This is a genomic window from Mesorhizobium sp. RCAM 05104, from assembly GCF_059683645.1.
The window spans coordinates 112714-170384 of record NZ_CM185033.1; the positions used below are offsets into that span (position 1 = coordinate 112714).

Consider the following 57671-nt stretch of genomic DNA (forward strand, 5'->3'; position numbering starts at 1 on the left):
CGCGCGATTTCGCGCCCACCATGAAAGAGGATCATCGTCGGGATGCCGCGAATGCCGAGCCTTGTCGCCACAGCCTGCTCGTTGTCGGAATTGAGCTTGATCAGGCGAACAAGCGGCTCCAGTTCGTTCGCCGCCGCCTCATATGCCGGCGCCATCATCTTGCACGGACCGCACCATGGTGCCCAGACGTCGACGACAACGGGGACACCGCTGCGCGTGATCTGCCGATCGAATATCGCCGCGTCGACGTCCTGGGGGTGCCCAGAAAACAATCTGGTCCCGCACTTTCCGCATTTGGCCTCCCCGGCATCGCGGTCCGGCGGCAGGCGGTTGACCCCGCCGCATTTGCTGCAAACCACCAGATTCTGCTGTGCCATGGCCATTCCCCGATTTGCGGTCGCCTACTATGCGCGCCCGAGACGTCCATCGCCAAGGGTACGCAGCGCGTTGAGGATAACCGCCACGTCTATCCCCTCCTGAAGCAACGCGCCCGCGACCGGCGTGATCTGCCCCATGGCCGCCGCGACCATCGCTATGGCCGAGAGCGCGAGCCCGACAACGATGCTCTGCAGGGCGATCGCGCGCGTGCGTTGGGCGATCCGCACCGCCTCGGCAACAGGCTGCAGCCGGTCGGCGAGAACAATGACATCCGCCGCCTCGGAGGAGGCCGTCGCCCCGCGCGCGCCCATGGCGATGCCGACCGTCGCGGCGGCGAGGGCGGGCGCATCGTTGATGCCGTCGCCGACCATCATTGTTGGCGCCGTTGCCTTCTCGGCCTCGACCGTCGCGACTTTGTCGGCGGGAACAGCATCGGCGACGATGACATCCAGATCCAGCATGGAAGAAATACGCTTTGCCGCCGCGCCATCATCACCTGTCAGCATGACCATGCGGGTGATGCCGGCCGAGCGCAGATTGGCGAGCGCGTCTTGTGCGTCGGTACGCAGTGCATCGCCGAACGTGAAAACGCCGGCAAGGTGTTTGCCGAGCGTAACGAAAACCCTCAACACCGGTTCGTCCCGATATCGACCTTCACCATTTTTCGCCCAGTTCGGCAGGGGTTTGTCGGCGAGCGCGAAAGCCCGCGATCCCGCGGCGATCGACATGTTCTCGACCCGGCCCTTGATGCCCGCGCCGCGATGTTCGTGGACATCATGTGGATGCGAAAGCACCAGCTGCCGGCCCCGCGCCGCCCGGATGATCGAGTCGGCAAGCACATGGTGCGAGGCCTGCTCCAAGGATGCCAACAGCCGCAGCAGATGGTCGGTGCCGCGGCCAGGCGCCGCTTCGATCTCGATGAGCTCGGCGCCACCGATGGTCAAGGTGCCGGTCTTGTCGAAGATCGCGGTCCGAACCTGCGCAAGGGCCTCCAGCGCGGCTGAGCCTTTCATCAGGATGCCACCGCGCGCGGCGCGCGACACACCGCCAATGAAGGCAACGGGCGCGGCGAGAATGAGCGGGCAGGGCGTTGCGACAACCAGCACGGCAAGCGCCCGGATCGGATCGCCGGAGATGAACCATGCGATGCCGGAAACAAGCAAGGTGGCTGGCAACAGGAACAGGGCGAAGCGGTCGGCCATGCGAATAAAAGGCGCTTTGACGGTCTGCGCCGCCGCGACCATGCGCACGATCGCTGCATACGTGCTCTGCTCCGCCAGGGCGGAAGCCCGCATGCTGAAGGTCTCGCCAGAATTGACGGTGCCGCTGCGTAGCGTCTCGCCAGCGCCGCGCAGCACCGGCAATGGCTCGCCGGAGACCGCTGACTCGTCGAGCGAGGCCGAAGCGTCGAGCAGGATACCGTCGACCGGGAGCAGTTCGCCAGCACGCACCAGGAGAGCGTCACCGACAGCGACCTCTCCGATGGGGATCATTTCGGTTCCATGTGCCGACTTGCGATGCGCGACACGCGGCGACCGGTCGGTGAGTGCCTTGAGGTTCCGCTCGGCGCGGCCGCGGGCAAAATCCTCGAGCACCGTGCCGCCGGCATACATGATCGCGACCACCACAGCGGCCAGCGGCTGGCCAAGCAACAGCGCGGCGGACATCGACACCAGCGCGATTGCATCGACGCCGAAGCGGCCGATCCAGAAATCGCGTAATATCGAGATGGCGAGCGCGGCCACCACTGGCAAGGTCGCGACCGCCCAGATCGTATCTGCCCCAACGGGACCAAGGCCGGTTCGCCAAACTCCGATACCCAAGGCCAGGCCCAATACCGCAATGGCCAGCAACGCGCGTCTGAGGCCGGACTCGTTCATGAGGTCTCTCCCGATTCCGATCGGGCCAATCGGCGCTAGAGTTCGCTGACCATCTCTTCCAGCAGACGTCGCACGTCGTTCGCGATGCCGGCCAGTCCGGGATTGTCGATAGCACCCATCGAGGCCACAGGATCGACTGCCGCGACCTCCACCTTTCCTGGGGAGATCTCCGTGACGATGACATTGCAAGGCAGCATGGTTCCGATCTTGTCCTCGGCCTGAAGCGCACGCCACGCGAAATGCGGATTGCACGCGCCAAGGATCACATAGGGTTTGAAATCGGCGCCGAGCTTGGCCTTCATCACCTGCTGCACATCGATCGACGTCAGGACGCCAAAACCCTTGTTCGCGAGCTTGTTGGTCACATGGTTGATTGCCGTGGCGAACGGCATATCGACGGTCTTGCTGAAATAGTAGCTCATCAGCTCTCCAATCGTGATCGTGGCCGCTCGCACCAACGGCCGCCCCGAACTTATGAGACAGTTAGTCGCGATCCCCTGAGAAAGCTTTGATCCAACGCAATGAACAGGCAAGGTCGATTGGCGACTATCGCCGCGAACTGGAGGCACAGGGGTGACGATCCGAAATCTCGAATTTGCGTTCGCCCCGAAATCGGTTGCCGTCTTTGGCGCATCGGTGCGTGATGGCGCCGTCGGCCGTGTCGTCTTCGACAACATCGTCAACGGAGGCTTCGCGGGCGAGATCTGGCCGGTCAACCAGAAATACTCCGAGGTCGCCGGTCGGCGATGCTATGCCAAGGCGGCCGACCTTCCCGGTGTTCCGGACCTTGGTGTCATCGTCACGCCGCCTGAGACTGTTCCCGCGATCGTGCGCGACCTTGCTGAAAAGGGTACGCGGGCGGCGGTTGTCATCACTGCCGGGCTGACGCGCGAAAACGGCTTGCGCCAGGCGATGCTTGATGCCGCCAAGCCCACTCTTTTCAGGATCATCGGGCCGAACACGGTCGGACTGATGATCCCGCCCGTGAAACTCAACGCCGGATTTGCGCATATGGCCGCCAAGCCCGGCAACATAGCGCTGCTGTCGCAATCCGGCGCCATCGCCACGTCGTTGATCGACTGGGCCGGCAATAACAATGTCGGCTTCTCGCAGATAGTCTCTCTCGGCGACATGGCGGACGTCGACGTGGGAGATTGTCTCGACATGCTGGCGGGCGATATGCACACCCGCGCCATCGTGATGTATCTCGAAACCATTCCCAATCCACGCAAGTTCATGTCGGCGGCGCGCGCGGCCGCGCGCCTCAAGCCGGTGATCGCGATCAAGTCAGGCCGGCACGAGCAATCGGCCAAAGCGGCCGCGACCCACACCGGCGCGCTATCCGGTGCGGATCGTGTCGTCGATGCGGCATTGCTGCGCGCGGGCATCCTGCGCGTCAAAGGTCTGGCCGAATTGTTCGATGCGGTTGAAACGACCGCCCGTTTCGCCCCGCTGGAACGAGCCCGCCTCGGCATTGTCACCAATGGCGGCGGCGCCGGCGTGCTTGCCGTCGATCAACTCATCGACTGCAACGGGGAACTGGCAGAGCTCTCGCCGGAAACGATAGCCCGCCTGGACGCCGTCCTGCCGGCCACCTGGTCCCACGCCAATCCAGTCGACATCATTGGCGACGCTCCGCCCGAGCGCTACCGGGCCGCGGTCGACGCTATCGCGGCCGATGCCGGGACCGATGTTGTCCTGGTCATGAACTGCCCGACAGGGCTCGGCTCGCCGCTCGCCGCGGCAAGCGCCGTGACGACGCTCGCGCGGGACGGCAAGATCGGCGGCAAACCGGTCCTGACCTGCTGGCTTGGCGAACACACAGCGCGAGAAGGGCGACGTGTTCTTCAGGATGCCGGCATTGCCAGCTTCGAGACGCCCGCCGACGCAGCGACCGCCGTCTCCTACCTCAGCGACTGGTCGCGCGCCCAACGGGCCCTGCTGCGCACGCCGTCGAGCCGCGACGAGGACGCCACGAGCGACCGGGAAGCAGTGCTTGCGATATTCAGGCAGGTCGCGAAGGAAGGTCGGCGAATGCTCACCGAGCCTGAAGCCAAGGCGGCGATTTCCGCTTACGGCATTCCAGTACCCGAGACGATCATCGCCAGATCCCCCGCCGAAGCGGAGGCGGCGGCCGGCCGGCTGCTCGGGACGTCCGAGCAAGTCGTCGTCAAGCTGCTGTCAAAGGCGATCTCGCACAAGTCGGACATTGGCGGGGTGGTGCTCGGCATTACCAGTAGCGCTGCAGCCGGGGAAGCCGCGCGCTTAATCGAGGCTCGATTGCGCAAGCACGACCCTCAGGCCGATATCGAGGGCTACGCCGTCCAGCCGATGGTGGTGCGAAAACAGGCGCAGGAACTGATCCTTGGTGTCAGCCGCGACCCGATTTTCGGTCCGGTTCTCCTGTTCGGGGCGGGGGGTGTCGCCGTTGAGGTGATGGACGATACCGCAATCGCGTTGCCGCCGCTCGACGACGTTCTTGCCGGTGACCTGATCGGGCAAACGCGGATCGGCCGCCTGCTCGCCGGTTTCCGCGATCGGAAACCCGCGGATCGGCAGGCGATCGTCGCGGCGCTCAACGGTCTGTCGCAGATGGTCGTAGACTTTCCCTGCCTCGTTTCAATGGACATCAATCCGTTGCTCGCCGACACCGCCGGCGTGATCGCACTGGATGCTCGTATCGAGATCGAACCGGAACGCGTGGAGGAACCAGGGCCGAACCTGGAGCTTGCCATCAGGCCTTACCCGACAGGCTGGACCAGGGACTTTGCGGCAGGCGGCGCGCGCTATCACATCCGGCCGATCAAACCGGCCGACGTCGCGCTCTATCCCGAATTCCTCGCCAGGATTTCACCGGACGATCTGCGCCTGCGTTTCCTGTCGCCACGCAAGAGTTTCTCCGACCAGATGTTGAAGCGGCTTACTCAGCTCGACTACGACCGCAACATGGCTTTCGTCGCTCTGGAGGCGAGCACTGGCGCACTGGCCGGTATCAGCCGGCTGTCCTGCGACCCGGACCACGTTAGCGCCGAATACGCATTGCTGGTGCGGACGGACTTGCAGGGCCATGGCCTTGGTTGGGAATTGCTCCGGCAGATCGTCGATTATGCAAAGGCCGATGGGATCGGTCGGATCGAAGGCATTGTGCTCAGCGAGAACGCGAAAATGCTGGCGATGTGCCGCGAGTTCGGCTTCTCGATAGGGTATCTTCCAGACGAGCCCGGCCTCGTCGAGGCAAGGCTCGAACTCCGTTGCGGTGACCTGCCTGCCGTGCCAGTCAGGAGGCTGTGCGCAGGGTCTTGGAAGTATCGCTCTCGGAAAAGCTTTTCAATTCCGCGACGATGTCGGCGAGCTTTCGATCGGCGTTGATCTTGCGCCAGCCAACCTGCGTGGCATTGCGCTGCAACTGTCGCGAGAGGATGTCGATGGTGGCGTCCGAAGGGCCGCCCTTGCGTTCACTGACCCGTTGCCAAAGCACAAGCGGATCCGCTTCCAGCCAGAATCCGGAGAATGTGATACCCCGGTCGCGCGCCGCCTTCTCGATCCGCTCCCGATCCGCCGGCCTGTCGAAAACGGCATCGGCGACAACCGAGCCGCCCTCGGAAAGGATCAAGCCGGTGCGCCATGCCATTTCACGGTAGACGCGGTCGGAGACCTCCGGCCGATAGGCCCGGTCCGGCAGCCTCGTCTCCGCGGGCACCCCATGCATGGCCTTGCGGATGCGGTCGCTTTCGACAATGCGGGCGCCGGGCGGCGCTCCGACCTGGGCGGCAAGCGCTTCTGCCACTGTCGTCTTGCCGGAACCACTCAGGCCGCCGACGGCAACGAGACACGGCGAGGTTTGCTGGAGAAATGTTCGAGCAAGTTCGAAATAGGATCTCGCCTGGGCAACCAACTTGTCGGAATCGGCACTGCCTTCCTCGACCTGCGTTGCGGTGACGTGGGCGCGCACCGCGGCCCGGACCGCCATGAAGAAGGGCAGCAGGGCAAAGCCATCCTCGTCATCGGCCTCATCGAGATAGCGGTTCATCACGAGATTGGCGAGTTGGGGAAAGCCCCGATGCCAAAGATCCATCAGCAGAAAGGAAAGATCGTAGAGCACGTCGATGCTGGCGATCTGGTCGTTGAATTCGATGCAATCAAAGAGGCGCGGTTCGCCGTCGAAAAGGCAGATGTTGCGCAGGTGCAGATCACCATGGCACCGACGGATCTTGCCCGCGGCTTCGCGTCGGTCGAGCAATCCGGAATGCCGGGCGAGGGCGGTGCGGAAGACCTCGGCCAAGGCCTTGACCTCTGCCTTCGTGAAAACATGGCTGATGGCAAAGCCGGCCTCGTTGATGTCGAGCACAGCCGCGATGTTGGACGATCCGCTGCCATCGTGGACTGTCGGTGCGGCACGGTGATATCCCACGATCATGCGTGCGACGGCGGTCATCAGTGCCGGCGTCAATTCTCCGGCGGTTGCCATCCGATCGAGAAGCCTCGACTGATCGAAGCGGACCATCTCGATCGCAGCGTCGACCATCTCGCCGGTGCCATCAAAGGCCAGTTTGCCATCGGCCTCGCGTGTGATGCGACGCACACCCAGATAAAGGCCGGGTGCGGTCCTCGAGTTGAGTTCCACCTCTTTCTCGCAAGCGGCCAGCCTCAGTGCCGGCGTCGAGAAGTCGACATAGGGCAGCTTCACTGCCCGCTTCATCTTGTAGGCGCGTTCGCCAGTCAAAAAAATCCGTGAAATATGGGTCTCTATCGCCTCGACCGGCCCCGTCGCGGCGTATGAGGCAGGATCAAGCAGAAACGCGACGGCCGCTCGCTGGTCATCAACGATCATGGACCGCCTCCTCGATGCCTGTGTCTTGCGGACATCGTTTCCGCCATGTGCTCTCATTGCTGCAATGTCTCGACATAACCGGCCAGATCATGGATCCGTTCCCTGGCGACGATTTCCCCGGCGTTCAGGCCATATTTCTTCACGTCACCGGGAAGGAACTGGCGTCCCCAGACCGGCATGTCGCGCTCGCCATGCGCCGGCACCATGGCGCGGCCGTCGATCATGGCAAAAACCCGCCAGTAGGGAAATTCGCCCCCATTTCGCCTGGAGAGACGCGTCAGGTCGGCGGGGCGCTTCAACAACTCATCGCCCAAGGGGCCATCGCCCTTGCCTTCGGGGCCATGACAGACGGCACAGGAGTTCATGTATTCCGCCTTACCGTTGCCCAGTTCCTGAGCGGTTGCCGGATTGAGGGCCAAGCCTGCGAAAACCGCGGCGATCAGGAGTCTCACTTGCGTCTCCATCGGTTCATTGGCTGAAACCTACAGCCACGCCCGGCGAGCACGTTGATGCGGATCAAATGCAGCCGCGAAAGCGTGTTTGATTCAGCGCAATGAGCGCACCGGAGGCTCCCGAGAAGGCGCGGGCGGCCCTATTCTGAAACGCGCTGATGAGGCGCGCCTGGCCATGGTCGATCCGATCGAAAGCGAACACTATCACCGTGCGGAACCCGGAGCAGACGCAGCAACCTATCTTGCCTGGTCACGGTCGGCCGGCTGCATGCTGGCGATGCGCGGCTCACTCGGTCGCTTCGCGTCCGGACACCTGCTCGATCGATATCCGGAAGAAAACGTGCGGGACGCTGTCGGCAACCAGGGGAATGGCCGGCTTGATCGCTCCAGGTTCCCACCAGTCGGCGTGCTGGCTCAGGACCGACCAAGCATGATCGCGCTGAAGCTTGTGGCCGATACGGTCGGGCAGTTCTTCATAGCGGCCATCGACAACCACGCTTCTCCATCCTCGTCCCTGGCCGCGTTCGCCAACCTGGACGGACACAAGCGGATTGGCCCGCATCCAGTCGATCTTCTTGCCCGGCAAGGAGAACGCATAGAGGTGATTGTCGGAATGGGCATAGTGCAGAGGCACGACGTAGGGCTGGCCGTCCTTCGCACATGCCAGGTGGCCGAGGCGGTTGGCCGACAGCAGTTTGGTGGATTCCAGCACGGAAAGCGTACGGACCAGCATCAATGCGATCTCCTGTTCTTCTCGGCCGTTGAGCCATCGCCAGCGACGTCGCGCCGCCGTATCTTGTGCAACTGGGCAGCTTCGTCCATGGCGGCGATCACTTCGCCGTCGGAGAGCTGCGGAAACCGCAGATAGTGATAACCCAACGCACGGAACCGCCCAGGCTGGCTAAGGCATACCACGCGATCCGCTTCCTGAGCCAGTTCGGCCACGGTATCCGGTGGAGAAACAGGCACAGCCACGACAATCTCCATGGGCGCGCGATGCCGCAGCGCGCGGATAGCAACCTTCATCGTCGTGCCGGTCGCGGCGCCGTCGTCGACAAGGATCACGGTCTTCCCGGCGACTGACAACGACTTGCGATTGCCCTTGTAGGCGATGCGTCGACGTTCGAGTTCGGGGCGTTCGAGAGCCACCAGCGCGACAAGATCGGCATCGTCGAGCGAATAGGCCTCGACGATCTCCCGGTTGAGCACGACGTCGGGCGGATTGCCGTCCACGACAGCGGCAACGGCCAATTCCGGATTGCCCGGGGCACCGACCTTGCGGACGATGAGCAGGTCGAGTGGCGCTCCGAGCGCTTTGGCGACTTCAGCGGCGACGGGAACCCCACCGCGCGGCAGCGCCAGCACAATTGGCTGGTAAAGGCCGAGCCCGGCCAATTCGAGGCCGAGCCTTTCTCCAGCCTCCTTGCGGTCGCGGAACATCGGTCAATCCACCGGCCAGAGTTCACGAAGAGACTTCTTCATCGCGTTTCGCACCTGGATGATCTCACCATGTGAAATGTGGCGATCGAGCAGCTTGAACACAGCCCTGATGGCGACATCGAAATCGACTTCGTCATCGCAACCGAAACTGGCTTCGACACGGATGATGAAATCGCGCTTCTTGCGCTCGCACGCGTTCGTAGTGGTTGGGCTCCAGCCTTCGAAAAAGACGCCGCGGATCAAGACCGGCAGCTGCGCCGAAAGATCGGCCATTTCGGCCGGCGACAACCAGTCGCGCACTGTGTGGAGAACGGTCTTGAGGAGCCGGTATGCGCTCGGCTCACTCCAGCAAAGATCCGTCGCGAGTTCGTTGACCCATTGCTGCGCCTGCTGGGCGGCGTGGGTGAAGCTGGCGAAGGAGGTGTGGGACATGTGGCTCATGACGTGCTCCCTTGTGAAGAACCACATCATTTTCGAACTTCGCGAACGTCTGCGCATTGCGCCGGATCAATTGGCCTTCTCAACACGCTGGCACGCATTCTCTCAGTTCGAGGCCAGTCAGTGCGGAAAACGTCATGCACATGTTGATCCTGATCAACGACACCGTGGCCAATGGCGGTAGGTGTTTTCCTGCAGACGTCTTGTTTGCGACTGCCTCACAATGGAGCACCGATCATGCAAACTCATTCCGAGCCGTCGCAATTCGGCATGCAGCCCCTGCCGATGTTGGAAAATGGCCAAAAGTTGATCCTCGCTGCAGCATCCCTGCAGGCGCACGCTTTCAAAACGATGATGCGTTATCAGATCGAAACACTCGCGTTTTTGAAACATCGTTACGAGCAGGACGTTAAACTGGCCGAGGATCTGGTCGCCGGTTCCGAGTTCAACGACGCGTTCGACGTTTTTTCGAACTTCCTGCAGAACGCGACATCGGAATACGCCACGGAAGCCGGAAAGGTCGCGGCGTTGACCTCGAAACTCACTTCGGAAACAGCCCGGCGCGTGCGCAAGGAAGCCGAGACCGCGATCGAGGATATGGCAGCGACAACAGTTGGATAGATCGCAAAGCTCAACCGGCGGGCAGGACGGTTTGGTCCTCCCGCGTCGGCTGGCTCGACTGCCCGATTGGATCTGGAGACCGTTCGATGGCGACCCGCAGTGAAACTCGAAGGCGATCCCCGGATTCCGTCCCTGCTGCCTCGGACGGTGATGTCGCATTGAAGCCTGTTCATGCAGCACCCGGCCAGAGTGCAGCACCCGAGAGCCTGGACGACACGTTTCGCCAGGTGGACCGTCTCGTTCACGCGGGGATGGCGCAGGCGAGTTCCGGCATTTCACCGATCAGCCTTCTGCAGGCCTTTCAGGACTGGGGCCTGCATCTGGCTATCTCGCCGGGCAAGCAATACGAGCTTTGTGGAAAGGCGATCGAAAAATCGGCTCGCCTGGCGACATTCTTGGCCAGTTGCATCGAAAGGAAGGGGCTTTCCCAACCTTGCATTTCACCCCTGCCACAGGACCGGCGCTTTGGCCATTCAGGCTGGCAGGTTTTTCCGTTCAGCGCTTACCAGCAATCCTTCCTGCTATGGCAGCAATGGTGGCATAACGCGACCAGCGACGTGCACGGCGTTTCGGCAAAGCACGAACGACTGGTCGAGTTCTACAGCCGGCAATTCCTCGACATGCTGTCGCCGTCGAATTTCATCGGCAGCAACCCCGAAGTTCTGTCGAAGACAATAGGCGAGGGCGGTTCGAACCTCTGGGCCGGGCTGGCGAATCTGGCCGAGGACCTGGCGCGGCAGTCGGCAGGCCGCCCGGCGGCCGGCACGGATCATTTCCGGCCAGGCATGGAAGTGGCGGCGACGCCCGGCGACGTCGTGTATCGCAATGAGTTCATCGAACTGATTCAGTACCGGCCGGTCACGGAAACGGTGAAGTCGGAGCCGATCCTCATCGTGCCGGCCTGGATCATGAAATACTACATCCTCGATCTGTCGCCGCACAATTCGCTCATCCGCTATCTGGTCGCCCAGGGTTTCACGGTGTTCTGTATTTCGTGGCGCAATCCCGGGCGCGAACAGCGGGAGTGGTCGATCGACCACTACCGCCGGCATGGCGTCATGGCGGCGATTGATGCGGTCTGCGATATCACCAGTGGCGCGAAGGTGCACGCGGTGGGTTACTGCCTGGGTGGAACGCTGCTTTCGATCGCGGCATCGGCGATGGCGCGCGACGGCGACGACCGGCTGAAGTCGCTTTCGCTGATAGCAGCCCAGATCGATTTCGACGAACCAGGCGAACTCGGCCTGTTTATCGATGAGAGCCAGGTGTCCATGCTCGAGGATCAGATGTGGAGCGAGGGCTTTCTCGATCAGCGGCGCATGGCGGGCGCCTTTCAGATGCTGCGCTCCCAGGATTTGATATGGTCACGCATCGTGCGCGAATACCTGCTCGGCGAACGCCCGCCAATGTCGGACCTGATGGCATGGAACGCCGACGCGACCCGCATGCCATACCGGATGCAGTCAGAATATCTGCGCCAGCTCTACCTCGGCAATGATCTCTCGCAAGGCCGTTTCCAAGTCGATGGCCGGCCGGTCCATGTCGAGGACATCAAGGTTCCGGTGTTCGCACTGGGAACGGTGACCGACCACGTGGCGCCGTGGCGTTCCGTTTTCAAGCTGACGCACCTGCTCGACACGGATATCGACTTCATCCTGACGAGCGGTGGCCACAATGCCGGCGTCGTGTCGGAGCCGGGTCACCGAGGCCGGAGCTACAAGCGGCTGCAGCATGTGAGCGGGCAACCTCATCCGGATCCCGAAACCTGGTCGGCATCCGCCGCCACCGTCGATGGTTCGTGGTGGCGGGAATGGGCGGACTGGCTGGCTCTCCATTCCGGCGCTGTTATTCCGCCGCAGCCCCCAGGCGGAGGCACCGAGCGTTACCCACCGGTCTGTGCGGCTCCTGGAACATACGTGCTTGAGCCCTGATACGGCGAAGACGGCTTGACGCCGATCAATGCCCTCTCAAGCGGCAAAGTGTTGGGATGGTGTTATCGGCAGACCGCCGCAAATCCACGAAATGCCTGGAGAATCAGCATGCTCAAGATGAATGTCGGCTTTGTCGATCGCGTTGTACGCGTGATCGTCGGACTCGCGCTGCTTTCGCTTTTCTTCATCTATCCGGGCGCTGCCTGACGCTATGGTCTGCTCGTGGGCTTGGTTCCACTGCTCACGGGATTGTTCGGAACCTGCCCCCTCTACACACTGCTCCGAATCTCGACCTGCCCGGCAGGAAAGGCCTGAATTGACTTAAGTAATTCATGCTGGCGCTTTTCAGCGCCGGCGGCTGGCTGCTTCAGGCTAGCCTTGATCCCCCCGAAAACGAAATCAACGCCTGATCCAGATTGGCTGCGAGATGAGGGACACTCTTGCGAGGACAGTTCGCGGCTATGTGCTGCTGCTGGTGACCATTGCACTTGCGGGATGTATCCACCAGCAGGAGAAACCCACTTCCATGGGCGCAGCCACATTCGCCGGCAACCTGTCGCAGTGCTGCCTCAACGCCGAGAAATATCCGGCTTGGTTGGTGGATCTGGTCGAACCGGCGGCGCCGCTTGTCGGGCGCACGATTGCGCATGTTGTCTGGAGGCAGGGTTATCTCGCCAACAGCATGGCCCAGAAGACAATTCTGAGTGTGCTGAAACCCCTCGACATCCTTGTTTTGAGTTCAAAAGGCCGAATGTCTGGCCACACCATCCCCGGGCTTTTTGGCCATGCCGCCGTCTATCTCGGCACCGAGACGGAACTGCGCCAAATGGGCGCCTGGGATGATCCACGCATTGTGCCGTACCAGGAGCGCATACGGGCAGGCGCGATGATGATTGAAGCCGATCAGGACGGGATTCATCTGTCGCCGGTGCGTGTCGTGCTCAATGCCGATCGGGTGGTGGTCCTGCGGCCACATCTGAGGAGCAATCGACGGCGCAGGGAAGTAATCGCTGGGCTCGTCGAGCATATAGGCCAGCGCTTCGATTTCCATTTCGATAACGCAAGTTCGGAGCGGCTCTACTGTACAGAACTGATCAATCACGTGATGCCGGAAGCCGGTCTGCCTGCCCGTCGCCTCTACGGTCGTCAGACCACTTTGCCCGACGAGGCCGTTGCCTGGGCCGCTGTTGGAAAATCAAATCTCGACCTGGTTCTCTATGTCAGAAGTCTCTCACCACAATGGGAAAGTGCATCGCGCCGAACGCTGGTCGCCGACATTGCGTCGGCATGGCATGCCAAGGCCGATTGATGGAAATCAAGGCAGGGGACGGCCATGAGCGCAGATTGCCGCAATGAACGCTTCCATCGAAGATAGCAACGTCCGACATCATTCCTTGCGGACCCTTGTCCTCGCCCTCTCGCTGGTTGTGCCCGCGCTGCCGGCGCTGGCCGACAGCTTAACGGAGCGCGGCAAGGCCTTGGTGGAGTTCAATTGCGCCCGCTGCCACGCCATTGGAAAAACCGACAAGAGCAGCCATCCGGACGCTCCCGCCTTTCGCACCCTGTCAAAGCGCTATCCGCTGACGGATTTGGAGGAAGCACTTGCGGAAGGCATTTCGACCGGTCATCCCGACATGCCTGAATGGGTTGCCAGCCCCGACCAGATCGATGCGATCATCGCCTACATAACCAGCGTGCAGCAGCCGTGACGGACGCCACCGACCAGGCACCTGGCCGCACCTGACTGGTGGTTTCGTGCACAATCGGGCGGCATTTGACGGCGATCAAGTCCCCATCTCGCGGCGAGCCTAGAATGGCAACTCCTCGACGGAGCGAGATGATGAAGGATTTCAACGATAAGACCGCGATCGCGGCAGGGGTCGGATCGGGAACCGGCGCCGCTCTTGCGGGCGAGTTGGCTGCAAGCGGCGCGCATGTCGCCGCCGACGTCGATATGGCAACCTTTGGCTGCGTCTCGCGCTCTCTGGTCGAGGAAAGCGGCATCAACCGCTTCGTGTCGCATTGATGGTGTCTCGTACTGTGCCGGGCGATGTCGAACAGCCACCGCGACAGGACGGGCAAACAGGAATTGCGATGCAACCCGTCCCTGCATCGGCGGGAATTCCTGACAAAGATGCCTATTGGTCGATCGAGGCCAACGACCTCCTGAAACGTCTCGATACGTCGGGCTCGGGGCTCGCCGCCTCCGAGGCCGCATCAAGGCTTGCAAAATTCGGCCGAAACACGCCGGAGGCTCGGTCCGGCACATCGGCTTTGACCGTATTCGTCCGGCAATTCCGCAGTCCACTGGTCCTGATCCTCATTTTTGCGGCCGGCGTGTCGGCTTTCGTTGGTGAGGGCCAGGAGGCCGCGATCATCGGCGCGATCGTGCTGGCGAGCTGCGTCCTGAGCTTCACCCAGGAATACGGCGCGTCGCGGGCGACAGAAGCACTGAAACAGCGTGTTTCACACAAGGCTATCGTCCTGCGCGACGGTGCCGAATGCGCGATCAATGCCGAAGACATCGTGCCTGGGGACGTGATCCGGCTCTCGGCCGGAAACCTCATTCCCGCGGACGGTATCATTCTGGATGCGCGCGATTTCAATGTCAGCGAGGCGGTGCTGACCGGTGAGACGTTTCCGGTTGTGAAAACACCGGGTCGATCGGCGCCAGAAGCTTCCGTCGCGCAGCGCAGCAATGCTGTCTTCACCGGCACGTCGGTCCGCAGCGGTACCGCTACCGTGCTGGCGGCGACAACCGGTGAACGCACCGAGTTCGCGTCTATCGCCGCGGCCCTCGAGCGACGTATCCCCGAGACGGGGTTTGCCAAGGGTATCAGACGCTTTGGCTACCTGATGACGGAGATCATGCTGGTGATCGTCATCATCGTGTTCTTCGCCAATCTCCTGCTCCATCGGCCGCTGATTGAATCGCTGCTGTTCTCACTGGCGCTGGCGGTGGGTCTCACGCCGGAACTGCTTCCAGCCATCATCAGCGTGACGCTGGCTCGAGGTGCCCGCGCCATGGCGGCCAACGGCGTCATCGTGCGCCGGCTCGATGCCATCGAGAATTTGGGCAGCATGGACCTGCTTTGCACAGACAAGACGGGAACGCTGACCGAAGGTGTCATCCACCTCGATGGGTGGCTCGATGTCGATGGCAATCCATCGACGGATATCCTGCTTTGGGCACGGCTCAATGCGACCTTGCAGACCGGGTTGAAGAACCCACTGGACGAAGCGATAGCCGGTGCCCAGGGCGACGACGGTGCAACATTGAAGTCCTTCACGAAGGTCGATGAGATTCCCTACGATTTCATCCGCAAGCGGCTGTCCGTTGTTGTCCACCACAGCGATGCCGAAGACCTGCTGATCACCAAGGGTGCGGTGCAAAATGTCCTCGAAGTCTGCAGCTACCTTCGAACTGCGAATGGGCTGAAACCCCTGGATGGCACGCATCGTGCCGCGATCGACGAGAAATTTAGACGCTGGAGTGCCGACGGCTATCGGGTCCTGGGTATGGCTATCCGCCGTTTCGAAAGCCGGGGGGCCATCTCCAGGAAGGACGAGACCGGTCTCGCCTTTGCCGGTTTCCTGCTCTTCCTCGACCCGCCGAAGCAGGGGATCAAGGAGGCGCTTTCCGCGCTTGCCCACAGGGGTATCGCCGTAAAGGTCATTTCGGGCGACAACCGATATGTCACCGCGCATCTCGCCACGGCGGTTGGCTTGCGCGCCGACAGGATCATGACTGGCGAGGATCTGTCGAAGCTGACAAAAGGCGCTCTCTTCGCAGCCGCGCAACACACCGACCTGTTTGTCGAAATCGACCCCAATCAAAAAGAACGCATTGTCGAAGCATTCCGAAGCCGAGGCCATGTCATCGGCTATATGGGAGACGGCATCAACGATGCGCCGGCCCTGCACGAAGCTGACATCGGTATCTCGGTCGACACCGCGGTTGATGTCGCACGCGAGGCTGCCGACATCATTCTTCTCAGGCAGGATTTGGGCGTACTCGTGCGCGGCGTCGACGACGGCCGCAAGACCTTCGCCAACACGATGAAATATATCTCCATTACCACCAGCGCCAATTTCGGCAACATGATCAGCATGGCCGCCGCCTCGCTGTTCCTGCCGTTCCTGCCGTTGCTGGCGACGCAGATCCTGCTCAACAATTTCCTGTCGGACATTCCCTCGCTGGCTATTGCCAGCGATAATGTCGATCCAGACCAGTTGCGCCGGCCGCGGCGCTGGGACATTGGCTTCGTCAGGCGATTCATGATCGGCTTTGGCTTGGTCAGCTCGCTATTCGACTTTGCAACCTTCGGTTTCCTGGTGTTTTTTGCACATGCGACGGCGGCCGCCTTCCAGACCGCATGGTTCGTCGAGTCACTGCTGACGGAACTCGCCATCGTGCTCATCGTGCGCACGCACAAGGCGTTCTGGACGAGCCGTCCCAGCCCCCTGCTTGCATGGCTTACATTGGCTGTCGCGGTTATCGCGATCGCCATACCCTACGTGCCCTTCGCCGCGTACTTCGGCTTCGTGCCGCTGCCGCTGCCCGTGCTTTTCGGGCTCGTCGCCATCACCGCGCTCTATCTGTTGGCCTCGGAGGTGACCAAGCGCTGGTTCTTCGATCACGAGAAGCATCATTCCCATAGAACGCGATCCAACAAGACGCCGACGGGTAACAGACTGCCACAATCACCCTGATGGCGCTTTCTCGGCTGATGATTGATTGCCAAGGGTGGACGGCATTGCAACAACTGCATGCCCGCACCTTCCGCGATCCGCTGCACCTGTTGAGAGGTGCGGGACCCTGCAACGGTTGCATGTAGGGTCTGTAGGACGTGGTTCGCGTGGGCCAGCGTCAGTTCATCGAGAGGCGCGCGGGGCTAACCGGCAAGGATTTCGTGCCTCGGCCAACGGCGTTGCCCCGTTCAAACCCCGACGGTCCAGCGCCATTCGCGGATCTCGGGCATGTCGATGCCGTGGGCGCGAATGTAGCGTTCGTGTTCGACGAGCTTGTCGCGCATGGCCTGCTTGACGTAGACGGCGCTTGCGCCCAGCCCTGGCACGAGGTCGATGACGTCGGCAGCGAGATGGAAGCGGTCGAGCTTGTTGCGAACCACCATGTCGAACGTGGTCGTCGTCGACCCTTCCTCCTGATAGCCGCGCACATGGATGTTCTGGTGGTTGGTGCGCTTGTAGGCCAGCCGGTGGATCAGCGTCGGATAGCCGTGATAGGCGAAGACCACGGGTTTGTCCTTCGTGAACAGCGCGTCGAAGTCACCATCGCTCAAGCCGTGCGGATGAGCCGTGTTTGGCTGCAGCGTCATCAAGTCCACCACGTTGATCACCCGCACCTTCAATTCCGGAAGGTAGTGGCGCAGCAGATCCACCGCCGCGAGGGTCTCTAGGGTAGGCACATCGCCGGCGCAGGCTAGAACGACATCGGGCTCACCGCCCCGGTCGTTGCTGGCCCATTCCCATATACCGACGCCCTGGGTGCAGTGTTTGATCGCCGCGTCCATGTCGAGCCATTGTGGGGCAGGGGCCTTTCCCGCGACGATGACATTGATCCGCCCCCAGCTTCGGAGGCAGTGGTCGGTGACGTAAAGCAGCGTATTGGCGTCCGGCGGCAGGTAGATGCGGACGATATCGGCCTTCTTGTTCGCGACATGGTCGATGAAGCCGGGATCCTGATGGCTGAAACCGTTGTGATCCTGCTGCCAGACATGGGATGTCAGCAGATAGTTCAGCGATGCAATCGGGCGCCGCCAGGCAACGTCCCGCGAAGTCTTGAGCCACTTCGCGTGCTGATTGAACATGGAATCGACGATGTGGATGAACGCTTCGTAACAGGAAAGCAGGCCGTGACGACCAGTTAGCAGGTAGCCCTCAAGCCAGCCCTGGCACAGATGCTCACTGAGGATTTCCATCACGCGGCCAGTCGGCGCCAGATGGTCGTCTTCCGGAATGGTCCGTGCATCCCAGGCCCTGTCCGTGACCTCGAACAGCGCTTGCAACCGGTTTGACGCGGTCTCGTCCGGACCGAAGACGCGAAAGTTCCGGCTTGCCCGGTTCTCACGCATCACGTCACGCAGGAACGTGCCCATGATCCGGGTCGCCTCCGCATTGGCTTCTCCGGGGTGCGCGACGGGAATGGCGTAGGACTCGAATGCGGGCAGCCGCAGCGGACGCATCAGCGCTCCGCCATTGGCATGTGGATTGGCGCTCATGCGCTGCTCGCCCGCTGGGGCGAGCGCGGCGATCTCGGTGCGCAGAGCACCCGCCTCATCGAACAGTTCCTCGGGCTTGTAGCTTCGCAGCCAATCGTCCAGAAGTTGCAGATGACCGGGCTTGGTCATGTCGCTGAAAGGCACCTGATGCGAGCGCCAGAAACCCTCGGCCTTGAGCCCATCGACCGTCTTCGGGCCGGTCCAACCCTTCGGGCTGCGCAGCACAATCATTGGCCACTGAGGCCGCTGGGCCTGACCGTCTCCGCGCGCGGCCGATTGGATAGCTTCGATGCGTGCGAAAGCCTCTTCCAGCGCACCGGCCATTTTCTGATGCATTAGCTGGGGCTCATCACCCTCCACGAACAGGGGCGCATAGCCGTAGCCGCGCAACAGCGCCTCCAGTTCCTCGGGCGGGATGCGCGCCAGCACCGTGGGGTTCGCGATCTTGTAGCCGTTCAGATGCAGGATCGGCAGAACGGCGCCATCGGCCGCGGGGTTAAGAAATTTGTTGGCGTGCCACGACGTCGCCAGCGGCCCGGTTTCGGCTTCGCCGTCGCCGATCACGCACGCGACGACGAGGTCGGGATTGTCGAGCACCGCGCCGTAGGCATGCGCCAGCGAATAGCCGAGTTCGCCACCCTCGTGAATTGAGCCGGGCGTTTCCGGCGCGGCATGGCTGGGTATGCCACCAGGGAAAGAGAACTGGCGAAACAGCCGACAGAGTCCTTCCTCATCGCGAGATATGTCGGGATAGAGCTCGCTATAGGTGCCTTCCAGATAGGTATTGGCCACGACACCCGGAGCTCCGTGCCCCGGTCCGGCAACGAAAAGCACTTTGGTGCCCCTGGTCCGGATGATGCGATTGAGATGCACGTAGACAAAATTCAATCCGGGCGTGGTGCCCCAGTGGCCGAGAAGGCGCGGCTTGACGTGCTCGATCTTGAGTGGTTCTCGCAAGATGGGATTGGCAAGCAGATAAACCTGACCGACGGACAGATAATTCGCCGCGCGCCACCATGCGTGCATGAGCTTCAATTCGTCCGGCGGCAGGGCCTGTCTTGTCGGCACGGTGTCCCGTTCAGTCGCGTCCATGGGAAATGTTCCCGTCTCTGGTTGTCAATTGCGCGCCGCCGGTTCAGTTCGCGAGCGGTTCGATCGGACCGACATTGCGGCGGGCATTATCGCTTCACATTGATCCCGATCAACAACAAGCGTCCGCGCTCCAATAGGTTGCGTCCGCCGGCCCAAGCCCTGCGGCGCGCGGCGGGTGTGTCGGCCCTCAGATGATGGACAGGGCCTCTTGCGCGATCACCTGTTCCTCATCGGTCGCAACGACCATGACGACGACCTTGCTGTCTGCTGCCTCGATCCGCGTGGCGTTCCGCGCATTCGCCGCGGCATCGATGACCATGCCGAGCCATCCCAGGTGCTTGCAGATGGCTGCACGGATCTCCGGCTGATGCTCACCGATGCCGGCGGTGAAGACGATGCCGTCGAGCCCGCCCAGCGCTACGGTGATGGCCGCCGTTTCCCGCGCAATGCGAAAGGCGAATAGATCAAGCGCTTCGCGTGCTCTCGGATCCTTGCTTGAGATCAGGTCGCGGCTGTCGGCGCTGATACCCGAAATGCCCAGCAGGCCGGAACGGTGATAGAGCATGTCCTCGATATCCGCGACGCTCAGACCGCGCTGCTTCAGGAGGTGGATGATGACGCCAGGGTCCAGTGCGCCGCAGCGCGTTGCCATCGGAATGCCATCGAGCGTCGAAAAACTCATGCTGGTGTCGCGGCTGATGCCCGCGGCGAGCCCGCACAGGCTCGCGCCGCTGCCGAGATGCGCGACGATGACGCGTCCGGCGGCGGTATCGGGTGCAAGCTCCTGTATCCTGGAAGCGATAAATTTGTAGGAGAGGCCATGGAAGCCGTAGTGCTTGATGCCCTGGTCGAACAGCTCGCGCGGGAGGGCAAAGCGGCGGACCAGATCGCTCTGGCTGCGATGGAAGGCGGTGTCGAAGGACGCGACCTGGCGTAACCCCGGCCGCAAGTGGCTGACGGCCCGGATCAGGCGAATGCTTTGAGGCTGGTGGAGCGGCGCCAATGGCACCAAAGCTTCGATCGCGGCCAACACGTCGTCGCTGACCAAGGCCGGCCCGTCAAAACGGTCGCCGCCATGCACCACCCGATGGCCGACCGCGCAAAGTTCGTTCACGGAGAAATGGTTCTCGATCCACGCCAGAATTTCATCGATCAAAGCGTGGAGATCGTCGCTCACCGTTGCCTTCAACACGACGTCGAACGCGCTGGTTTCCTCCTCGACACGCAGCGTCAGGGGCAGGTGCCGCAGATCGACCACTCCCCTGGCCAGGGGCCGCGGCCCGTGCGTCCCGATCGCGAACAAGGCAAGCTTGATGGTGGAAGAGCCGGGGTTGAACGTCAGCACGATCGGACCGCTCATGGTTTCGCCTTCTCAGTGCTTTGATCTGACCGGTCGCGGACCGTTTTTCACGCGACGGCCCTTGCAAGTCGGGAGTTACCACAAAGATGGAGGGCGCCGGACACAAGAAAAGACCCACTCCAAAGTCAGCCCGAAAACTGGTCTTGCGCCAGCGCTTTCAAATAGGCGACTTCGGAAAATCGTTCCCTGTCGCGTCATTGCAGTCGAACCGCCGCGCTCCCTTTCGGTGCCAGCTCGTCATGGCTCGACAGGATGACGATGCGTTGCCGCAGCCGGTGCAGTAGCGCATCAAGAATGCGCTTGCCCTGTTCGGTATCGAGATGTTCAGTCGGCTCGTCCAGAAGCACGACAGGCCGATTGGAAAGCCATGCACGGGCGAGGTTCAGCCTTTGCGCCTCGCCGAGCGACAGCACATCCTGCGTGATCCAGCCGTCCAGGCCGCCTGCTGCCCTTATCCGGTCCTGAAGTTCCACACTGCTCAATGCGCTCCACAATTCGTCGTCACTGGCGTGCGGGGCAAACAGGTTCTCGCGCACGGTGTCGGCGAGAACCGTCGCATCATGGGGGCAGAAGCAACTCAAGGCGCGACGCGCATCCGCATCGAGGCCGATGCCGTCGCTCAAGACGCATCCGTCACAGACGTCCAGCCAGCCGGCGATCTGCTTCAACAAGGAGGTCTTGCCGCAGCCGCTGGCGCCATGCAGGACAGTTGGCATGCCAGCCTTGAAGGTCACGCTGACCGGCCTTCCAATCAACCGGCCATCCGGGGCGTGGCGTGGCAACCGGTCTAGCGTCAACGAAGAGACGCGCTCCGGGACATGCTTGCGCGACACACCGTCGGGGGCGTTCCATTTGGCCAGCGTCGACCGAGCTTTCTTCTCGCGCGCGAAGGCGACGACGATCTTCGATGCGCCCAGTACGGATTCGCCAACGGCCAGCCAGGCGAAGGCCAGCAGGGCGGGCACCAAAAGGGCCTCGCCGCGCAGGCCCGACAACCAGGCGGACACCAGGACGCTGAGCATGGCGCATGGCGCCACGCAGTTGGCCAACATATCGAACAAGGCCTGCCTGTGGCGCAGCGCCAATGCGTGCATATGGGCATTGGCGTAGCCATCGAACGGCGCTTCAAGCATGAGACCCCAGCGGCGTTCGCCCTGCAATGGCACCACGGCCTGTATGGCGGCGCCAAGCAGGCGGGAAGCCTGCTGCCTGCCTTCGCGCATGGCCGCCAGATCGGTGTCGGCACGGCTTGCCAGGAAATAGGCCCCGACGATGTTCACCGTGATGAGCAGCAGGATCGGCACGACTGCCAGCGGCGCTATCAACAGGGTCGCGGCGACCAGCAAGAGAATGGCGACGCCAAGGGTCGCTGACGGCAGGCTGACGCGCAGGCGCGCATAATCCACGTCCTCGACGTCGTCGAGATAGTCGGCAAGGCGATCCTGGTTGCCAAGCTGCCAGCCGGCCTTGCGCACCGAGGGAGCCGCCGCCATCGCGGCGAACAGCGTCGAGCGGCGCCGGACCTGATCGGTGAGCGCCGCCCGGTGGCCGACAACACGCTCGCCATATTTGGCCGCTGTCCGTGTCAGGGCGAACAGGCGAATCAATGCGGCGGGGACATGGTAGTTGAACATCAATGCGGCGGGCGTCAGGCCCGCCAGGGCGACCGCGCCGAGAAACCATACGGACACGCCGGTGAGCAGGATTCCGCTCGCCAGGGCGGCAAATGCCAGAACAAGGGCGAGGCGCCACGGGGCCCTGTTTCGGACTGGCTCTTGCGGTGGGCCGATCCGCGTCTGCGCGGCGATCGAGGACGCGGTGCCGTTCATGCGACTTTCTCCCGTGCCTGACGGTTGTCGGCGCCGAGGTCGATGGTCGTGCCGGCAAGCATGGCCAGGCTTCTGTCATGCGTGGCCACCAGGACGAGCCGGCTGCACGCCGCATCCGCAAGCGCACGACGCACCATCGCGGCGTTGCCGGGATCAAGCTTGGCGGTGGGCTCGTCGGCGAAGACGGCCCGGCCCGAGATCAGCGCACGCGCCAGGCCGATGCGCACCCGTTGCCCGCCGGAGAGGTTCTCACCACCCGCCTGGATCAGCGCGTCAAGTCCACCGGGCAGAAGTACATCGTCGAGAAGACCGACATTGCCCGCAGCAAGCAACAGCCGGGTTCGGCAACATGCGCCGTTTTGCCAGGCGATGGCAGCGCCAAGCGTGCCTTCCGGCACATAGATGTCGGTGGAGCACCAAGCGATATCGGGGTGGGTGTCGGGATCCGCTTCGAAAGATGGCGCGGCCCCGATCCCGGCAAGGTGGCGCAGCAGGGTCGACTTGCCCGATCCGCTCGGCCCGGTGATGGCTACCAGCCCGGTCCGGGGCAGAAGCGATGCGGCCCCGGCCAGATCGCGGGTCACGATGGCGGCTTCGAAAGCCGGCGATTGCGGAAGAGCGCCCAGAACGAGCGTGTCGAGCGCGGTGGCGGCGGCGAGGCCCTCGGCCTTGGCGTGATACTGCTCCGCGTAGCGCCGGAACGGGGCAAAATACTCCGGCGCGATCATCAGTATGAACAGGCTCTGCCAGAGCTGGAGGTCGGCGAAGCCGGGGATGCTGATGAGCTTGAGATGGCCGAGGCCGAGAAACACGGCGAGCATCGCGATCGATAGCGACGAGAAGAAGTCGATGATGCCGGCGTTGAGGAAGGCGATCCTGAGCACGCCCATCGTGCCTGAGGCATAGGTATCCAGCCGCACCGCGAGCTTGCGCCTTTCCCGGCTCAGCGCGTGGTTTCCAAGAATGGTGGGCAAGGTGCGGATGCGATCGGCGAACTGTGCAGCGAGACGACCGAATGCTTTTTCCTGAGCCTCGGCGCCGCTACGGATCGCGCCACCAATCAGAGCAAAAAAAACGATCATCACCGGGGTCAGCACGACCAGCGCCAGTGCCGCCTCCCACGAAACGGCGACAATCACGGTTGCGGCAAGCAGCGGGCCCAGCCCCAGCATGGTCGATGCGAGGCGATGCCCGACCACGAGACCGGCCACGGCTTGCGGGTAGCGTTGCAGTCCGGCGATCAATGTTCCGAGCGGCTTCGCCTGGATGTCGCCGGGAAGAGCCGCGGCGAGGGTGCGACGCACCGACTCGAGCAGGCCGTTGGCGACCTTCAGTTCCGCATTGGCGACAGCTCGGTCGTCCAACAGGCCGACGACAGAACCGAGGACCAGGCTGACCAGCGCCGCGCCAAGCAGCAGCCAGCTTGCATTCCCCGAGATCATGCGGCCCACGAACATTGCCGCCAGACCTATGAAGGCAAGCCGCAGCACCGCGCGCGCCGCTTGCAATGCAAGGGCGGAACGCAAGCCTGGGGCGGCAAAGTCGCGCGCAACGCAAAGTGTCTTGCCGGGGGCAGGCGCCCCTGGATTGGTCGCTTCCGGCGGATTTGCCCCCGTTGGCCGTTTGCCGCGGTGTTTCAGGACGGTTTCGAGCATGACGGTTCAATCTCATGCCGGGGCCATCAGCGAATTGACGCACGTCAAAAGGCGCGACCGCCGAACACGCTATCGAAGGAGACGCTTAACGGAGCTCTCCCATGACCAACCCACTGCTTGTGGAGTTGTCGCGACTGCAATTCGCGCTGACTGCGATGTACCACTTCCTGTTCGTCCCGCTGACACTGGGTCTCTCCATCATGCTTGCGATGATGGAGACGGTCTACGTCATGACCGGCCGCACGATCTGGCGCGACATGGTCAAATTCTGGGGTGTGCTGTTCGGCATCAATTTCGCCCTCGGCGTCGCCACGGGCATTACCATGGAATTCCAGTTCGGCATGAACTGGGCCTATTATTCGCACTATGTCGGAGACGTGTTCGGCGCCCCTCTCGCAATCGAGGGCCTGATGGCGTTCTTCCTGGAGGCGACCTTCGTCGGGCTGTTCTTCTTCGGCTGGGAAAAGCTCTCTGCGCGCGCGCATCTCGTCGTCACCTGGCTTGTCGCGCTGGGCACCAATTTCTCGGCGCTATGGATCCTGATCGCCAATGGCTGGATGCAGAATCCTGTCGGCGCGGCCTTCAACCCGGACACGATGCGCATGGAAGTGACGGATTTCATGGCCGTCATCTTCAATCCGGTGGCGCAGGCGAAGTTCGTCCACACTGTTTCGGCGGGCTATGTCTGCGGCGCCGTTTTCGTGCTCGGCGTTTCGGCCTTCTATATGCTGCGCGGGCGGCACATCGATCTCGCCAAGCGGTCTTTCGTCATCGCCTCGGCCTTCGGCATCGCCTCGTCGCTGTCGGTCATCGTACTCGGCGACGAGAGCGGCTACGACATCACCGACAACCAGAAGATGAAGCTCGCCGCCATGGAGGCGATGTGGGAGACCGAGCCGGCTCCGGCCTCCTTCACCGCGTTCGGCGTTCCCAGCATGAACGACCGCACGACCTATTTCGCCGTGCATATCCCTTGGGTCATGGGCCTTATCGGCACCCGTTCGATCGACAAGGAGATTCCCGGCATCTTCGAACTCGTCCAGAGGGCCGAGGGGCGGATCCGCAACGGGCTGACAGCCTACGACGCGTTGGAAAAGCTCAAGGTCAACCATGGCGACGCGGCGGCACGCGCCACCTTCGACGCGACAAGCAGGGATCTTGGCTACGCCCTGCTGCTGAAGCGCTATATCGATGATCCGCGCCAGGCCACCGACGATCAGGTCAAGCAGGCGGCATGGTCGACCGTGCCGGAAGTGCCGGCGATCTTCTTCACCTTCCGGATCATGGTGTTATGCGCCTTCCTGCTGCTTGCCGTCTTCGCGATCTCGCTCTGGCATACGATGCGCGAGACGCCGGCGCCGCGCTGGCTATTCCGCATGGCGCTGATCGCGATGCCATTGCCATGGATCGCCATCGAGCTTGGCTGGTTCGTCGCGGAATTCGGCCGCCAGCCCTGGATCATCGAGGGCATGCTGCCGACCTTCCTGGCGACATCCGATCTCGGCATCCCCGACCTCGTGATTACCATCTTGGGCTTCACCCTCGTCTATGGCGTGCTGGCTGTGATCGAGGTCAAGCTGATGCTGCAGGCGATAGCGAAAGGGCCTATTGTCGGCGCCGATATCACGCCTCCCGTCGGCGAAGGCGCAAAGATCCGTCTGGCGGCCGCCCAGTAACCCGGGACCTGCAAGGAACAAAGACGATGACCGATTTCCTCTTTAGTTACGAAACGCTGCGGATCATATGGTGGGTGCTGCTTGGCGTTCTTTTGATGGGCTTCGCGGTGACCGACGGCTTTGACATGGGCGTGGGGGCATTGCTGCCTTTCGTCGCAAAAACAGATATCGAGCGACGCGTTGCCATCAACACCGTCGGACCGGTCTGGGAAGGCAACCAGGTCTGGTTTATCCTGGGCGGCGGCGCCATCTTCGCTGCCTGGCCGGCGCTCTACGCATTGAGTTTCTCGGGCTTCTACCTCGCCATGTTCCTGGTGTTGTTCGCGCTGATCCTGCGGCCGGTCGGCTTCAAATACCGCTCCAAGCGGGAGAGTCCCCGCTGGCGCTCGAACTGGGACTGGGCGCTATTCATCGGCGGCGCCGTGCCGGCGCTCATCTTCGGCGTGGCAGTGGGCAATGCGCTGAGAGGCGTGCCGTTCCACTTCTCTACCGACCTGCGGCCGTTCTATGAGGGCACCCTGTTCGGCCTGCTTAATCCGGTGGCGCTTTATTGCGGCCTGGTTTCGCTGACCATGCTTGTCATGCATGGCGCGGCGTGGCTGACATTCAAGGCGGAAGGGCCGGTGGCTGACCGCGCCCGCATCATCGGCGGCAAGGCCGCGCTTGCCACCGCTGTTCTGTTTGCCGGCGGCGGAGTGCTTGTCTGGCTCGGGCTGCTCGGCGGCTATGAGGTGACCAGCGCCATCGTCTGGGATGGTCCGTCCAATCCGCTCGGCAAGACGGTGATCGCGAATTCCAGCGCGTGGCTGCGCAACTTCAATGCCACGCCGGCCCTTTGCCTGGTGCCCGCGCTGGGCATCGTGGCGCCGCTGGCCGCCGCGGCCGGCTTCCGTGCGCGTCTCGAAGGCCTCACCTTCCTCGCATCCAAGCTTGGCGTGCTCTGCATCATCGCGACTGTCGGCCTGGCGATGTTTCCGATCATCCTGCCGTCAAGCAGCAATCCGGGCCATTCGCTTGCCGTGTTCGACGCATCCTCAAGCCGGGCGACACTGCGCAACATGCTGATCGCAACTGTCATCTTCCTACCGCTGGTCCTTGCCTACACAGCCTGGGTCTACAGCGTGCTTTGGGGCAAGGTCAGCGAAACCTCGGTACGCGAGGCTGGTTCATCGGTGTACTGAAACAGAGATTGGAGATTGCAACGATGTGGTACTTTGCCTGGATCCTAGGCCTCGGACTGGCCACCACGGTCGGCATCCTGAATGCCCTCTGGTACGAGCTGCGCGCGGTTCGCGCGCAACCGTCAGACAGAACTGAGCATCTAAACACGCCGTGACAGGGCGGCTTCAGCCCGGCGAATGTCTTGTAGACAAAGGCCTATAGGCGAGAGGGCAGGGCAGGACGTTACGGCTGCAAGCGAATTTTCAGGACCAATGCCTAGGCCTGCTCGACCGTTCCCTCCAGCAACTCGCTATTGATCAGGTGCCCGCTCAATCCCGATCGGGCGGCGGATAATTCCGGGCCTGAAGATCAACCGCGTTCCGCTGCTCATGTGCGCGCGACAAAGCCCCTGCTCAAGTGGCGGATGGGGCCCGACGGAAGATGGACCGGAGGCCCATAGCATGCGGAATGACATGACCTTCGCCTAGCGAACGGAAAGCCGTGGCTCCTCATGGTCCTCGACGCAATGGAGGCGCCACAATCTTGCCCGGTTCCGGCCACAATCGATTAATACGGTGATAAACAATTCCTGCGCACAAAGGATGGGGGTTCAAGGCGTCGTTGGTATTTTTCGAGTGAGTGCTTTGGCTCCTCGGATAGTCAAGCAGCGGCGTCTCAGTCGAGACTGTAGGGGACATCAGGAAAATGCAGGCTATGACGCACCCGCGTCTTCGTCGCGCTGCTACAGTCGCGTTGTTTGCCGTGTCGGCTGCCTTGCTGGCGGCTTGCGCGTCTCAGCCTGAACCGAAAGCGATGGTCTACAAGAAGACCCGCTCCAAGGAATACTTCTCCGAATCCGAATATGGCGTGAAGGCAAGCCCGCGTGTCACCTTCAAGATGGCTGGCCTGCAACGTGGCGGCGGCCGTGACCAGCTCGGCAAGCCCTATCAGGTCCGTGGCAAGTGGTACTATCCTAAGGAGGACAAGCACTACGCCAAGGTTGGCCTGGCCTCCTGGTATGGCGATGCCTTCCACGGCCGGCTTACGGCCAATGGCGAAGTCTACGACATGACGCACCTGACGGCGGCGCACCCGACCATGCCGCTGCCAAGCTATGCCCGCGTCACCAATCTCAAGACCGGCAGTTCGGTCATCGTGCGCGTCAACGATCGCGGCCCTTATCACGAGGGTCGCATCATCGATGTGTCGGAGCGCGCCGCCCAGATGCTTGACTATGCCAACATCGGCACCGCCGAGGTGAAGGTCGAGTATGTCGGCCGTGCGCCGCTCGACGGCAATGACGATCAGTATCTGATGGCTTCCTATCACCCCGGCAACAGGGCGCCGGATCCGTCGGATGGATTGCCGACAGGCGTCATGGTTGCCATGAATGGCCCGTCGCCGAGCCTCCCCGTCGGTGCCGCCGCCGTACCGTTTCCCGGTCAGTTGACCGATTCAGGGGCGGTTGAGCCGGTCCTGTCGGCGCAGTCGCCAGCCTTTGGCGATCTGGCGCTGCCCGATTTTGGTCCGATCGTGCCGGAGCGCCCGGAGATCAATCTGCCGCCGCAATCGCCGTTTGCCGTGGCCTCGCTGTCCTATGCGGATGAACGCGTTCAGCGCGCCGATGTCTTTGCGGCGCTCGACGACAACGGCATGTCGCCCGCCGATATCCTGCAGTCGTGGAAGAAATCAAATTCGCGGCCATCATCGTCCGCTTCCGACTATGTCGCCGCCGGCTCCTTCGATGACGCAGCAGAAGCAAGCCGCCTGGCCGCGGCGCTTGAACCCTTTGGCAAGACCGAAATCCAGCGTTCCGATCTCGATGGCAAGGATTGGTTCTCGGTGAACCTCTATCCGGACGGCCACGGCAGCGTGGATGATTTGTTGCAGGCGGCATGGGCGCATGGCGCGCCGGATGCACTGGCTGTGCGTAACTGAGCGGAAGCCGGCCTGGATTTTCCGCTACGCGGTTGATCCGTTGTAGAAAAAGCCTGATACTTTTTCCGGGCTTGCCGGAGTTTCCGGCCAACGGGTCGAACATCATGTCATTTCGCTTGCTCCAGCCTTTCGCCGGGCTTCTGGCTTTTTGCCTGCTAGTGCTTTCCCTGGCTCCAGCCCGCGCGCAGCTTTTCGAGACCAAGGCTACGCAGGTCTTCATGATCGACGCCGAGACCGGCACGGTGCTGTTTTCCAAAGATGCCGACAAGCCGATCCCGCCGGCCTCTATGGCCAAGCTGATGACCATGGAAGTGGTTTTCAACGCCATCAAGTCCGGACGCCTGAAGTTCGACGACACCTTCGTGGTGAGCGAGAACGCCTGGCGCAAAGGCGGTGCGCCTTCAGGAACATCGACGATGTTTGCCAAGCTCAAGTCGTCGATCCGGCTCGAGGACCTCATTCAAGGGGTTACCGTGCAGGCGGCCAATGACGGCTGCATCGTCATCGCCGAAGGCATGGCCGGATCCGAGGACAATTTCGCGGCGCAAATGACCGAACGCGCCCGCCAGATCGGCCTCAAGACATCGACTTTCGTCAATTCGACCGGCCTGCCGGCCGACGGCCAGCAGACGACCGTGCGCGAGCTGGCGCAGTTGGCCCTGCATCTGTGGCGCGATTATCCGGATTTCTATCGCTACTATGGCCAGAAGGATTTTACCTGGAACAAGATCTCGCAGCGGAACCGCAATCCGCTTCTGACGATGGACATCGGCGCCGATGGGCTCGCTGTGGGCGCCAGTGAGTCGTCAGGTTTCGGCATCGTAGGTTCGGTCAGCCACAACGGCACGCGGGTGATCGCGGCAATGAGCGGGCTGGCCAGCGACAAGGAGCGCGCCGAGGAGGCGCGAAAGCTGCTCGACTGGGGTGCTCGCTCTTTCGAGAAGACCGAAATCTTCGCCAAGGACGAGGTGGTCGGCGAAGCCCAGGTTTTTGGCGGCGCGAAATCCGGGGTGATGCTGAAGGCAAAAGGGCCGATCGAGATCTTCCTGCCGATCACCAATCGCGACAAGCTGACTGCCAGGATCGTCTACACCGGCCCGGTTGCCGCGCCAGTGGAGGAGGGGCAGCCAGTGGGCGCGCTACGCGTCTGGATTGGCGACACGCTCAGCCAGGAGACGCCGCTTTTCGCCGCCGAGTCGATCGGCGTCGGCACGCTGCCGCAGCGGGCTCTCGATGCCGTCAAGGAACTGGCGATCGGCTGGCTGCGATAGTACCGACGGCATGGACGTTTTCCCGGACGCGGACTATCTAGAGCGCTACAATCAACCCATTCATGCATGGACAAAGGCCTTTCGATTGGCGCGAGGATTTTTCATCACCTTCGAAGGCGGCGAAGGAGCAGGCAAGTCGACGCAGATCGAGCGGCTGGCGAGCAAGATGCGCGCCAAGAAATACGATGTCCTCCTCACCCGCGAGCCTGGCGGGTCTCCAGGCGCCGAAGCGGTCAGGCACGTGCTGCTTTCGGGCGCCGCCGAACCGTTCGGGCCAAAGATGGAAGCGCTGCTTTTCGCCGCCGCGCGCTCCGACCATGTCGAGCAGGTTATCCGGCCGGCGGTCGAGCGTGGCTCTATCGTGCTTTGTGATCGCTTCCTGGATTCTTCACGTGTCTATCAGGGCGTCACCGGAGGCATCGATCAGGCGTTCATGGACAGGCTGGAGCAGGTCGCCATCAATGGCATGATGCCAGACATGACGCTGATCTTCGACATAGACCCGGCCGAGGGCCTCAGGCGCGCCACGGCGCGTCGCGGCGCCGAAGCGGCAGCCGACCGCTTCGAAAAGGAGACGCTGGCCATCCATCAGGCCCGCCGGGCGGCATTTCTGGCAATTGCAGCGGCCGAGCCGGAACGCTGTATCGTCATCGACGCCGCCGCCGATCCCGATACGGTGGAAAATGTCGTCACCGCCGCTGTGTTCGCGGCGCTCGAGGCAAGAGCGCCAGCGCGCGACAGGCAGGTAACTCCGGCATGATCTTCGAACGCATCGCACCGGAGCAGCACGACACGCTGGACGGCGTGCCCGAACCATCCGAAACGCCACGTCTGGTAGGACACGCACAGGCGGCGAACATGCTGACCGCCGCCTATCGTTCCGGCAAGCTGCCGCATGCGCTGATCTTCGCCGGACCGGTCGGCATCGGCAAGGCGACGCTCGCTTTCCATCTCGCGCATCATCTGTTGAAGCACCCGGCCTTCAAGCAAGCGCCGGAAAGCCTTGCCGTTCCAGATCCGGCCTCGTCACTGTTTCGCCAGATCGCCACCGGGGCGCACCCTTCCGTACTGCATCTGACCCGCCCGGCGAACGACAAGACCAAGAGCTTCAAGACCGTCGTCACCGTCGACGAGATCCGCAAGGTCAGCCGCTTCCTGTCGCTGACTTCGCATGACGGCAGCTACCGGGTCGTCATCGTCGATCCGGCCGACGACATGAACGCCAATGCCGCCAATGCCTTGCTGAAGAATCTCGAGGAGCCGCCGGCAAGAACCCTGTTCATTCTCATCGTCCATGCCCCAGGCAGCCTGCTGCCGACAATCCGGTCGCGCTGCCAGGTGGTGCGGTTGACGCCGCTCGGTGCCGACGACCTGATGGCGGTGCTGGAAACGGCCGAACCGCCGCCACCGGTGGACCCGGCCGCGCGGGCGGCACTGGCCGAGCGGGCAGGGGGCAGCGCGCGCAGCGCGATCCTGTTGACGCAATATGGCGGGCTGGAAATCGCCGAGACGCTCGACGCCCTGGTGGCGGCAAGAAAGGGCGATGTCGGCGGAGCGTTTCGTCTTGCCGAGGCTGTCGCTGGCCGCGACCAGGCGATCCAGTTCGACATCTTCAACCGCCGGGCGCTGGAGCTGTTGTCGAACGCCGCGAGCCAGGCAGCATTGGCAGGCGATCTCGCCCGGGCCAAAACACTGTCTGACACTTGGCATGAAGCGCTGGACGCTATATCTGAGACCGACACCTACAATCTCGACAAGAAGCAGCACGCCCTGACCATGATCGACCGCTTGATTTCTGCAATGCGAATGTGACGGGGTTTCCGGCCTCGGGATGGCAATCGCCGCCCCGATGCGATATCCACCGCCACGCCTTCCATTCAGACATTCATGACGGTTCATTCATGTCACGCGACACATTCTACATCACGACCGCGATTTCCTATCCGAACGGCAAGCCACATATCGGCCATGCCTACGAGTTGATCGCCACCGACGCGCTCGCGCGCTTCCAGCGGCTTGACGGCAAGCAGGTTTTCTTCCTTACCGGCACCGACGAGCACGGCATCAAGATGCTGCAGACAGCGAAGCGGGAAGGCATTTCGGCGCGCGAACTGGCCGACCGCAACTCGGCCGATTTCCAGCGTATGGCGATTGCGCTCAACGCCTCAAACGACGATTTCATCCGCACCACAGAAGAACGTCACTATGCGGCCTCGCAGGCGATCTGGAAGGCGATGGCCGCCAATGGCGACATCTACAAGGGCGGCTATGCCGGCTGGTACTCGGTGCGCGACGAAGCCTATTACGGCGAGGAGGAGACAGAGGTCCGCCCCGACAATGTCCGTTACGGGCCGCAGGGAACGCCGGTCGAATGGGTCGAGGAAGAGAGCTATTTCTTCCGCCTCTCGGCCTATCAGGACAAGCTCATCTCGCTTTATGAAAGCCAGCCCGACTTCATTGGCCCGACCGAGCGGCGCAACGAGGTGATGAGCTTCGTCAAGTCGGGCCTCAAGGACCTGTCGATATCGCGCACCACCTTCGACTGGGGCGTGCCAGTGCCGGGCGACGACAAGCATGTGATGTATGTCTGGGTGGACGCCTTGACCAATTACATCACCGGTGTCGGCTATCCCGATGAAAATGCTGGAAATTGGCGTTTCTGGCCAGCCGATGCACACATCATCGGCAAGGACATCGTCCGCTTTCATGCCGTCTACTGGCCAGCCTTCCTGATGTCGGCCGGTATCGAACTGCCGAAGCGAGTCTTCGGCCACGGCTTCCTGTTCAACCGCGGCGAGAAGATGTCGAAGTCGGTCGGCAACGTCATCGACCCGTTCACCATGATCGAGCATTACGGTCTCGACCAGGTGCGCTATTTCTTCCTGCGCGAGGTGCCGTTCGGCCAGGACGGCAGCTATAGCCATGAAGCGATTGTCAACCGCACCAATGCCGACCTCGCCAACGGCCTCGGCAATCTGGCGCAGCGCTCGCTATCGATGATCGCCAAGAACTGCGGTGGCGTGGTTCCCAAGCGCGGCGACCTGACGGACGCCGACAAGGCGATCCTCGATCAGGCAGTCAGTGCTCTTGCCATCGCGCGCAAGGCGATGGTCGAGCAGGGCATCCATCTGGCGCTGGCAGCGATCTTCGGCGTGGTGGCCGAAGCCGATCGCTATTTCGCCGGACAGGAACCGTGGGCGCTGAAGAAGACCAACCCGGCGCGCATGGAAACGGTGCTGTGGACGACCGCCGAAGTCGTGCGGCGCGTGGCGGTGCTGTGCCAGCCCTTCATTCCAGGGGCGGCCACCAAGCTGCTCGACCTGCTGGCGGTGCCGGCGGACAGGCGCGATTTCGTGCATGTCCATGCGGACCATGCGCTAGTGCCTGGCACGGCGTTGCCCGTGCCGGAAGGCGTGTTTCCGCGTTACGTCGAACAGCCGGACGCGAACAGCTGATGCTCGTCGACAGCCATTGCCATCTGGATTTTCCAGATTTCGCCGAGGAGCGGGCGGCCATTGTCGCCCGCGCCAAAGCGGCCGGAATTGGCCGCATGGTGACGATCTCGACCCGCGTGAAGCGATTTCAGCAAATCCTTGAAATCGCGGAGACTTTCGACGAAGTCTATTGCTCGGTCGGCACCCATCCGCACAATGCGGCAGAAGAGCTGGACGTGACGTCGGCCGAGCTGATCCGCCTTTCTGCCCACCCGAAGGTGGTGGCGATCGGGGAGGCGGGGCTGGACTACTTCTACGACAAGGCGCCGCGCGATGCGCAAGCGCGGGTGTTTCGCAATCACATCGCCGCGGCTCGTGAAACAGCGCTGCCGTTGGTCATTCATTCGCGCGATGCCGATGACGATATGGCTGCCATTCTCGAGGACGAAACAGGGAAGGGGGCCTTCCCCTTCATCCTGCACTGTTTTTCCTCCGGACGGCGGCTGGCCGAAATTGGCGTCGCGCTCGGCGGCTACGTATCCTTGTCGGGCATCCTGACCTTCAAGAACTCGGCCGAATTGCGCGCCATTGCCGCCGATGTGCCGCATGAGCGCCTGCTGGTCGAAACCGACGCGCCTTACCTGGCGCCCATACCGTTTCGCGGCAAGCGCAACGAGCCGGCCTATGTCGCGCACACGGCCAAGGTGCTGGCGGAAACAATCGGCGTTGGCGAGGCCGAAATCGCTGATCTGACGACGAACAATTTTTTCCGTCTGTTCGGCAAGATGCCGCGACCTGCCGAGCAAAGCGCCTGAACGATGACCGACCGGCTGCGCGTTACCATTCTCGGCTGCGGCTCGTCGCCAGGTGCGCCGCGCATCACTGGCGACTGGGGCAATTGCGACCCGGACAATCCGAGGAACCGGCGCATGCGCACCGCTGTTCTGGTCGAACGGATCGCGGCGAACGGCGCTCGCACCACCGTTGTCATCGACACCGGCCCTGATTTCCGCCAGCAGATGCTGCTGGCATCGGTCAAGCGTCTCGATGCGGTCGTCTATACACATCCGCATGCCGATCATATCCACGGCATCGACGATCTGCGCGGTTTCGTCCTCGAGCAGCGCCAGCTGATCGACATCCATGCCGACAGTGTAACAATGCTACGGCTGCGGCAAGCGTTCGGATACTGCTTCGAGACGCCGCAAGGCAGCTCCTATCCGCCGATCGTCAGGGCACATATCATCGACCATGACAGACCGGTGGTCATCGAAGGAGAGGGGGTGCCCTCACCCTTGAGCCATTGCCGCAGGTCCATGGCGACATCATCTCGCTCGGTTTTCGCATCGGCGGCATCGCCTATTGCCCTGACATCAGCGACTTTCCGGACGCCACCGCCGAGCGGCTGCGCGACCTCGACGCGCTGATCATCGACGCGTTGCAATACCGGACGCACCCGAGTCACCTGTCGCTTGGCCAGGCACTTGGCTGGATCGAGCGGCTGGCACCAAAACACGCCGTGCTGACGCATATGCATGTGCCGCTCGACTACGCCACGGTGATGGCCGAGACACCCGCGAACGTCGAGCCGGCCTATGACGGAATGGTGATTGAAACTCCTTTCAAATCAGCGTGATAGGAACGGCTCTTCATTACGTCTGGCATTGATCGCGTTACGCGGATTGTACGGTTGCGCAGCTCGTCAAGTCACTGATTTTCCAGAGAGAAACCAGCAACTTTTCCTGTTCCTGGTCTCCGGCGCAAATCCAGTCGATCTGGTCAAGGCTGTTGCTTTCCACCGGAGACCGCTGAAGCGAGCCGAGCCTCGTCACCGGCATTCGCTGACGAAGTCCTCCCAGGCCTTGAGCGTGTCCGGACCACTGCCGTTGCACATTGCGCGGTGCTTGCAGCCGAACCACGTGCAATGATCGATGATCAATGCGGCGCACGACGTGACGGCGGATTGTCGACGCAGGTTGCTTCAACGGCCAGTTTGCCGGGCGTCAAGCCGATGAAAAACATCAGCATTTTCCAGTCTCGGCTTAATGCGATAGTTCCATAATCTATCTTATGCGACTTTTGGATGGCAGCTGAAGGAGCCGGCCGGCTCGCGTCATTCAAATGCGCGGCGGCAGATCGAGTAACAGTCGTGACAGCGCGGCACGCCGTGCTGGACCTGGGGCGCGACAATTGCGCGGACTTAGATCCGACGCTCGCGTGCGAGACGCTGACGAGCACCGCCAACCAGCCGTTGGCAAGGAGATGCTGAGGAAATGCATGACAGCCGGCATTTGGACATCTCGGCGAGAGCAGTAAGCCGCGACTGAAATATCAAACCGCGCGGATTGTCCAGAGATCGTGCGCGAGGCAACCTCCCTACCCTATGTGGACTTTCGACAAGCTCCGCGCGGTCCGCCGGTCGCCTTGGGTGGCAAGCGGGTGTTCAAGGTTTATCGTTCCCAGAAGGGCTTGGCGATCTCTGCCTCGACCTGCCGTCTCGTCAGACCGATATCGTCGATCAAATGGGGATTGTGCTTCGACATTTGCTCGAGTTCCCAGCGAAAGCGTATCCGCTCGCGCCAGGTTCGCTCGCGCCAGGTCGCGATAATGCTACGCAGGGTCGCCAGGTGCCGGATCGGCACCTCCGCCGGCCTAACTGGCATTCCCGGCCGCGCTGCCTGATGTGGGGCCGACGCAAGGGTATCGTTCATGGCAACCTCCGTATGGTTTGAGGGCCTGGACGCCCTCGACCTGAAAGAGGTTGAATTCTGCAGGATGCGAACAGCGCCGTAATTAAGCCTTCCCAAATAGTTCTCAAAACTTCCAAACGGGCTATAGATGCGCCCTATGCAGGGAGAGCGCTTTGCCTTTGGTCCGTTCGTGCTTGATTCCGGTGCGGGAACGCTGCTTCGGAACGACGTCCCCGTTGCCGTTGGCTATCGTGGGCTAAAGCTGCTTACGGCGCTCGTCGGACGACCCGGTGAGATCCTGGCCAAGGCCGACTTGATGGACGCGGCGTGGCCGGGCACGGCCGTGGAGGAAGGCAACCTCACCGTCCAGATCGCGCAGCTGCGCAAGCTGCTTGGCCCGGCCGCCGACGGCGGTGAATGGATCGCCACGGTTCCGCGCGTCGGCTACCGCTTCACGGGGGTCATCGAACAACTCGGGGGCGCGAAGCGAAAGCCCTTGCCGCTGCCTGGTAAACCATCGATAGCTGTGCTGCCCTTCGTCAATTTCAGCAACGATCCCGAGCAGGACTCCTTCGCCGATGGATTGACCGAAGACCTGATCACCGACCTGTCGAGGATCTCCGGCTTGTTCGTCATCGCGCGCAACTCGACGTTTGCCTACAAAGGCAAGGCGATGGACGTGCGTGCGATCGCTGAGGAGCTTGGCGTGCGCTATCTGCTGGAGGGTAGCGCAAGACGCGCCGCGGAGCGCGTGCGCATCAACGCCCAGCTGGTCGATGCGGTGAGCGGCGAACATCTATGGGCGGAACGCTTTGATCGCAGCCTGGAAGATATCTTTGCCGTTCAGGACGAAGTAACGGCCAAGATCGTGGAGGCGTTGCTCGGACGGCTGCGCGCGCCGCCGCCACGCAACCGGCCCAAGAATCTCGAGGCTTACGATCTCTGCGTGCGGGCGCGCAAGCTGATCGACGATTCGCCGCAGACGGCGCGGGAAGCGCATCTGATGCTGACGCGCGCGGTTTCACTCGATCCGGAATACGCCGAGGCCTATCGCTGGCTTGCCATGAACCACTGGATGGGATGGGTGCATTGGGGCGAACCCATTGCGCCAAATCGTGGCCTTGCCTTGGAACTGGCGCGGAAAGCCGTGGCGATCGACCCCAACGACGCCGGCTGCCACTGGGTGCTGGCCAACCTGCTTGCCTATGAACGCAGCTTCGCAGAGGCGGATGCGGAATTCGCCAAGGCGTTCGAGCTCGACCCGAACGAGGCCGACGCCTGGGCGACATTGTCCGACATTGCGGTCCTGGCCGGGCGGGTCGAAGAAGGCCTCGAGCATATTCGCAAGGCGTTCCGGCTGAACCCGTTTCCGGCAAGCTGGTATTATCTGACGCTCGGCGCGGCGCAATATGCGGCGCGCGAATACGATGCCGCCGTCGAGACACTGCGCAGGGACGAGACCTATCGCACAAGCTCGCGCCGTTTCCTGGCGGCAAGCCTTGCGCAGCTCGGCCGGCTCGAAGAAGCGCGCGCGGAGGTCGAAATGTTCCTCGTCAGCAACCCGCATTTCACGACCCGCCACTGGGTCGCGACGGAGCCGTTCCGCGACGCAGCGACGCTCGAACATTTCGTTGATGGCTTCCGCAAGGCCGGTCTTCCGGAGTGACGCGCCGATGTGATCGAAGGTTCGAGATCTCGATCGAGGCGCAAATCTGACCTTCGTACCGCTCGTCCCACCTACTCCTCAAAGCGACCCGTGGCGTCACGGTCGCGCTCATATCGCCTCGTGAGCGGAAACGGCGGCAGCCAGGACTCGCGCCGGACGATCCAGCTTTCGTAGGTTGGCATCAGTTGGTCAGGGGCATCCAGGGCTCCCAGGTGCACTTCGATTTCGTCCGCGCTGCGTGCGAAAACGGATGAGCCGCAGCGGGGGCAGAAAAACCGCCCGGCGTAGTCGCGTGTTTCGCCCTCGATCGTCACCGCGTCCTGAGGAAACACCGCGGCGGCATAGAAAAGCGCTCCATGATGCTTGCGGCAGTCGAGACAGTGACAAATACCGACCCGGTATGGGAGTCCCGACGCGACAATCCGGACGTCGCCGCAAAGGCAACCGCCCGTGAATCGGTCCATGTTGCGTCTCCTCTAAAATCAAGCGGTCGGAATGGTTGCAAGGCCGGCGTACACGATGCTCTGCTCACTGGGTCACGGACCCCTCTCCGCCCCGGTTTTCAAACCGATCCGATCAGCCGGATCTGATAGTTCAGCACGCGCTTCGTTGCTGGCGCGATCATCATCAGGCCAGGTTTGTCGATGAAATCGCCATCGAAGTCCACCGGGCTTGCAATGCCATGCCAGGGTTCGATGCACAGGAACGGCGCGCCGCCGGGCTTTGACCAGATGCCCAGTACAGGAAATCCCTGCCACGACATCTCGATCGCCGGACCACGCTTGGCGGCGTAACGCACTCGGGTGCTGGCGGGTTGATCGAGAATGACGGCATCATCGTCGAACAGGCGTTCGGAGAGGTCAAGGGTCATGCCTTTGACAGGTGTTGGCTGCGGAGTTGCCATGAGCAGACCGTCCTTCAGCCGGCGGATCGGCGCCCGCTCATCGTCGGCAAAAGTCAGCCGGTAGTCGGTCTTGGCCAGATCCGGCAGCAACGGCCAATTGAACGCCGGATGCGCTCCGATTGACGCCGGCAGCGGCTCGTCGCCGGTGTTGGTGATGTCAAAGGTTACGCCAAGCTGCTGGCGATCCAGCGTGTAGGTCACCTCCAGGCGAAAGGCGAAGGGGTAGTGCGCGCGGGTATCGGCGTCGTCGGTGAGAACCAGCGTGCAGGATCGCGGCCCCCTCTCCGCCCAGGTAAACGGCTTGTCGCGCGCGAAGCCGTGCTGCGTCATCGGGTAGGTCCGGCCTCGATGGCGCAGTTGGTCTCCCTTCAACCGGCCGACGATCGGAAACAGCACCGGCGAATGGCGGCGCCAGGCCGGCCCGGCCTGCCACAGGAACTCAAATCCTTGCTCGTCTTGCAGCGAAACCAGTTCGGCGCCCTGCGCGACTATGGTCGCCGAGATGCCGTCGCCATGAAGCGTTTGGCTGTCCTGTGCCACATGTCCTCGCGGGCCGGTGTTGAAGGCTGGTGCGGTGGGCAGACTAGCAAAAGCTCTTGGGGACTCAAGGTGTGGCCGGGTCTCGCCAGAACGAATTGTGGCCGGAGGATATCCCCGGCCACCTCTTTGCATCTCGGGCGATATTCCTCGCCCTCACCCGCAACGGACAGTCGTTACTCGCGTTCGCCGGTGAAATTCAGCAGCAGCTGGAAGATGTTGATGAAGTTCAGATAGAGCGAGAAGGCGCCGAAGACGGCGAGCTTCTGGCGCGATTCCGCGTCGAAATTCTCGGCATACTGCTCCTTGATCGTCTGCGTATCCCACGCGGTCAGGCCGACGAACACGGCGATGCCGATCACTGAGATGGCGAACTGCAGCGCGGTCGAGCCAAGGAAGATGTTGACGATGCTGGCGATCACCACGCCGATCAAACCCATGATCAGGAACGACGAGAACTGGGTCAGGTCACGCCTGGTGGTGTAGCCGTAGAGGCTGGTGGCGCCGAACATGGTGGCGGCGATGAAGAAGGTGCGCGCGATGCTGGTTCCGGTGAAGACCAGGAACACGGAGGCCAGTGACAGGCCCATGACCGCGCAGAAGGCCCAGAACATCGCCTGGGCGCTGGCCGCCGACATGGTCTGCATCTTGAACGAGAACAGCATGACGAAAGCGAGCGGCGCCAGCATCACCACCCACTTCAGCGGGCTGGAGAAGATCGGCACGTAAAGCGCGGGCGTCGACGACACCATGAAGGCGACCAGGCCGGTGACCACCAGGCCAAGGCCCATGTAGTTGTAAACGCGCAGCATGTGCTGGCGCAGGCCCTCGTCATAAATGGCTCCGGTTTGGGCGCCGGCGCGGTATCCCAGATTGGGGGTGTTCATTTGAATTCTCCTTTGTGGATCGGTCAGTAAAGCGTTCTGGCAAGCGTCTCGGCGGCACGATCGAGATCGTGGACCTCGCTTCGCGCGACCACCGCGTAGGCGACCTCGCCGATCTGGAAATAGGCCGAGGAAATGTCGCCAGAGGGCGCGACCGTCGGCTTGACGACATCGAAGTTTCCCGGCCGGATGGCGAATAGCGACACTAGGCCCATCTCCTTCGTCTCGACCGCCATCTCGACGCTCGGCCCAAAGCGCGACGGATAGATCTGCACGTCACGCACCTTCCAGTCCTTGGGCAGCGACGGCATGACGATGGCGGTCGCGGCACGGATCTCGCCGGCGTTGTAGTTGGGCGCTTCCGGCTGCGACGGCATGCTCTCGCGTACCAGCGTCGTTCTGTGCGCGCGAACAGCCTCTTCCAAATAGGCGGGCGGCTGCGGCGAGGCGACGACCTTCGTCACCGACATTGGCCCGATGATCCCGTTCGCCAGCCAGCCGGCGGCAATGAAGGCGGCAACGGCAGCGGCGCGCTGCAACACGCCGAAGATCCGGCCCCGGGCGAGCCCCCTCTCCAGCCGCCGCGCGGCATCCGCGGTCGCCGGCCTCGCCATGCCCCTGGAGCCGGCAAGCGCCACGCGCAGCTCGTCGCGGGTCCTCAGATCCGACATCACGCGCGCGGCAGCCTCTGGACGGGCGGACAGAAACGCCTCGACCTCGATGCGGCGGCTGACGTCGAGCTGGTCGTCGACATAGGCATCGAGGTCGGCATCGGTCACGGGATCGACAGTTGCGATCATGACGGGTCTCCAACGATCCTGAGGTGGTTTTTGGCCTTTGAGGGCGCCGCGTCCTCCATCGCGCGCAGTGCGGCGCGCGCCCTGCCGATGCGCGACATCAGCGTGCCCAACGGCACGCCGCTGGCATCGGCGGCCTGGCTGTAGGAAAGGCCTTCGATGGCGACGAGATGCAGTGCTGAACGCTGCTCTTCCGGCAGGCTGAAAAAGGCCTCGCGCACCTGCGCCAGGCGCACCGAATGTTCCTGTGGTGCCGGCGTGCTGCCATCGGCAAGGTATCCGGCCTGATCGAGGCGCGCTGCTTCCGAGCGACGCGAGCGCATGCGGTCGATGAAGGCGTTGTGGACGATCGACAGCAGCCACGCGCGCAAGTTTCCGCCGGACCGGAAAGTGCCGCGCCGCTCATAGGCGCGCACCAGCGCGTCATGCACGAGATCCTCGGCGTCCGTGCTGTCGCGCGTCAAGGAGCGTGCGTAACGGCGCAGCGACCCAAGTTGTCCAACAATATCGAAGCGTGGCATCGACCGTTTCATGCCCTGTTTACGGAGCATGTGGGGGTTTTAATCCCTGCCGTGCGATTTTTTTCGCTCGCTGGACGATATCCATCGTTCGCAACTGCCCTCGCCTCGCCGGCAAAACGGGCGATCCTGCGATGCCGCCAGCGCCGATCTTTCGACAGCCGGCCGGAGTGCTGCTTTTTGGCTTGGTGTGACCGAAACCGCTGGTGAAGCGCGTTCGATTTGCGTATCACTCCGCCGCGCCAACGGAACCGTCCCCATGTTCGAAGATCTCCAGCCAGCTCCCGCCGACAAGATTCTTGCCTTGATCGGCCTCTATCGCGCCGACCCGCGCCCCGACAAGGTCGACCTTGGCGTCGGCGTCTACAAGGATCGCGACGGCAAAACGCCTGTCATGCGCGCCGTGCGCGAGGCCGAAAAGCGACTCCTGCAGAGCCAGGACACCAAAACCTATCTCGGCCTTGCCGGCGATACGGTCTTCAACACGGCCATGGCCAAGCTTGCCTTCGGTCCGGGCGCCGACATGACGCGCATCCGTGCGGCACAGGCGCCGGGTGGCTCCGGCGCGCTGCGGCTGGTGGCGGAGTTGCTGAAGCGGACACGATCCGACGCGACAATCTGGCTGTCCGACCCGACCTGGCCGAACCACATGCCGGTGATGCGCGCCGCCGGTCTGCAGATCCGCGACTATCCCTATTTCGATGCCGTCTCGGGCTCCGTCCGGTTCGACGACATGCTGGCAGCGCTGCGGACGGCAAAGAGCGGCGACGTGGTGTTGCTGCATGGCTGCTGCCACAACCCGACGGGCGCCAATCTGGACGCGGCTCAGTGGGAGGCCGTTGCCGACCTGGTCGTCGAGCGCGGCCTGCTGCCGTTTGTCGACATCGCCTATCAGGGCTTTGGCGATGGCCTGGAGGCCGATGCCGTCGGCTTGCGCCTGCTGGCCGCGAAAGTTCCGGAAATGGTTGTCGCCTCCAGCTGCTCGAAGAACTTCGCCGTCTACCGAGACCGCGTCGGCGCCGCGATTATCCTGGCCAGGGACGGCGCACAGGCCGACGTGGCAATGAGCCAAATGCTGTCGGCGGCGCGCGCCATGTATTCGATGCCGCCGGACCATGGTGCAGCCGCCGTGCGCATCGTGATCGAGGACGCCGCGTTGCGCGCGGACTGGGAAGCCGAGTTGGAGGAGATGCGCCTGCGCATGCTCAGGCTGCGTGTCCAGTTCGCCGAGGCGCTGCGCCGGCAGTCCAACTCCGATCGCTTCGATTTCGTCGCCAGCCATCGCGGCATGTTCTCCCGCCTTGGCCTCACGGAAGCGCAGGTCGAGCGGCTGCGTGCCGAACACGGCGTCTACATGGTCGGCGACAGCCGCATCAACGTGGCCGGCCTGCCCGAGGATGGAATGGACAAGCTCGCCAAGGCAATCGTTTCGGTGCTCGACTGACGAGACCGGCACCGCGCAACTGTGGACAAGCCCCCTTCCCGGCTGACAGTGTTGGCCGCGAGATCGGCCGCGCGATAGCATCCGCACATGACGCCATCGAAAGACATTTCGCGCCTGATCGAGATCATGGCTGCGCTGCGGGCACCGAAGACCGGCTGTCCGTGGGACATCGAACAGGATTTCTCGACCATCGCGCCCTATACGATCGAGGAAGCCTACGAGGTGGCGGACGCCATCGCGCGCGGCGACCTCGACGATCTGCGCGACGAACTCGGCGATCTCCTGCTGCAGGTCGTCTACCACGCGCAAATGGCCGAGGAGGCCGGCGAGTTTGCCTTCGGCGACGTGGTTCAGGCCATCACCACCAAGATGATCCGCCGCCATCCGCATGTGTTCGGCGACGAGAAAGCCCGCAGCGCCGGCATGGCCAAGGGCATGTGGGAAAAGATCAAGGCCGAGGAGAAGGCGCAGAAGCGCAGCGCCCGCCTCGCTCGCGGCCTCGACCCGGAAGACAATGGCAAGGGGTTTCTGGACAGTGTGCCGGTCGCCCTGCCCGCCTTAACGCGCGCCTTGAAGCTTCAGGAGAAGGCGGCCCGTGTCGGTTTCGACTGGAGCGAGGCAACCCCCATCCTCGACAAGATCGAGGAAGAGATCGGCGAGTTGCGCGAGGCGCTGGCCAAAGGCGACACCGCCTCGATCAAGGATGAATTCGGCGACATGCTGTTTGCCGTCGTCAATCTCGGCCGGCACCTCAAGCTGGATTCGGAAGCGGCGCTAAGCGGCACCAACGAGAAGTTCCGCACACGCTTCCACTATGTCGAGCAGGCCCTGGAAAACTCCGGCAACACGCTGGAAAAGGCTGATCTGGCCGAGATGGAAGCGCTCTGGCAGGAAGCAAAAACCGCGAAGTAGCTTGCGCTAACCTGCCTGCATTAACTGTTGTTTTTGCGACGCAATCTGCTTTCGATCTCTTCGCGAGCGCTGGCTGTGGCCTTAAGCGAGATGGTCGTACCGCCGTCGTCATTGTCGGTGCGCGAAACGATATCGCCATTGCGGTAAAGCCAGTCGACAAGACCAAATTGGGACGGCTCGATCGTCACCGTCAGGTCTTCGAGCTCGCCCGCCATGCGCGTTTCGATGATCGCCTTCAGCGCATCGATACCCTCCCCCGTCACCGCGGACACGGCAATCGGCGGTGCCTTGCTGACGTCGGCGCCATCGGCAAGCAGCCGGCTGCGGTTGCCCTCGTCCAGCCGGTCGATCTTGTTCCAGACCTCGATCACGCGCTTGGCGTCGCCGGCGTCGACACCGAGGTCAGCCAGGATTCGTTCGACATCTTCTGCTTGTGCCGCGGTATCGGGATCGGAAATGTCGCGCAGGTGAAGGACGAGATCGGCCTCGACCACCTCTTCCAGGGTCGCGCGAAAGGCCGCGATCAGATGCGTCGGCAGGTCCGAGATGAAGCCGACCGTATCCGAAAGGATGATCGGCGTGCCATGCGGCAGGCGCACGCGGCGCAGCGTCGGATCGAGCGTGGCGAACAGCATGTCCTGCGCCAGCACGTCCGCACCGGTCAGCTTGTTAAAGAGCGTCGACTTGCCGGCGTTGGTATAGCCGACGATCGCCACCACCGGAAACAGCACCTTCTTGCGCTTGGCACGATGCAGGTCGCGGGTGCGGCGCACGGTTTCCAGCTCGTGCTTCAGCTTGATGATCTTTTCCTGCAACTGCCGCCGGTCGGATTCGATCTGCGTTTCGCCGGGACCGCCGAGGAAGCCGGCACCGCCGCGCTGACGCTCGAGGTGGGTCCAGCTGCGCACGAGGCGACCCTTCTGGTAGTTGAGATGGGCAAGTTCGACCTGCAGCGTGCCTTCCTTGGTGCGGGCGCGCTCGCCAAAGATCTCAAGGATCAACCCGGTGCGGTCCAGCACCTTGGCGTTCAGCTCTTTCTCGAGATTGCGCTGCTGCACCGGGGTCAGCGGATGGTCGACAATGACCACTTCCGCGTGGCCGTCTTTGACGATCTCGGCGAACTCCGCGACCTTGCCGCTGCCGAGCAAGGTCGCCGGGCGCGGATCATTGACGGTCACCACCGCGGTGTGGATCAGATCGAGATTGATGGCGCGGGCAAGGCCGACCGCTTCGTCGTGACGGGCCTCGGCCGAACGCACCAGCCTAGGACGGTTCGTCTCGTCGTCGTTGCGCTGGTGGCGGGTAAGTACGGGCACGATGACGACAGCCCGGGTCGGGCCCTTGGCTTCCGTCCCGGGATGATGCGCTGGTTTTCCGCGAACCGTATCGTCCGCGTCTTTCTCACGAGCCAATCAGGCGCCCTGGCTTTCCTCACCATCGAACATCTGAACCGGCTGGCTCGGCATGATCGTGGAAATGGCGTGCTTGTAGACGAGCTGGGAGTGACCGTCACGGCGCAGTAGGACACAGAAATTGTCGAACGAAGTGACCACGCCGGTCAGCTTCACGCCATTGATGAGAAAGATGGTGAGCGGGTTCTTGCTCTTGCGAACTGAATTCAGGAACAGGTCCTGAAGGTTTTGCGATCGTTCCGCCATTGTTCTTGTCTTTCGCCGATCCCCTTCGGTTTGCAAGCCAATGCGCCAAATTGTCAGGCACATGTCAAGCGCGCAAACACCGTCTTGTCGTCAGTAACGACAAGCAGAACGAGATATATTGATGTTCATTCCACCTGTGCGGTTATCAGGCTGGACTTTTTTCCGCAATGTCAAAAAAGGCTTGCCGCAACGAAAGTGTTATGGAGCCGGGGTGGCCATTGGCGACCGGATCGCCGTCGATGGCCACGACCGGCATGGCGATTGTCGTTGCCGAGCTGATAAACGCCTCGCGCGCCGCCTTGGCCTCGGCGACGGAAAAGCCACGTTCTTCGATCTTCAAGCCGAGCCTGGCCGCCACTTCAAACATGGTCGTGCGGGTGATGCCGCGCAGGATGCCATGTTCGGCCGGCCTGGTGACCAGGACACCATCCCGGGTGACGATCCAGGCGTTGGACGATCCACCTTCCTTGACGGTGCCGTCGCCGTCGACGAACCACGCCTCCTGCGCACCGGCTTCCTTCGCCTTCTGCTTGGCCAATACATTGGGCAGCAGTCCAACGCTCTTGATATCGACCCGGTCCCAACGATTCTCCGGCACGGTAATGACCGCGATACCGGTTTCGGCCCGCTTTGCTCCGGCAGCGGGATCGGCCTTCCTGGCGGTCACCACCAGGGACGGCTTGGTATCCGCCGACGGGAAGACAAAGTCGCGGCTGGCGACGCCGCGCGTGACCTGGACATAGACCAGGCCGTTGGCGACATGATTGCGGTTGACCACTTCGCGCATGATGATCGGCAACACACCTCGCGTGACGGGCCAGGCGATCGACAATTCGGTCAAAGACCGATTGAGCCGCGCAAGGTGGCGCGGCATGTCGACGATGAAGCCACGCGCTACTTCGCAGACCTCGTAGACACCGTCGGCGAACTGATAGCCGCGATCCTCGATATGTACGGAAGCGTCGGCGTGAGTGACGTAGCGCCCGTTGACATAGGCAATGCGCGGCATCGGCGACCCCTGGAAATCTATCGGGCTTTCTTATGCGATTCCGCCGCTTGCGTAACCGGCAAATGCTTGGCCCAGGCGCGGCCGACTAGACTTAGCGTCAGACGCCCAGCGACTTCAGCTTGCGATGCAGGGCGGAGCGCTCCATGCCGATGAACTCGGCGGTTTTCGAGATGTTGCCGCCAAACCGGTTGATCTGGGCGATTAGATAGTCCTTCTCGAACTGCTCACGCGCCTCGCGCAGCGGAAGCGCCATGATGTGCTGGTCGGATTGATTCGGCGTGCGCGGCATGACATCGCCGATCTCGGACGGCAACAGGTCGGCGGTGATCGGCGCATCGACATCATCGCCGCGCGCCAGGATCATCAGACGCTCGACATTGTTGCGCAGCTGGCGGACGTTGCCCGGCCAGTTGTGCGCCTGCAGCACGGCCAGCGCGTCGTCGCCGATGCGACGCGGCTTGATGCCGGCCTGGCGGGCGATCTGCTTCATGAAATTGTCGACGAGATAGGGAATATCCTCGCGCCGCTCGGCCAATCCCGGCACCATGACCGGAACCACCGCCAGGCGGTGATAGAGATCCTCGCGGAAACGCCCGTCGGCAATCATCGCCTCCAGGTTCTGCGAGGTCGAGGAAATGATGCGGACATCGACCTTGACCCGCTTGGTGCCCCCTACCCGCTCGAACTGCTGCTCAACCAGAACGCGCAGGATCTTGTTCTGCGTCTCGCGTGGCATGTCGGCCACCTCGTCGATGTAGAGAATGCCTCTATGGGCCTCCTCGAGCGCGCCAACCTTGCGCTCGACGCCGTTCGATTCGGTGCCGAACAGCTCGATCTCCATGCGTTCAGGCGTGATGTTGGCGGCGCTCAGCGTCACGAACGGCCCGCCCTTGCGCGCCGACAGCGTGTGGATGGCGCGCGCGGCCAGTTCCTTGCCCGAGCCGGAGGGGCCGATGATCATCACGCGGCTGTTGGTCGGCGCGACGCGCTCGATGGTCTGGCGCAACTGACTCATCGCCGACGACATGCCGATCAGATCGAAGGTTTCGCCGCTGCGCAGCTTGAGGTCGGAAACCTCGCGCTTCAGTTTCGAGGTTTCGAGCGCCCGCTCGGCGATCAGGATCAGCCGGTCGGCCTTGAAGGGCTTCTCGATGAAATCATAGGCGCCACGGCGGATGGCGGAGACCGCCGTTTCGATGTTGCCATGGCCCGAAATCATCACCACCGGCAGGCTTGGGTGCATCGTCTTGATCTCGTCGAGCAGCGCCAGCCCATCCAGTCGCGAGCCCTGCAGCCAGATGTCGAGGAAAATCAGCCGCGGCGCCCGGTCGGCGATCGCCGCCAGCGCGCTGTCGGCATCGAAGGCCGTGCGGGTTTCGTGGCCCTCGTCGCTCAGGATGCCCGCGACGAGTTCACGGATGTCTTCCTCGTCATCGACGATGAGAATATCAGACGCCATTACCGACCTTTTCAGTTTCTCTTTCGTTTTCCGTCCTGCTTTCGCCGCGCTGCGGCGTGGCTGCGGCGGCCGGGGGCAGGATGATGCTGATCATCGCGCCCCGCCCATTGTGGAAATCCGCGGGCGCGTCATGAAGTTCCAGCCTGCCACCATGGTCCTCCACTATCTTCTTGACGATAGCGAGACCGAGCCCGGTGCCCTTCTCGCGTGTTGTCATATAGGGCTCGAGCAGCCGTTGACGATTCTCGCGTGGCAGGCCCTTGCCATTGTCGATGACGTCGATGCGAATCGCGCCATTCTGGCGCCCGGCTTGAATCCGGATTATGCCGTGCGAACCGTCCTTCTGTTCCACTCCATCGATCGCTTCGGCGGCGTTCTTGATCACATTGCCGAAAGCCTGCGCCATCAGGCGGCTGTCGAACGTGCCCTTGAGCGGCTCGTTGCCGAACACGCGTTCGAAAGCAATGTCAGCGCGGCTGACTTCGACCAGGAACGAAGCCTCGCGCAACGATTCGCGCAGGTCGATGGCCTTCATCTCGGGCTTTGGCATGCGCGCGAAAGCCGAGAATTCGTCGACCATGCGGCCGATATCCTCCACCTGCCGGATGATTGTGTCGGTGCACTGATCGAAAATCTCGCGATCCTCGGTGATGACCTTTCCGAAGCGTCGCTTGATGCGCTCGGCTGAAAGCTGGATCGGCGTCAGCGGATTCTTGATTTCATGCGCGATGCGCCGCGCCACGTCTGCCCAGGCGGAGGAGCGCTGGGCCTGAACCAGATCCGTGATGTCGTCGACCGTCACGACATAGGATTTTTCCCCCGTACCGTCGTCGCCGGCCTCGATGGTGATCTGCACGTTGAAGGTCCGCTCGGCGCCGGCGCGGTAGAAGGTCACCTGTTCCCGGTAGACAGGCTTGCCTGACTTGCGGCCGATCTCGAAGACGCGGCCGACATGCGGCAACACGGCGGACAGGTTCTGTCCAAGCGCGGCGCTGGCGGACAATGCCAGCATCGCCTCGGCCGAGCGGTTGACGATGGTGACGATGCCGTAGGGATCGACACCGATGACGCCGGCGGTGACGCCGGCAAGCACGGCCTCCGAGAAGCGGCGCCGCTCATCGATCAGGTCCTTGGCGGACAGGATCTCATTGCGCTGTGATTTCAGTTCCAGAAGCATCTTGTTGAAGGTGTCGCCGAGCGAGGCGACATCGCCATCCGAAGGCCTGACGGGAACCGCAACGTCGAGATTGCCGGTCGCGACCTCATCGGCGGCGCCTATCAGCTGACGAATGGGCCGCACCAGACGGTCGGCGACGGCGATACCAGTCCAGATGGCCGACAGGATGATAATCAGCGTCAGCGACAGATAGGGCAGCGCGAAGGCCACCTGCGAGGTGCGCCTGTTATCTTCGAGACCGCGATACTCGTCGGTATTGGATCTGACGATCTGCCGCGCCTTGATCACTTCGGGGTCGACGAGCCTAATGGTGTAGAGATAGAGCCCCTCGATCTCGCGCAGCTTGACGATGGCGCCCATGATGTTGCGCGTTTTCGGCTCGATCAGCACCGGCTTGCCGTCGGCGGCGCTGGCCACGGCGCCTTCCGGCGGCTCTGGCATGGCGAAATCCGTGTCGGTCTTGGCGCTCATGACAAAGGAACCGTCCGGCTTGATCAGCGCGGCATGAGCCAGCGACCGGCCCACGGCTTCCTTGTTCATCAGATCGAGAAAGCCAGTGCGATCAAGGCCATAGAGCGTACGCGACGCATCGAGATCATAGGCCATCGACAGCGTCGTGCCCTGGAGGTTACGGGCATTTTCCTGGACATAGGCGTCGGCGATCGACAGCGACGAATTGACGATCGTCTTGGTGCGGATCTCGAACCAGCGGTCGAGGCCGATATCGAGCGTGATCGAGGCGATGATCGCCACCATGATGGCGGGAATTGCGGCGACCAGCGCAAACATGGCGACGATGCGCACATGCAGCCGCGAAGCGGCCTTGCCGTGTCGGCGCGCCATCAGAATGCGATGGACCTCGCGTCCGACGAGCGCGATGAGGAAGAGGACGAAAGCGGCATTGAGGGCAATCAGCGCCAGCGTCGTCGACTCGTTCGGCGTGATCGGCGTGGCGCCAACGAGGATGGTGAACGAGATCGCCGCCGTGACCAGCGCGCCCGCGACCGCGACGATGCCAGGCAGCGCAAGCAGCCGGCGCCCGTCGCGCGCGCCGGGTTCGCTGAAAAGCGGTTCGTTGAGAGTCGGTGCCTGCGGAACCATGTCGCCGTCTAGAGCCAGTGATTGCGTCGGATGTATGCAACGCATTGTGGCGATTATGCAACAAGTGTGGCCGCGACGGAAATCTTTCGCAGTCCGTCCCCCGAAAAGAACCTGAGCTCGGATCCGGGCTGCTCAGGACTGCCGCGATGATTTGTAGACGTTGACGCCGAGTTCCCGAATCTTCTTGCGCAGCGTGTTGCGGTTGAGCCCTAGCAGTTCGGCGGCCTTGATCTGGTTGCCGCGGGTTGCCGTCATCGAAGCCAGAACCAGCGGATATTCGACCTCGGACAGAATGCGCTGATAGAGGCCCGCAGGCGGCAATTCGCCGGCAAACGATGCGAAATAGCGTTGCAGGAAGTGCTCGACCGCCTGGCCAATGGACAGGTCGTCGGGGATGAGGTTGCCGCCGCCCGGCACCACGGGGCGTTCGCCGGTCTTGAGCTCCGCCTCGATGATCTCGGCGGAAATCTCGTCCTGCGAATAGAGCGCGGCCAGCCTTCGAACGAGGTTTTCCAGCTCGCGCACATTGCCTGGCCACGGATAACGCTTCATCAATTCGATGCCGCCGGAAGAGATGCGCTTGGTCTGCAGACCTTCCATCTCGCCCAGCTTGAAGAAGTGCCGGACGAGATCGGGCACGTCCTCGGAGCGCTCGCGTAGCGCCGGCAGCCTGAGCGGCACGACGTTGAGGCGGTAGAAAAGATCCTCTCGGAAAAGCCCCTGATTGATCAGCGTGCGCAGATCCTTGTTGGTGGCGGCGACGATGCGCACGTCGGTCTTGATCGGCGTGCGTCCGCCGACCGTCGTGTACTCGCCCTGCTGCAGGACGCGCAGCAGGCGTGTCTGCGCCTCCATCGGCATGTCGCCGATCTCGTCGAGGAACAATGTGCCCCCCTCGGCCTGTTCGAAACGACCGGTGGAACGGTTCTGCGCGCCGGTGAAAGCGCCCTTCTCGTGGCCGAACAGTTCCGACTCGATCAGGTCGCGCGGGATCGCCGCCATGTTGATGGCAACGAACGGCCCGCCACGACGGCGGCCATATTCATGCAGCGCTCGTGCCACCAGTTCCTTGCCGGTGCCGGATTCGCCCGAAATCATCACCGTCAGGTCGGTTTGCATCATGCGCGCCAGCATGCGGTAGATGTCTTGCATGGCCGCCGAGCGGCCGACCAACGGCATCGCGTCAGGCTGTTCTTCCGGCCGCGCATCGATCTTCGGCCGCCGCGGCTCGGAAAGCGCCCGGTTGACGATGTTGAGGAGTTCGGTCAGGTCGAACGGTTTCGGCAGATATTCATAGGCGCCGGTTTCGGACGCGCGAATCGCCGTCATGAAGGTGTTCTGGGCGCTCATGACGATGACCGGCAGCTCCGGCCGCGCCTTCTTGATGCGTGGCAGCATGTCGAAAGCGTTCTCGTCTGGCATCACCACGTCGGTGATGACCAGATCGCCCTCGCCCGCCGCCACCCAGCGCCACAATGTCGAGGCGTTGGAGGTGACACGCACCTCATGGCCGACTCGCGACAGGGCCTGGTTGAGGACCGTGCGGATCGCCGCATCGTCGTCGGCGACGAGAATATTGCCGCGAACCGTCATTTGCGGTCTCCTTCACCGTCTTCATCGGCACCGAATGGTGTTTCCTTCCAGGCCGGCATCAGGATGCGGAAGGTGGTTCCGCGCGGTGTCGATTCGCATTCGATGATGCCGCCATGCTCGCCGACGATCTTGGCGACCAGCGCAAGCCCCAACCCAGAGCCATTCGGCTTGGTGGTGATGAAGGGATCGAAGAGGATCGGCAAGATATCTTCCGAGACGCCGGAGCCATTGTCGCGCACGCAGAATTCCAGCGGCAGTGATACTCGGTCCTGCGTGCCCGGAACGGAAACGCGGATGCCCGGCCGGAAGGCGGTCGATAGGACGATTTCGCCCTGCGGGTCGCTGCCGATCGCCTCTGCGGCGTTCTTGACCAGGTTGAGGAACACCTGGATGAGCTGATCGCGGTTGGCAAACACTGGAGGCAATGATGGATCATAATCCTCCAGGATCTTGATCCTTTTAGCAAAACCGTTCTTGGCAATTGCCTTCACATGGTCGAGCACGACATGGATGTTGACGGGATAGCGATCGATCGGCCGCTCGTCGGAAAACACCTCCATGCGGTCGACCAGCGACACGATGCGATCCGTCTCGTCGGTGATCAGCCGGGTCAGCGCACGATCCTCGTCGGACGCAGAGAGTTCGAGCAACTGGGCGGCGCCCCGGATGCCGGAGAGCGGGTTCTTGATCTCATGGGCAAGCATCGCCGCCAGGCCGGTCACCGAGCGCGCGGCGCCGCGATGCGTCATCTGCCGGTCGATCTTGTCGGCCATAGACCGCTCCTGGAACATCACCACGACGGAGCCCGGAAATTCCGGCACTGGCGCGACGTAGAGATCGACGACCTTCTCAATGCCAAGCCGCGGCGACGACACGTCGACACGATACTCGTTGACCGGGGCCCGGCGCTCGCGCACCTGATCGACCAGCGTCAGCAGCGGGCTGCCAAAGGGAATGAGTTTGGACAGTGTGTTGCGGGCGAGCATTGTCGCGCTCGAGCGAAAGAAGTCCTCCGCATCGGCGTTGGCAAACGTGATGAACCCTTCCTCGCTGATCATGATCACCGGGCGACGAATGGTGTTGAGCACGATCTGGGCGGCATCCGCCATTTCAGCACCCTGGCCAGCGGCGGCGTTCATGCGGCGCTCCGCAGGTTCAATGGTTGCGGATCGCGCGAAAAAACATCACGCAGCAAGGCAATGACGCGGGCGGGCTCGAACGCGGTCAGTATCGCCTTTCGGCTGTCGTCAGCGACAACGCCGGCATGGCGATCGAGATACCAGCCGAGATGCTTGCGGGCCTGGCGCAGGCCGCTTTCGACGCCGTAGAGCGTCAGCATATCCTCGTAATGGGAGATGACATAGGCGGCCAGCGCCGTCGGGTCTTGCGGGAGGTTGGTCGCCGCCTCGCCCGTCGCGGCGGCCGCGATGCTGCCCGCGACCCAGGGTGCGCCGTAGTGAGCGCGGCCGACCATCACCGCGTCGGCGCCGGACTGATCGAGGATTGCAGCCGCTTGCGCCGGGGAGCAGACATCGCCATTGGCAACGACGGGGATGGACACGGCTTCCTTGACGCGCGCTATGGCGCGCCAGTCGGCCTTGCCCTGATAGAACTGGCAGCGCGTGCGACCGTGCACGGTGACCATCTTGACACCGGCCTGTTCGGCGCGGCGCGCCAGCATTGGCGCGTTGAGCGCGCCTTCGTCCCAGCCCAACCGCATCTTGACCGTCACCGGCACTTCGACCGCACCGACCACGGCTTCAATCAGCGACAATGCATGGTCGAGATCCAGCATCAGCGCCGAGCCGGCATAGCCGCCCGTCACCTTCTTGGCCGGGCAGCCCATGTTGATGTCGATGATGTCGGCGCCCTCGCCGGCGGCGATCTCGCGCGCCCTCGGCCATGTGCGACGCCTCGCGGCCGGCAAGCTGCACCATATGGACAGGCAGGCCGGAATGACGGATGCGCAGGTCGCAACCGGCCCTGCCCTTTGCGAGCTCGCCACTGGCCACCATTTCGGACACGACAAGGCCCGCGCCATGCCCATGGGCGCGCTGCCGGAACGGCTCATCGGTAATCCCCGACATCGGAGCGAGGAACACGCGATTGCGGATTCTCACGCCGCCGACGTCGAGAGGCGCGGCCAATTTGGTCAAGTTAACCATGCACAAAAACCAAGCATGTTCATTCGTTGCACATTCTCTAGCCAGAACCGCTGCAATGTGCAACGCGGAATGACGCCACATTAAGGCGCAATTGGGAAAATGCTGGCCTTCGGCTTTGGCCGCGACTAGGACCAAACGGCATGACTGACGCAAGTGAAAATCACGCTTTGGGCGCGGGTGATAAGGTCGCGGTGGTGATCGTCGCGGCTGGCCGTGGCGCGCGCGCCGGCCAGGCCAATGGACCGAAGCAATATCAAGGCATTGGCGGTCAAGCCGTCATCGCGCATACGCTGGAGACATTCTTGGCTCACCCGCGAACCGGCGTGGTCGTTGTCGCCATTCATGCCGACGACCACAACTTGTTCCAGCAAGCGGCGGGCGTCAACGCTGAGCGGGTCAGCGTCGTCATTGGCGGGGCGACAAGGCAGGCATCGGTCCGGCTCGGGCTGCTTGCGCTGAGAAGCCACGCGCCAATGCGGGTTTTGATCCACGATGCCGTCCGTCCGTTCGTCGACGCGGACCTCATAGAGCGCACGATCGCAGCCATCGGCGAGCGCGAGGGCGCGCTGCCCGCCCTGCCCGTCGCCGATACGCTGAAACGCGAGTCGGCCACCGGCGTGGTCGGAGAAACCGTTTCCCGCAGCGGGCTTCACGCAGCGCAGACGCCACAAGGTTTTCCGTTCTGGCCAATCCTTGCCGCCCACGAGAAAGCTCATCAGCTGGGGAAAGCGGACTTCACCGACGACGCCGCGATCGCCGAATGGGCGCATATTCCGGTAAAGATCGTCCCGGGCTCGCCGGACAATGTCAAACTCACCTGGGCACGGGACATAGCCATGGCGCACCACCGACTTTCGAGCGAGCGGGCACGCTTTCCTGACATCCGGACAGGCAATGGCTACGATGTCCACGCCTTCGAACCCGGCGACCACGTCACCCTGTGCGGCGTCGCCATTCCGCACGGCAAGAAACTGTCCGGCCATTCCGACGCCGATGTCGGGCTGCACGCCTTGACCGACGCGCTGCTGGCGACCTGCGGCGCCGGCGATATCGGCACGCATTTCCCGCCGTCCGACCCGCAGTGGAAAGGGGCTGCGTCGCGGATATTCGTCGAACACGCAGCGAAACTGGTGCGCGCGCGCGGTGGCCGTATCGCCAATGCCGACATCACGCTGATCTGCGAGGCGCCGCGCGTCGGCCCACATCGCGAAGCGATGACGGCCGCCTTGTCGCAGATGCTGGGAATTTCGGCGGACCGCATCTCGGTCAAGGCGACAACCAACGAGAAGCTCGGTTTTGTCGGCCGCGAGGAAGGCATAGCGGCGATCGCCACCGCCAGCGTGGTTTTCCCCGGCGAGGTGCCAGAGTGAGCAACAACGATCTGGCAAATGCCCTGCTGCAGGCCTGCCAGAAGCGCGGCATCATGCTGGCGACGGCGGAAAGCTGCACGGGCGGCATGATCATCGCCGCCCTGACCGATATCGCCGGCTCTTCCGCCGTGGTCGATCGCGGCTTCATCACCTATTCGAACGAAGCCAAGATGGACATGCTCGGCGTTTCCGCCGCCACGCTTGACACGCATGGCGCGGTTTCCCGCGAGACGGCGATTGAAATGGCAAAGGGCGCGCTAGACCGTTCGCATGCCGGTTTGACCCTGGCGGTCACCGGCATCGCCGGTCCCGGCGGCGGTTCGGCGGAAAAGCCGGTCGGCCTGGTCTGGTTCGGACTTGCCGTGGCAGGCCGGCCGGTTGTCGCCGAGCGCCAGCTTTTCGCAGACAAGGGCCGCGATTTCATTCGCCGCGAAACGGTCAGGCACGCGCTGGAACTCGGCTTGCGCGCGCTTGGCCAGCATCAACCCGACGGCGCAACGCCATAGATGACGTCGGCACGCTTCTCGAAGGCTTCGGCGAACATGCGGAAGGCGCGATCGAACATGGTTCCCATCACCGCGCCAAGAATGCGGCTCTTGAACTCGTAATCGATGAAGAAGCGGACGGCGCAGCCGCCGCCGTCAGGTTCGAAACGCCACACATTGCTCAGATATTTGAACGGGCCGTCGATGTACTTCACGTCGATGGTGTTCTCTTCGGGCTTCAGCAGCACCTGCGTCGTGAACGTTTCGCGGATCGCCTTGTAGCCGATGCTCATGTCGGCGAGGAGAACGGTGCGTCCGTCGCGCTCCTTGCGCGAGCGAACCGTCAGTGCTTCGCAAAGCGGCAGGAATTGCGGATAGGCCTCGACATCGGCAACCAGTGCAAACATCTGCCGAGGCGTGTGGGAAACACGGCGGGTGGCTTCAAATTTCGGCATGAAACCAGCGAGTTAAGCTGATTTCTTGAGCAGCGCTTCGCGCGCCGCGCGCAGCCGGGCGAAATCGTCGCCGGCGTGATGCGATGAGCGCGTCAACGGGCTTGACGCGACCAGCAGGAAGCCCTTGGTCCGGCCGATCGTTTCGAAGGACTTGAATTCCTCGGGGGTGACGAAGCGGATCACCGGATGATGCTTCTTCGACGGCTGCAAATACTGACCGATGGTCATGAAGTCGACATTGGCCGAACGCAAATCGTCCATGAGCTGCAGGATTTCGTTCCGCGCTTCGCCCAGCCCCACCATGATACCGGACTTGGTGAAGATCGACGGATCGATTTCCTTGACCCGCTGCAGCAGCCTGATCGAGTGGAAGTAGCGGGCGCCCGGCCGAACCGTCAGATAGTTCGACGGCACGGTCTCGAGATTGTGGTTGAAGACGTCGGGCTTGGCCGCCACGACGATCTCCAGCGCGCCTTCCTTGCGCAAGAAGTCTGGCGTCAGGATTTCGATGGTCGTCGATGGCGTCGCCGCCCTGATGGCGCGAATGACTTCGGCGAAATGCTGGGCGCCACCATCGGCGAGATCGTCGCGGTCGACCGACGTGATGACGACATGGGTCAGGCCCATCTGCTTGACCGCATGGGCAACGCGGGCCGGTTCATCGGGGTCGAGCGCGGTCGGGATGCCGGTGGCGACGTTGCAGAACGCGCAGGCGCGCGTGCAGATCTCGCCCATGATCATGAAGGTGGCGTGCTTCTTTTCCCAGCACTCGCCGATGTTCGGGCAACCGGCCTCCTCGCAGACAGTCACAAGCTTGTTCGATTTCACGATCTCGCGCGTCTCGGCATAGCCTTTCGAGACCGGCGCCTTGACGCGGATCCAGTCGGGCTTGCGCAGCACCTCTTGGTCAGGCTTGTGCGCCTTCTCGGGATGCCGCAGCCGCGGCGCATTGGCGATCGTGTCGAGGACAGTGACCATCAGAACCCTGGCTTTTCTCGCGACCGCCCGCCGGCGATCGCCACTTCAATGTCATCTAGGACTTTTCAGCACAAAGAAAAAGGCTGCAACGGCGCATGCCGCTACAACCGTTTTCGCATAGCCGGACCCGTATCGACTAGCGGCGCACCAGGCGACCGACCCAGATCAGCAGGCAGGCGCCGATGAAACCAGTGATCAGATAGGCGGTCCAGCCGACACCGAATGGGCCGAAATTGAGAG

General features: G+C 62.7%; 49 protein-coding genes and 3 pseudogenes (2 of these 52 only partly in view). 23 read left to right on the plus strand and 29 right to left on the minus strand.

Features of this window, described 5'->3' with window-relative positions; genetic code table 11:
• The 3 genes in view from trxC to AC56QP_RS00630 are tightly spaced (at most 35 nt apart) and all read right to left on the minus strand, a layout consistent with a single transcriptional unit that may run on beyond the window.
• Positions 1–377, minus strand: the 5' portion of a protein-coding gene (gene trxC, locus AC56QP_RS00620; RefSeq protein WP_489861313.1) for a thioredoxin TrxC. It extends 73 nt beyond the left edge of the window; the window shows 377 of its 450 coding nt (coding positions 1–377); its start codon is at positions 375–377; its stop codon lies off the left edge, out of view.
• Between the two features lie 27 nt (positions 378–404).
• Positions 405–2258 carry a heavy metal translocating P-type ATPase gene (locus AC56QP_RS00625; RefSeq protein ID WP_489861312.1) on the minus strand — a complete coding sequence of 618 codons (1854 nt, stop codon included), beginning with the start codon at positions 2256–2258 and terminating at the stop codon, positions 405–407.
• A 35-nt stretch (positions 2259–2293) separates the two neighbouring features.
• Positions 2294–2680, minus strand: coding sequence for a DUF302 domain-containing protein (locus AC56QP_RS00630; protein ID WP_489861311.1), 387 nt, complete (start codon positions 2678–2680; stop codon positions 2294–2296).
• 151 nt (positions 2681–2831) lie between these two features.
• Here AC56QP_RS00630 and AC56QP_RS00635 point away from each other — a divergent pair, with 151 nt between their 5' ends.
• Complete coding sequence (locus AC56QP_RS00635; RefSeq protein WP_489861310.1) at positions 2832–5627, plus strand: bifunctional acetate--CoA ligase family protein/GNAT family N-acetyltransferase; 2796 nt, start codon at positions 2832–2834, stop codon at positions 5625–5627.
• Here AC56QP_RS00635 and AC56QP_RS00640 read toward each other — a convergent pair.
• From AC56QP_RS00640 to AC56QP_RS00660, 5 genes are all read right to left on the minus strand, one after another.
• On the minus strand, positions 5536–7089 hold the full coding sequence (locus tag AC56QP_RS00640; RefSeq protein WP_489861309.1) for a bifunctional aminoglycoside phosphotransferase/ATP-binding protein: 1554 nt from the start codon (positions 7087–7089) through the stop codon (positions 5536–5538). The genes AC56QP_RS00635 and AC56QP_RS00640 overlap by 92 nt on opposite strands.
• A gap of 53 nt (positions 7090–7142) precedes the next feature.
• The gene (locus AC56QP_RS00645) at positions 7143–7541 is read right to left on the minus strand and encodes a c-type cytochrome (protein WP_489861308.1); all 399 of its coding nucleotides are present in this window, start codon (positions 7539–7541) and stop codon (positions 7143–7145) included.
• A gap of 286 nt (positions 7542–7827) precedes the next feature.
• Positions 7828–8274 (minus strand): pyridoxamine 5'-phosphate oxidase family protein, encoded by a 447-nt coding sequence (locus AC56QP_RS00650; protein ID WP_489861307.1) that lies wholly within the window; start codon positions 8272–8274, stop codon positions 7828–7830.
• Complete coding sequence (locus AC56QP_RS00655) at positions 8274–8981, minus strand: phosphoribosyltransferase (protein ID WP_489861306.1); 708 nt, start codon at positions 8979–8981, stop codon at positions 8274–8276. Before AC56QP_RS00655 ends, AC56QP_RS00650 begins: the two co-directional genes overlap by 1 nt.
• A 3-nt stretch (positions 8982–8984) precedes the next feature.
• Positions 8985–9422, minus strand: coding sequence for a DUF2267 domain-containing protein (locus tag AC56QP_RS00660; RefSeq protein WP_489861305.1), 438 nt, complete (start codon positions 9420–9422; stop codon positions 8985–8987).
• A gap of 234 nt (positions 9423–9656) precedes the next feature.
• Here AC56QP_RS00660 and AC56QP_RS00665 point away from each other — a divergent pair, with 234 nt between their 5' ends.
• From AC56QP_RS00665 to mgtA, 7 genes and pseudogenes are all read left to right on the plus strand, one after another.
• Positions 9657–10040 carry a phasin family protein gene (locus tag AC56QP_RS00665; RefSeq protein ID WP_489861304.1) on the plus strand — a complete coding sequence of 128 codons (384 nt, stop codon included), beginning with the start codon at positions 9657–9659 and terminating at the stop codon, positions 10038–10040.
• A gap of 158 nt (positions 10041–10198) precedes the next feature.
• Entirely contained in the window at positions 10199–11971 is a 1773-nt protein-coding gene (locus tag AC56QP_RS00670) for a PHA/PHB synthase family protein (protein WP_489861303.1), read from the plus strand.
• Positions 11972–12019: 48 nt separating this feature from the next.
• Positions 12020–12286, plus strand: a pseudogene (locus AC56QP_RS00675) (YgaP family membrane protein).
• Between the two features lie 148 nt (positions 12287–12434).
• The gene (locus tag AC56QP_RS00680) at positions 12435–13280 is read left to right on the plus strand and encodes a YiiX/YebB-like N1pC/P60 family cysteine hydrolase (RefSeq protein ID WP_489861302.1); all 846 of its coding nucleotides are present in this window, start codon (positions 12435–12437) and stop codon (positions 13278–13280) included.
• 43 nt (positions 13281–13323) lie between these two features.
• The gene (locus AC56QP_RS00685) at positions 13324–13680 is read left to right on the plus strand and encodes a c-type cytochrome (protein ID WP_489861301.1); all 357 of its coding nucleotides are present in this window, start codon (positions 13324–13326) and stop codon (positions 13678–13680) included.
• Between the two features lie 131 nt (positions 13681–13811).
• On the plus strand, positions 13812–13997 hold the full coding sequence (locus tag AC56QP_RS00690) for a hypothetical protein (RefSeq protein WP_489861300.1): 186 nt from the start codon (positions 13812–13814) through the stop codon (positions 13995–13997).
• Positions 13998–14065: 68 nt separating this feature from the next.
• Positions 14066–16684, plus strand: coding sequence for a magnesium-translocating P-type ATPase (mgtA, locus tag AC56QP_RS00695; RefSeq protein WP_489861299.1), 2619 nt, complete (start codon positions 14066–14068; stop codon positions 16682–16684).
• Between the two features lie 227 nt (positions 16685–16911).
• Here mgtA and AC56QP_RS00700 read toward each other — a convergent pair whose 3' ends face one another.
• From AC56QP_RS00700 to AC56QP_RS00715, 4 genes are all read right to left on the minus strand, one after another.
• The gene (locus tag AC56QP_RS00700; RefSeq protein WP_489863432.1) at positions 16912–19239 is read right to left on the minus strand and encodes a phosphoketolase family protein; all 2328 of its coding nucleotides are present in this window, start codon (positions 19237–19239) and stop codon (positions 16912–16914) included.
• Between the two features lie 253 nt (positions 19240–19492).
• Positions 19493–20665 carry an acetate/propionate family kinase gene (locus AC56QP_RS00705; protein ID WP_489861298.1) on the minus strand — a complete coding sequence of 391 codons (1173 nt, stop codon included), beginning with the start codon at positions 20663–20665 and terminating at the stop codon, positions 19493–19495.
• Between the two features lie 194 nt (positions 20666–20859).
• Positions 20860–22494, minus strand: a complete 1635-nt coding sequence (locus tag AC56QP_RS00710) for an ATP-binding cassette domain-containing protein (protein WP_489861297.1) — start codon at positions 22492–22494, stop codon at positions 20860–20862.
• Positions 22491–24149, minus strand: coding sequence for an ABC transporter transmembrane domain-containing protein (locus AC56QP_RS00715; RefSeq protein WP_489861296.1), 1659 nt, complete (start codon positions 24147–24149; stop codon positions 22491–22493). Before AC56QP_RS00715 ends, AC56QP_RS00710 begins: the two co-directional genes overlap by 4 nt.
• Positions 24150–24304: 155 nt before the next feature.
• Between AC56QP_RS00715 and AC56QP_RS00720 the strand changes: the two genes are divergently transcribed.
• The 10 genes and pseudogenes from AC56QP_RS00720 (at position 24305) to AC56QP_RS00765 (ending at position 35265) form a co-directional block, all read left to right on the plus strand.
• Positions 24305–25825: a cytochrome ubiquinol oxidase subunit I gene (locus AC56QP_RS00720; RefSeq protein ID WP_497104104.1), complete on the plus strand. Its 1521-nt coding sequence runs from the start codon at positions 24305–24307 to the stop codon at positions 25823–25825.
• 26 nt (positions 25826–25851) lie between these two features.
• A complete protein-coding gene (gene cydB / locus AC56QP_RS00725) occupies positions 25852–27006 on the plus strand; it encodes a cytochrome d ubiquinol oxidase subunit II (protein WP_489861294.1) in 1155 nt (384 codons plus the stop codon).
• Positions 27007–27029: 23 nt separating this feature from the next.
• On the plus strand, positions 27030–27161 hold the full coding sequence (gene cydX / locus AC56QP_RS00730; RefSeq protein ID WP_489861293.1) for a cytochrome bd-I oxidase subunit CydX: 132 nt from the start codon (positions 27030–27032) through the stop codon (positions 27159–27161).
• 530 nt (positions 27162–27691) lie between these two features.
• Positions 27692–28924 carry a septal ring lytic transglycosylase RlpA family protein gene (locus tag AC56QP_RS00735; RefSeq protein WP_489861292.1) on the plus strand — a complete coding sequence of 411 codons (1233 nt, stop codon included), beginning with the start codon at positions 27692–27694 and terminating at the stop codon, positions 28922–28924.
• Between the two features lie 104 nt (positions 28925–29028).
• Positions 29029–30195 carry a D-alanyl-D-alanine carboxypeptidase family protein gene (locus AC56QP_RS00740; RefSeq protein ID WP_489861291.1) on the plus strand — a complete coding sequence of 389 codons (1167 nt, stop codon included), beginning with the start codon at positions 29029–29031 and terminating at the stop codon, positions 30193–30195.
• 85 nt (positions 30196–30280) lie between these two features.
• Positions 30281–30955: a dTMP kinase gene (tmk, locus tag AC56QP_RS00745; protein WP_489861290.1), complete on the plus strand. Its 675-nt coding sequence runs from the start codon at positions 30281–30283 to the stop codon at positions 30953–30955.
• Positions 30952–32007, plus strand: coding sequence for a DNA polymerase III subunit delta' (locus tag AC56QP_RS00750; RefSeq protein WP_489861289.1), 1056 nt, complete (start codon positions 30952–30954; stop codon positions 32005–32007). Before tmk ends, AC56QP_RS00750 begins: the two co-directional genes overlap by 4 nt.
• An 89-nt stretch (positions 32008–32096) precedes the next feature.
• Complete coding sequence (gene metG, locus AC56QP_RS00755) at positions 32097–33650, plus strand: methionine--tRNA ligase (protein WP_489861288.1); 1554 nt, start codon at positions 32097–32099, stop codon at positions 33648–33650.
• Complete coding sequence (locus tag AC56QP_RS00760) at positions 33650–34444, plus strand: TatD family hydrolase (protein WP_489861287.1); 795 nt, start codon at positions 33650–33652, stop codon at positions 34442–34444. Before metG ends, AC56QP_RS00760 begins: the two co-directional genes overlap by 1 nt.
• Before the next feature lie 3 nt (positions 34445–34447).
• Positions 34448–35265 (plus strand): annotated as a pseudogene (locus AC56QP_RS00765) (MBL fold metallo-hydrolase).
• An 814-nt stretch (positions 35266–36079) separates the two neighbouring features.
• Here AC56QP_RS00765 and AC56QP_RS00770 read toward each other — a convergent pair.
• Complete coding sequence (locus AC56QP_RS00770) at positions 36080–36340, minus strand: DUF1127 domain-containing protein (protein WP_489861285.1); 261 nt, start codon at positions 36338–36340, stop codon at positions 36080–36082.
• Between the two features lie 127 nt (positions 36341–36467).
• Here AC56QP_RS00770 and AC56QP_RS00775 point away from each other — a divergent pair, with 127 nt between their 5' ends.
• Positions 36468–37985 carry a winged helix-turn-helix domain-containing tetratricopeptide repeat protein gene (locus tag AC56QP_RS00775; protein ID WP_489861284.1) on the plus strand — a complete coding sequence of 506 codons (1518 nt, stop codon included), beginning with the start codon at positions 36468–36470 and terminating at the stop codon, positions 37983–37985.
• 71 nt (positions 37986–38056) lie between these two features.
• Here AC56QP_RS00775 and AC56QP_RS00780 read toward each other — a convergent pair whose 3' ends face one another.
• The 5 genes from AC56QP_RS00780 to AC56QP_RS00800 form a co-directional block, all read right to left on the minus strand.
• The gene (locus tag AC56QP_RS00780) at positions 38057–38449 is read right to left on the minus strand and encodes a GFA family protein (protein WP_489861283.1); all 393 of its coding nucleotides are present in this window, start codon (positions 38447–38449) and stop codon (positions 38057–38059) included.
• Positions 38450–38547: 98 nt separating this feature from the next.
• Positions 38548–39429 carry an aldose 1-epimerase family protein gene (locus AC56QP_RS00785; protein ID WP_489863431.1) on the minus strand — a complete coding sequence of 294 codons (882 nt, stop codon included), beginning with the start codon at positions 39427–39429 and terminating at the stop codon, positions 38548–38550.
• A 173-nt stretch (positions 39430–39602) separates the two neighbouring features.
• Positions 39603–40313 carry a Bax inhibitor-1/YccA family protein gene (locus AC56QP_RS00790; protein WP_489861282.1) on the minus strand — a complete coding sequence of 237 codons (711 nt, stop codon included), beginning with the start codon at positions 40311–40313 and terminating at the stop codon, positions 39603–39605.
• A 23-nt stretch (positions 40314–40336) separates the two neighbouring features.
• Positions 40337–41110 carry an anti-sigma factor family protein gene (locus AC56QP_RS00795; protein WP_489861281.1) on the minus strand — a complete coding sequence of 258 codons (774 nt, stop codon included), beginning with the start codon at positions 41108–41110 and terminating at the stop codon, positions 40337–40339.
• Complete coding sequence (locus AC56QP_RS00800; RefSeq protein ID WP_489863430.1) at positions 41107–41640, minus strand: sigma-70 family RNA polymerase sigma factor; 534 nt, start codon at positions 41638–41640, stop codon at positions 41107–41109. The genes AC56QP_RS00795 and AC56QP_RS00800 overlap by 4 nt, the downstream gene beginning before the upstream one ends.
• Positions 41641–41884: 244 nt before the next feature.
• On the opposite strand from AC56QP_RS00800, the gene AC56QP_RS00805 reads away from it, so the two are divergent.
• Positions 41885–43069 carry an amino acid aminotransferase gene (locus tag AC56QP_RS00805; RefSeq protein WP_497100854.1) on the plus strand — a complete coding sequence of 395 codons (1185 nt, stop codon included), beginning with the start codon at positions 41885–41887 and terminating at the stop codon, positions 43067–43069.
• A gap of 87 nt (positions 43070–43156) precedes the next feature.
• Positions 43157–43981, plus strand: a complete 825-nt coding sequence (gene mazG / locus AC56QP_RS00810) for a nucleoside triphosphate pyrophosphohydrolase (RefSeq protein ID WP_489861280.1) — start codon at positions 43157–43159, stop codon at positions 43979–43981.
• Positions 43982–44001: 20 nt separating this feature from the next.
• Here the strand turns inward: mazG and hflX are convergent, their stop codons facing one another.
• The 8 genes and pseudogenes from hflX to dusB form a co-directional block, all read right to left on the minus strand.
• The gene (gene hflX / locus AC56QP_RS00815) at positions 44002–45393 is read right to left on the minus strand and encodes a GTPase HflX (RefSeq protein ID WP_497100853.1); all 1392 of its coding nucleotides are present in this window, start codon (positions 45391–45393) and stop codon (positions 44002–44004) included.
• Positions 45394–45639 carry an RNA chaperone Hfq gene (hfq, locus tag AC56QP_RS00820; protein ID WP_006202172.1) on the minus strand — a complete coding sequence of 82 codons (246 nt, stop codon included), beginning with the start codon at positions 45637–45639 and terminating at the stop codon, positions 45394–45396.
• Between the two features lie 145 nt (positions 45640–45784).
• Positions 45785–46648 carry a D-amino-acid transaminase gene (locus tag AC56QP_RS00825; RefSeq protein ID WP_489861279.1) on the minus strand — a complete coding sequence of 288 codons (864 nt, stop codon included), beginning with the start codon at positions 46646–46648 and terminating at the stop codon, positions 45785–45787.
• A gap of 97 nt (positions 46649–46745) precedes the next feature.
• Positions 46746–48107, minus strand: a complete 1362-nt coding sequence (gene ntrX, locus AC56QP_RS00830) for a nitrogen assimilation response regulator NtrX (protein ID WP_091586409.1) — start codon at positions 48105–48107, stop codon at positions 46746–46748.
• A complete protein-coding gene (locus AC56QP_RS00835; RefSeq protein ID WP_489861278.1) occupies positions 48097–50385 on the minus strand; it encodes a sensor histidine kinase NtrY-like in 2289 nt (762 codons plus the stop codon). The genes ntrX and AC56QP_RS00835 overlap by 11 nt, the downstream gene beginning before the upstream one ends.
• Positions 50386–50517: 132 nt before the next feature.
• On the minus strand, positions 50518–51978 hold the full coding sequence (gene ntrC, locus AC56QP_RS00840; protein WP_091586407.1) for a nitrogen regulation protein NR(I): 1461 nt from the start codon (positions 51976–51978) through the stop codon (positions 50518–50520).
• Positions 51975–53117 carry a two-component system sensor histidine kinase NtrB gene (locus AC56QP_RS00845; protein ID WP_256754564.1) on the minus strand — a complete coding sequence of 381 codons (1143 nt, stop codon included), beginning with the start codon at positions 53115–53117 and terminating at the stop codon, positions 51975–51977. The genes ntrC and AC56QP_RS00845 overlap by 4 nt, the downstream gene beginning before the upstream one ends.
• Positions 53114–54143, minus strand: a pseudogene (gene dusB, locus AC56QP_RS00850) (tRNA dihydrouridine synthase DusB). Before dusB ends, AC56QP_RS00845 begins: the two are co-directional and overlap by 4 nt.
• A 140-nt stretch (positions 54144–54283) precedes the next feature.
• On the opposite strand from dusB, the gene AC56QP_RS00855 reads away from it, so the two are divergent.
• Both AC56QP_RS00855 and AC56QP_RS00860 read left to right on the plus strand, forming a co-directional pair.
• Positions 54284–55513: a bifunctional 2-C-methyl-D-erythritol 4-phosphate cytidylyltransferase/2-C-methyl-D-erythritol 2,4-cyclodiphosphate synthase gene (locus AC56QP_RS00855; protein ID WP_489861276.1), complete on the plus strand. Its 1230-nt coding sequence runs from the start codon at positions 54284–54286 to the stop codon at positions 55511–55513.
• Positions 55510–56019 carry a CinA family protein gene (locus AC56QP_RS00860; protein ID WP_489861275.1) on the plus strand — a complete coding sequence of 170 codons (510 nt, stop codon included), beginning with the start codon at positions 55510–55512 and terminating at the stop codon, positions 56017–56019. Before AC56QP_RS00855 ends, AC56QP_RS00860 begins: the two co-directional genes overlap by 4 nt.
• On the opposite strand, the gene AC56QP_RS00865 is transcribed toward AC56QP_RS00860, so the two are convergent.
• From AC56QP_RS00865 to AC56QP_RS00875, 3 genes are all read right to left on the minus strand, one after another.
• Positions 55995–56453, minus strand: coding sequence for a type II toxin-antitoxin system RatA family toxin (locus AC56QP_RS00865; RefSeq protein WP_489861274.1), 459 nt, complete (start codon positions 56451–56453; stop codon positions 55995–55997). The genes AC56QP_RS00860 and AC56QP_RS00865 overlap by 25 nt on opposite strands.
• Before the next feature lie 12 nt (positions 56454–56465).
• On the minus strand, positions 56466–57431 hold the full coding sequence (gene lipA, locus AC56QP_RS00870) for a lipoyl synthase (protein ID WP_489861273.1): 966 nt from the start codon (positions 57429–57431) through the stop codon (positions 56466–56468).
• Between the two features lie 136 nt (positions 57432–57567).
• Positions 57568–57671, minus strand: the end of a protein-coding gene (locus AC56QP_RS00875) for a GlsB/YeaQ/YmgE family stress response membrane protein (protein ID WP_019858028.1). The gene runs 154 nt beyond the window's last position; only the last 104 of its 258 coding nucleotides appear in the window; its start codon lies off the right edge, out of view — the gene reads right to left on this strand; the stop codon is at positions 57568–57570.

Coding starts and splice junctions, on each gene's coding strand:
- AC56QP_RS00625 (WP_489861312.1), bottom strand. CDS start 2,258: ATGAACGAGTCCGGCCTCAGACGCGCGTTGCTGGCCATTGCGGTATTG.
- AC56QP_RS00630 (WP_489861311.1), bottom strand. CDS start 2,680: ATGAGCTACTATTTCAGCAAGACCGTCGATATGCCGTTCGCCACGGCA.
- AC56QP_RS00640 (WP_489861309.1), bottom strand. CDS start 7,089: ATGATCGTTGATGACCAGCGAGCGGCCGTCGCGTTTCTGCTTGATCCT.
- AC56QP_RS00650 (WP_489861307.1), bottom strand. CDS start 8,274: ATGCTGGTCCGTACGCTTTCCGTGCTGGAATCCACCAAACTGCTGTCG.
- AC56QP_RS00655 (WP_489861306.1), bottom strand. CDS start 8,981: ATGTTCCGCGACCGCAAGGAGGCTGGAGAAAGGCTCGGCCTCGAATTG.
- AC56QP_RS00660 (WP_489861305.1), bottom strand. CDS start 9,422: ATGAGCCACATGTCCCACACCTCCTTCGCCAGCTTCACCCACGCCGCC.
- AC56QP_RS00665 (WP_489861304.1), top strand. CDS start 9,657: ATGCAAACTCATTCCGAGCCGTCGCAATTCGGCATGCAGCCCCTGCCG.
- AC56QP_RS00685 (WP_489861301.1), top strand. CDS start 13,324: ATGAACGCTTCCATCGAAGATAGCAACGTCCGACATCATTCCTTGCGG.
- AC56QP_RS00690 (WP_489861300.1), top strand. CDS start 13,812: ATGAAGGATTTCAACGATAAGACCGCGATCGCGGCAGGGGTCGGATCG.
- mgtA (WP_489861299.1), top strand. CDS start 14,066: ATGCAACCCGTCCCTGCATCGGCGGGAATTCCTGACAAAGATGCCTAT.
- AC56QP_RS00700 (WP_489863432.1), bottom strand. CDS start 19,239: ATGCACGCATGGTGGCGCGCGGCGAATTATCTGTCCGTCGGTCAGGTT.
- AC56QP_RS00705 (WP_489861298.1), bottom strand. CDS start 20,665: ATGAGCGGTCCGATCGTGCTGACGTTCAACCCCGGCTCTTCCACCATC.
- AC56QP_RS00710 (WP_489861297.1), bottom strand. CDS start 22,494: ATGAACGGCACCGCGTCCTCGATCGCCGCGCAGACGCGGATCGGCCCA.
- AC56QP_RS00715 (WP_489861296.1), bottom strand. CDS start 24,149: ATGCTCGAAACCGTCCTGAAACACCGCGGCAAACGGCCAACGGGGGCA.
- AC56QP_RS00720 (WP_497104104.1), top strand. CDS start 24,305: ATGTACCACTTCCTGTTCGTCCCGCTGACACTGGGTCTCTCCATCATG.
- cydB (WP_489861294.1), top strand. CDS start 25,852: ATGACCGATTTCCTCTTTAGTTACGAAACGCTGCGGATCATATGGTGG.
- cydX (WP_489861293.1), top strand. CDS start 27,030: ATGTGGTACTTTGCCTGGATCCTAGGCCTCGGACTGGCCACCACGGTC.
- AC56QP_RS00735 (WP_489861292.1), top strand. CDS start 27,692: ATGCAGGCTATGACGCACCCGCGTCTTCGTCGCGCTGCTACAGTCGCG.
- AC56QP_RS00740 (WP_489861291.1), top strand. CDS start 29,029: ATGTCATTTCGCTTGCTCCAGCCTTTCGCCGGGCTTCTGGCTTTTTGC.
- AC56QP_RS00750 (WP_489861289.1), top strand. CDS start 30,952: ATGATCTTCGAACGCATCGCACCGGAGCAGCACGACACGCTGGACGGC.
- metG (WP_489861288.1), top strand. CDS start 32,097: ATGTCACGCGACACATTCTACATCACGACCGCGATTTCCTATCCGAAC.
- AC56QP_RS00760 (WP_489861287.1), top strand. CDS start 33,650: ATGCTCGTCGACAGCCATTGCCATCTGGATTTTCCAGATTTCGCCGAG.
- AC56QP_RS00770 (WP_489861285.1), bottom strand. CDS start 36,340: ATGAACGATACCCTTGCGTCGGCCCCACATCAGGCAGCGCGGCCGGGA.
- AC56QP_RS00775 (WP_489861284.1), top strand. CDS start 36,468: ATGCGCCCTATGCAGGGAGAGCGCTTTGCCTTTGGTCCGTTCGTGCTT.
- AC56QP_RS00780 (WP_489861283.1), bottom strand. CDS start 38,449: ATGGACCGATTCACGGGCGGTTGCCTTTGCGGCGACGTCCGGATTGTC.
- AC56QP_RS00790 (WP_489861282.1), bottom strand. CDS start 40,313: ATGAACACCCCCAATCTGGGATACCGCGCCGGCGCCCAAACCGGAGCC.
- AC56QP_RS00795 (WP_489861281.1), bottom strand. CDS start 41,110: ATGATCGCAACTGTCGATCCCGTGACCGATGCCGACCTCGATGCCTAT.
- AC56QP_RS00800 (WP_489863430.1), bottom strand. CDS start 41,640: ATGAAACGGTCGATGCCACGCTTCGATATTGTTGGACAACTTGGGTCG.
- AC56QP_RS00805 (WP_497100854.1), top strand. CDS start 41,885: ATGTTCGAAGATCTCCAGCCAGCTCCCGCCGACAAGATTCTTGCCTTG.
- mazG (WP_489861280.1), top strand. CDS start 43,157: ATGACGCCATCGAAAGACATTTCGCGCCTGATCGAGATCATGGCTGCG.
- hfq (WP_006202172.1), bottom strand. CDS start 45,639: ATGGCGGAACGATCGCAAAACCTTCAGGACCTGTTCCTGAATTCAGTT.
- AC56QP_RS00825 (WP_489861279.1), bottom strand. CDS start 46,648: ATGCCGCGCATTGCCTATGTCAACGGGCGCTACGTCACTCACGCCGAC.
- ntrX (WP_091586409.1), bottom strand. CDS start 48,107: ATGGCGTCTGATATTCTCATCGTCGATGACGAGGAAGACATCCGTGAA.
- AC56QP_RS00835 (WP_489861278.1), bottom strand. CDS start 50,385: ATGGTTCCGCAGGCACCGACTCTCAACGAACCGCTTTTCAGCGAACCC.
- ntrC (WP_091586407.1), bottom strand. CDS start 51,978: ATGACGGTTCGCGGCAATATTCTCGTCGCCGACGACGATGCGGCGATC.
- AC56QP_RS00845 (WP_256754564.1), bottom strand. CDS start 53,117: ATGAACGCCGCCGCTGGCCAGGGTGCTGAAATGGCGGATGCCGCCCAG.
- AC56QP_RS00855 (WP_489861276.1), top strand. CDS start 54,284: ATGACTGACGCAAGTGAAAATCACGCTTTGGGCGCGGGTGATAAGGTC.
- AC56QP_RS00865 (WP_489861274.1), bottom strand. CDS start 56,453: ATGCCGAAATTTGAAGCCACCCGCCGTGTTTCCCACACGCCTCGGCAG.
- lipA (WP_489861273.1), bottom strand. CDS start 57,431: ATGGTCACTGTCCTCGACACGATCGCCAATGCGCCGCGGCTGCGGCAT.